Below are 57,671 nucleotides of genomic sequence, written 5' to 3'. Positions count from 1 at the left end.
TTTAAAATGTATTGGGTATAGTATTAAAATATGATATAAATTATTATAAATAATAAAATATAGTATGATAGTATTAGAGTAGAGGTGATAACATGGGAAGAAAAAATAGTAAAAATAATGACTTACTAAGTAGTGTAAGAAAAGATACATCTCCTAAAATATATTCTTTATTAGTAGATTTAGTTAATGATAATAGAGAGGATTTAGCAGAAATAGTATTGAAGATAGATTATCTATTAGAATATACAAGTACATGTATAAATCATAAAGATTTTGAAGAGGCTAAAGAAACTATAAAAAGGGTAGAAGATAGAATAAAGATATTAGAAACTGAAGGGAAAGATATTGAATATTTAAAGTATCTTTATGAAGGAATAAAAAAGAAGTGTAAATAATAAAAAAACATAATATAAAAGGCTATTTAATGCTTACCTTAAGCTTAAAATAGCCTTGTTTAATTTAATTATTTTCTTTTTCTATTAGCGACTTCGATGTTTACTTTTCTCTTATTAAGCTTAACACCGATACATTTATCAAGAACTTTATCTTTAATATCAGGAGATATATTAACAAATGAGAAGTTTTCTAATATGTCTATATCACCTATAGAAGAAGCCTTTACTCTAGCAGTATCCTTAATAAAGTTAACTAGAGTCTTAGGATTTATACCATCTCTTCTTCCAATAGATAAGAATAAGCGTATATCCTCTGACTTAGGAGCTTCTAAAGCATTAGATGTATAAGTTTCAAGTAACTCATCATTAAATTTATTCTTTATTAAAGCTGCAATAATCTCTACAGAATCATACTTTTCAGTTAATTCTTTTGCTACTGGAATAAACTTTGAGTAATCTGAGTCATTTATAGTATTAGTAACATCCTCTAATATAGATGTAGATTTACTATTAAATATATCACTAACTGTTGGGATATTTTTTCTAACAATATCACTTTTAGTTACTGATTTTATTTGCTTTAGCATTGAGAACTCCTTAGGAGAAACTAATGAGTAAGCAGTACCTTCTCTGTTTGCTCTTCCAGTTCTACCTATTCTATGAACATAGCTTTCAACGTCTTGCGGTAAGTCATAGTTTATAACGTGTGTTATACCTTCAACATCTATTCCTCTTGCAGCTACATCAGTTGCAACTAAATAATTTAAAGAACCTTCTTTAAACTTCTTTAAAGTTCTTAATCTATGTGCTTGAGACATATCTCCGTGCATACCCTCAACAACATATCCTCTTGATTGCATACCTTCAACTAATTCATCTACACCCTTCTTAGTTCTACAGAAGATAATAGCAGATGATGGAGTATCGAAATCTAAAACTCTACAAAGTGCTTCAAATCTTGTTTTATGAGATACTTCAAAAAAGTTTTGACTTATCTTAGATACAGTCATAGAAGTCTTCTTTATAGATATATGCTTAGCATCTGGTTTCATATATCTCTTAGCTAATTTTCTTATTGGATCAGGCATAGTCGCTGAGAATAATAAAGTTTGTCTTTCAGATGGTAATTGCTTTATTATATCTTCTAAGTCATCTATGAATCCCATATTTAACATTTCATCAGCTTCATCTAAAACTAGGAATTTAATCTTATCTAATTTTATAGTTCCTCTTTTTATATGATCTAAAACTCTACCTGGAGTACCAACCACTATATTTACATTTCTCTTTAATGCTCTTATTTGGTTTGTTATTGGATCTCCACCATAAACAGGTAATATTGTTAAATCGTCATATTTTGATAATCTTTTTAGCTCATCATTAACTTGGATAGCTAATTCTCTTGTTGGGGCTAGTATTATAGCACTAAGACCACTTTTACTAGAAATATGATTAATAATTCCACATCCGAAAGCAGCAGTTTTACCAGTACCAGTTTGAGCTTGACCGATAAGGTCATATCCTTGTATAGCTACAGGTATTGCTTCAGCTTGTATTTGTGATGGTTTTTCAAAACCTAAATCATTAATAGATTTCAAAAGGGTATCCTTAAGCCCTAAGTTACTAAATTTTATTTCGTTCATTCAAAATCCTCTTTCTTTTAGTATTTAAAATAATTTATAATTAAATATAATATATATTTTTTTCATTTTTATATAAGTTGTTTTAATATTAGCTTTACTTATATCGTATCAAATTATAATATGATTTAATTAAATATTTATTATAACTTATATATTATTTTTTCTTAACTAGCTTAGTATACACTAAAATTGAAAAATATGCTCGTATTATTTACTAGTAAAATAAGTTATTTTGTAATAAATATTAAAAAAACAACAAGTAAAGGTTTACCGGGAGGAACCATATGGAAAATAAAGAAGGAAAATTGTATTTTTGTAAAATAAATATCAGTATCGGATCAATATATATAGTAAAAAGTGATGAAGGATTAAGGAAAATAGAATTAATAGAAGAAAAGTGGATTAAATTTAAAGAAAATAATATTAATTTAATTGAAGATGAATATAAATGTAAGGATGTAATAGATCAAATAAATGAATATTTAGATGGAAAGAGAGAAAAATTTGATTTAAAGCTAGATATAGAAGGAACAGAGTTTAGAAAGCTAGTATGGAAGGAACTTAATAATATACCTTATGGAGAGTTAAAAAGTTATAGTTATATAGCTAATAAAATAGGAAAGGATAAAGCTGTAAGAGCAATTGGTCAGGCTAATAGATCTAATCCTGTTCCTATAATAATTCCATGCCATAGAGTTATAGGGAAAAGTGGAAAATTACTAGGTTATGCTGGAAATCATACAGATATACAAAGAAAATTAATAGATTTTGAAAAAAATACTCTAAAAAATAATAAAAAGTAATTTTTTGTTATTGTAAATTTCATACAAATAATATTTTACAAAAAAAGGAAGGGTGATTTTATCTCCCTTTTTTTTATTAGTAAGTTTTTATTTTAATATTGTAAATTATTTATAAGTAATTTAGTATATATTTAAATAGTATTTTAAAAGTATTTTAATTATAATTATTAATAGTAATTAATTAGTATTTAAATAGTATTTTATTATTAATTAAATAGTAGTTTTTTAGTAATATAAAAGTAAAATAATATTTTTGAAATAAATTAAAAAGTATTTAATTAGTAAAGTTATTATGGAGGGGTTATGGATAATCAACTTGTTCAAGATTTTAATAAGTTATATTTTAGTAAGAAACAAATCTCAAGAAGAGTTTTTGATAAAGAAGAATTGGAAGAAATTTGGGAAAACATTGAGTTAGAAAGAAAGAAATCATCTGATGAAAAAAAACTTAATTTTAAAGATTATACTGAATATTGGTATAATAATACTGATGATATAGTAAGTGATAGTATATTTATAAATGAGGCAAACAGCTTAGAGATATTTGATTATTTATCATTAAATACAAGGGATAATATAAAGAAATCAGCAGAGCAACTAGAAATATTAGAGTTATTTAGACTAGAAAATGTAGAATTACCAGAAGATATTAAAATAAAAATACTTTCAATTCTTAATGAGAATGAAAATATAGATAGCAATTTTTTGTGTAGTTTATATAATGTAATTGAAAATAAAAGCACACTAAATAATGAAAAAAATCTAGAAGAGTATTTTAATTATATGTGTAGAGACATGAAAGATTTATATAATTTGGAGAATTTATTAAAATTCATAAATAATGAAGAGGAAAAAAGTAAGATTATAAAATCAGCTACCATATACTTTTATATATTAGTAAATAAGCCATTTTTATCTTATAATAATTTAATTGCAGAAATAGTTTCATACAAGTATTTGTTAAGCAGTGGATATGAAATTTTTAAGTATTGTACTTCATCAAATTTAATAAAGGATAAATTAAAAAAATATAATAGTGCAATAGAGAATAGCATATCCTCAAATGGAGATATAACATATTTTATAAGATTTTATCTAGGTATATTAAGAAATGCTGTTGAAGACTTAAATAGCAATTTAAGCTATAAATTTGGTAGAAAAATAATAAAAGAAATAATTGAAAAAAATAATGTAAAACTTGAAGATAGACAAATTAAATTTATTAATAGTGCTTTAACATCTAGAACTAATGTAGTAACCATTGATAACTACAAAAAGAAACTAAATTTATCCTATGAAACGTCTAGAAGTGACTTAAATTATTTAGTAACATTAGGAGTTTTTAAAATAGCAAAAATGGGAAAGAGATATGAGTATTATATGAATGACATATCCACAATAATAGATAATTTTGAAGAATAAGGTTGACAAATTTGAATAATTGTTAGAAAATAACTAAGGAAAAAAAATTAGTATTAATGAGCAGATGGGCGGCGAGACTACCCATGTGCTCTTTTTTTATGCATTTTATTAAACAAAAGAGGGGGAAACAATATGAAGAATCTACTAAAGGATAAAGCTTTCATGAAAACAATGCTTACATTAGCTTTACCAATAACACTTCAAAACTTTATAACATCATCATTAAATCTTGTTGATAATTTAATGGTTGGTAGGCTAGGAGAAGAAGCTATTGCTGCTGTAGGCTTAGCTAATCAATATTTCTTTATTTTTATGTTATGTATTTCTGGTATAAATGCAGGTGCTAGTGTATTTATGTCTCAATATTGGGGAAAAAAAGATGTATCTAATATCAAAAAGGTACTTGGATTAGATATTACTATTGGATTAATAGCATCATTAATATTTGGGGGAGCTGCATTTGTTTTAGCAGAACCAATAATGAGTATTTTATCAAGGGATCCTCAAGTTATAGAATTAGGTGGGCAATATTTAAGAATTATTGCAATAAGCTTTATATTTACTGGTTTTACTCAAGCATTTTCTTCAGCATTAAGAAGTTCAGAACAGCCAAAAGTGCCTATGTATGCAAGCTTAATAGGAGTATTATGTAATGCATTTTTAAACTGGGTATTTATTTTTGGTAACTTAGGTGTAAAGCCAATGGGGGTAGCTGGAGCTGCCTTAGCAACAACAATAGCACGTACTATAGAAATGATTTATATAATTACAATGATATATGTCAAAAATAATGTTATAGCTTCAAAGGTTAAAGAGCTATTATCATTCGATATGAACTTTATAAAAATCTATTTTAATACATCTACCGCTGTTATAGCGAATGAATTATTATGGTCATTAGGAATGACTGCATATTCAGTTGCTTATGCACAAATAGGTACAAGTGCTGTTGCTACTATGCAAATTGCAACAACTTTAAATAATATGTTTATGGTATTATGTATAGGATTAGCTTCTGCAGCTGCTATTATGGTTGGCAATAAAATAGGTTCAAATGAAGAAGATGTTGCAGTTGATTATTCACATAAAATAGGAAAAGTGGCACCAATACTTGGGTTAGTAATAGGAGTATTAGTTTGGATTTTAGCACCACAAATAGTTAAGCCTTTTAATGTAGAAGCAGAAACATTTAAGAATACTGTAAAAGTATTAAGAATAATGGCATTAATAAGTCCTATAAGATCTTACAATGTAGTTATGATTGTAGGTATATTTAGAGGTGGTGGAGATACACTTTATTCAACATTAGTACAATTAGGAACAGTTTGGTTTTATGCAGTGCCAATGGCATTTTTATCAGCTACAATATTTAGTCTACCAATAACTTTTGTATATTTATTAATATGTACAGAAGAGTTTATTAAAATTTTCTTTGAAAGAAGCAGATTAAAATCAGGAAAATGGATTAAAAACGTAATAGAAGAATATGAGATAACTGCATAACGCAATAAATAATAAAAGGAGAAGAATTTTAAATAAAATATATTTTAAAAGTTTTTAGACCTTAAATTTAAAATTATGCATATTAAATTTCTCTCTATATATAAACAAAAAAGACCTGAAGACTTATATAAAATTTCAGGTCTTTTTTATTAGTTATTTTAAAAATACTTCTAGTGTTAATAAAGACTAGTTTGGTAACTTACTTTTGATTATTTCATAAACTTTTTTAGGTAAAGCATCTTGTTCTTCCTTAGTCAAATTAGCTATTTCTATAGCAGGATGAATATATAAATCAACATTAGCTGGCTTTATAATCCACTTACGGCTATTTGATTCCATTATCTTATAAGAGCCGCTCATTGTAACAGGAACTATTGGTACCTTAGATTTTGTTGCTAACTTAAAGCTACCAGCTTTAAAATCTCTCATTTTGTCACCTTTACTTCTTGTACCTTCTGGGAATATAACTAAGGAATGTCCATCTTTTAGAACTTTAACACCCTGTACTATAGCCTCAGCAGCTTTTCTTATATTACTTCTATCCATAAAAATACAATGCATATACTCCATCCATGTACTAACCCCAGGAATTTTTTTTACTTCTATTTTTGATACAAATCCTTTTAGACCAGGAATTTTACTAATGTATATTGGAATATCAAAATTACCTTGGTGATTTCCTATAAATAAAACATTTTTATCTTTGGGAAGGTTTTCTAACCCATGAACTGTAACCTTAACTCCTGCAACTTTTAGAAGACCATTAGCCCAGGAAGTAGTGGCTTTATAAACAACTCTTTCCTTTTCTTTTTCTAGTCCTTTCTTATCAAGACTTTTTGTTTTTATCATACGAGGCATACTGATTAATAAAGCAATAAAAAAGTATATATACCAAACAATAGATCTAAGCATGAAAATCAAATCCTTTCAATAATTTAATAAAATTACATAAATAAAGTATACAACAAAGTGAGACTATATAAAAGTATATAAATTTCTTTAATAAACAGACAAGCCTTATATGCAAGTAACTATATAAAGAATATGCACATATAGTAAACAATAAAGCGTATTTTTGAGGTGAAAATTTTGGAAAGGTTAGTTCCATGGAAAGTTATTATAGACTTTAAAGATGGTGTGTCTCAATTGGGGCCAGTAACTCCGAGAAATTATATAGTTACTTATTCTAATAATACTGAAGAGATAATGGTATCTATAGGTGGTGGTTATGACCAAATAAAAGTGAGTGTGAATGATGATGAAATGCATGGAGAATGGCATGAAAAGAACGGAAAAAATATTTTGTATCTTTATGTAAATGTAGATGGAGAAGAGAATGATATAGATAAAATAAAAAAGAAAGATAAAATATATAGAAGAAGACTTCCGTTGATAATTAATTCAATAATACTGAGTGATAGGCAATTAATAGAAAAATACCCTCATTTAGATAACTCAGATGTATTTATAAAGTTTAATTCAAAGTATGAAGACTTCTATAAAGTAGAAAACTGGGGGAAATTAAAGGAGTATAAATATATTCAAGAAACTTACGATAATTTCTATGGTTATAACTTAGTAGAGAAATTTCAATTAGTAGAAGAGGAAACTAGAAAAAAGAAAAATAAACTTAGTAATGAAGAAGAAGTTATATTAAACCTTTTAAATCCATATATACAGACACAACTATGCGTATTATATGGAGCAGGAATAATTTACTGTGTAGATAAAAGTGAAATTATTAACATTAATAAAATAAAATCAATAGATGGTTGTGATAAAATATATGAAGTATCTGCAGCTATTAATATAAAATTAAACTCAAAAGTTAAAAAGCTTAAAGTAGATTTAATTGTAAAATCTAATGGGGTAATTATAAAAAGTATCAAGGAATAAATTAAACATATGGAGATAACATATGCTTAGGATAATATTGACATGTGCATAATGTTATTATACAATTTAGTTGTAATTGTGTCTCCATAGTTCAATGGATAGAACAGTCCCCTCCTAAGGGACAGATACAGGTTCGATCCCTGTTGGGGATACCATAAAAGGCTGTAAACCTAGTTATATAAAGGGTTTACGGCTTTTATTTTATGCCAGTGATGCCTAAAAGGTGCCTTTTGTATTTTGGTTCATCTTGTGGTGTCATCAAATTACAATTTATTTTTAAATATATTTAGAGGATAAAGTGAATTTTGAAAAAATATATGGCAATAACTCTTATGATAAATTTTATGATGTGTTTGGAACGCTTAGAGATGAGAAAATGCTAGAGAATATAAAGAATCAATATGAAGTAGCTAAAGAGCGAAAACGTAGTTATTATGAAAACTTTAAAAGTAACTACAATAATTATAATTTATATGGTGGTTATCAGAGTCATAAACATAGTAACCACAATGAGAGCGATAAAAGTAAATATAAGAAACTATATAAAACTTTAGCAAAGGGATATCACTCAAATATAGTAAAAGATGATGGAGAAGTGATGAAAATAGTTAATCAGCTAAAAGAGAATTGGGGTATATAGTAGTTACCTAATAAATTTATGTAGTAACTACACTTAAATCGCTGATATAACTAGATTTTAAAGATGCTTTATGCTAAAACAAGCATAAGCATAATAATTAAATAGAATTAGTACCTCACTATTTTAGTGGAGAGTTTCATATAATAGACTATGGGAATTATATCAGTTTAGACTGAGGAATATCCTGTGGTCTTTTTATTTTTATTCCGCAATTCTAATAAATGAGTGGACTACATAAGTAATCTACTCTATAGGAGGGAAAAGGTATGAGTATTTATGCTATGTCAGATTTGCATGGTTGCTATAATAAGTTTATAAATATGATTAACTTAATAGATTTTAATGAAACTGATGAACTTTATATTCTTGGAGATATATTTGATAGAGGACCTAATCCATTAGGAATATTAGACTATGTATTAGGCCATAAAAATATAACGTTAATAAAAGGCAATCATGAAAAAATGCTTGAAGAGTACTTTGAGAGTGGAAACCCTATATTATGGTTTTACAATGGTGGGCAATCAACTCATATACAGATAATGGAGAAGGACTATATATATCAAGAAACTTTATATAAATATATTAAAGATTTACCTATAATTAAGGTTGTTGATAAGTTCATATTAGTTCATGCTGGATTACATTTTGATAAAAACTGTGATGATCTAGAGTTAGAGGGATTTTTAAAACAAGAAGAAGATATATGTTTATGGGATAGAAGTAATATAGGCAATGAGAAGAAATATAGAGATTATACAGTGGTCTGTGGACATACACCAGTACAAACAATTAACAATAATGATGATGATGATGATGATTATGATGTGAAAATCAAAATAGTAGATAAAACAATATATATTGATTGCGGGTGTGTATTTGAAGAGGCAAATGGAAAACTAGCTTGTTTAAGATTAGATGATATGAAAGAGTTTTATGTTTAAGGAGGGGGTGAATGGATAAAGAAGTATGCTAATATTTAGCATTGGCCAATATATTTCATAGAAACCTATGAGAATGTAGGTTGTTGTGGTGTGAGACCATATGACTCCAAAAAAATGCTTTTGAAATGGGGATACATTTAAAAGATCAGTATTAGGAAAAATGATTTGCACAAGAAGCATTTTAGGCTTATGGGTAATAATCATTAGAGAACCTAATGATATTAGATAACCTATATTTGTAGTTATCATATAAATTAATAAAGTAACTACACAGAAATATCAGTAAAATTGACTTTTTCATTTTAAAAGGAAAAGTCTATAGTATTAATTTTATATTGTATAGTTATAATTGAAACAATGAATGTAATTATAGTAGGGTATATGGCAAAGATACAAATTAGATATGAGAATGAAATAGAAGGGTTAAAGATAATTAAAGCATTAAAAGGAATTAATATTAAAAAGATAAGTAAGCCATTAAAGACACGTAAGTTTTATAGGTTTTACTTAGATATAGAGTAGGTACTAAGAAATGTATTAAAGTAACTACAAGGAAGTGATATAGAGGCAACAAGTGTAGTATTTTACATGTTTAAGGTAAGTGGAGTAACTTTTAATTTTCAAATAATGGATGAAACCGCTAAAAATAACAAAATTGGCGTAGCATAACGCCACGCCAATTTACACATAAATATTTTCTTAATTCAGAGTAGGTAATCTCTTCTTTTTTAAAAATTTCTAGTTTTTCCATAGTATGAAGCTCACTTTATAATTGATTTTTTTGTTTTTAAAGGACCTCACGAAACGTTATCCCCCTGTAAACCCTTGATTTTACTAGGTTTATCAAGAAATTCAGTAGATAAAAAATATCTATATAATATTTAAATATGCAGAAAACTATAACTTTTAAAAATTTTTAACAAATAAAATTGTTAAACTTACATATGCCCACTTTCTTATTTTATAAGCTTATCATTTCTGTAAGAAAGAGGAGAAACACCTTGTTTTTCCTTAAACTTTTTAGAAAAATGGCTAGAATCACAATAACCTAGCAATTGAGATATTTCTAAAATATTTTTAGAAGTAGTCTTAAGTAGTATTTTAGCTCTATTAATCTTTAGATCGTGAATATAGTCAACAATAGAAATCCCCATAGTTTTACTAAATAAGGAACTAAGATAAGATGGTGAATTATTAAGTTCGCCTGCCATTTCATTTAATGAGAAATAATTTTCAACATGCATATGAAGATAATGTAAAATACGATTAACAGCAAAGTTAGAAGTAATCTCCATATTATTAATGATTTGTACTGTATATTTTTCAAACATTTTTATTTCAAGTTCTTGAAGTTCAACAAGTGAATTGCATTTAATAATATTTAAATAAAAGAAATTGTAAACATCATGTAAAGCAATTTTTATAATCTTATCTTTAATAATCTCTTTAGATAAAAAAGCATTCCAAATTATTAAGTCATATTTCTTTTCATCAATATCCTTTTCGATAGAAATTTCATAAATATGTTTTTTCTTAAGATGATCTAATATTTGGTTAAAGTCATTAGTTTTTATAAATGTTTGAAAATCAGTATAAAAAAACTGATCATCTCCTATAAATTTATCAGTATCTAAATGATTATTCATTAGCATTCCCCTTAATAATTTTATATAAAAATTATACAATAAATCGAAAAAATATAAAAGAAATAAAATAATATGATGCTATAATTCAAATTAAAGAAGCTGCTTAATATATTATGCAAACGATTTAAAATGAAATAAGTTAATGAAGTAGGAGGAAATAAGTAATGATCAAAAGTATAACAAGAGAAGCAATACATCATATCCCTAAAAGCAACTATTCTTATGGATACGATAAAGATACACTACATATAAGAATTAAAACTAAAAAGGGTGAAGTTAAAAAAGCTTATCTTAGAATTGGAGATCCTTATATTTGGGATGAAGGTGGCTGTGATGGCGGAAATATGAATGCAGGGGGAAGTACATGGACTGGTGGAGTCAGTATTGAAATGAGAAAAGAAGTAGAAACTGAATACTTTGATCATTGGATAGCAGAACATAAACCAGAGAAAAAGCGTTCAAGATATGCATTTATATTAGAGGGAGAAGATGAAAAAATATTATTTACAGAAAAAAGAGTTCATCTTTTAGATGGAAACTCAGATGAAAGTAAACTGTGTAGAATAGGAGATTTTTATTGTTTTCCATATTTAAACAATATGGATGTAGCAAAGGCGCCAGAATGGGCAAAAAGTACAATTTGGTATCAAATATTTCCAGATAGGTTTTGTAACGGAGATAAATCTATAGATCCTGAAAATGTAGAACCATGGGGAACAGAGCCAACAGGTAAAAACTTCATGGGGGGAGATTTGCAAGGAGTAATAGATAAGCTAGATTATTTATGTGATTTAGGAATAACAGGTCTATATTTCTGTCCAATATTTAAAGCTACAACTAATCATAGGTATGATACAATAGATTATTTAGAAATAGATCCAACTTTAGGGGATAAGGAAACATTTAAAAAGCTAGTTGATGAAGCACATAAAAGAGGTATGAAAATAATGCTAGATGCAGTATTTAACCACCTAGGATACTTCTCTCCACAATGGCAAGATGTCGTTGCTAATAATGAAAATTCTAAGTATAAAGATTGGTTTTATATAAATAAGTTTCCGGTTGTAGATAAGCCATTAAGAGAGTTAGATGGAAGAAATTTAAATTATGAAACTTTTGGACGTACAGCTATGATGCCTAAGATAAATACGGAAAATCCTGAAGTTATTGAGTATTTATTAAAGGTAGCTGAATACTGGAGTGGGGAAATGAATATAGATGCATGGAGATTGGATGTATGTAATGAAGTTGACCATGTCTTTTGGAGAAAGTTTAGAGAAAAAGTGCTAAGTGTAAATCCAGATACTTATATTCTAGGAGAAGTATGGCATGATGGATTACCGTGGTTAATGGGAGATCAGTTTGATTCAGTAATGAATTATCCATTATCAGAAGCAATAAAAGAATATTTTTGCACAAATCAAATAAATACAGAGCAGTTTAAATATTTAGTAAATCAAATAAGTGTAAGTTATCAAAATCAAATAAATGAAGTTACTTTTAATTTACTAGATAGCCATGACACGCCAAGAATACTAACAGTAGCAAATGGAAACAAAGATAAAGTAAAGTTATCCTTGTTATTTATGTTCACTCAAGTTGGATCACCATGTATATATTATGGAACTGAGTACAGCATGGAAGGTAATCAGGGAATGGGGCAAGAATTTCATAGAAGGTGTATGGTATGGGACGAAGAAAAGCAAGATAAAGAAATGTTTGAATTTACTAAAAAGCTAATTAAGCTTAAAAAGGAGCACTTAGAATTTAAATCAATCGAAAATGAATGGGTGCTAACAGAAAAAGAAAATCCAGTGCTGATATATAAAAGAGGAGATATAACGGTAATAATAAATAATTCAGAGGAAGCAGCTGAAATAGATCTACTAGAAGAATTAAAAAATAAAAACAAAATAGATATATTTAATGAAAAAGAAATCAATTTCAAAGATAGACTAAAATTAGAAGCGTATAAATTTGTTGTAATTAAATAAAAAAACAAAAAATACTGAAAATTTATCAAAAAAATGTTGAATATTAAAAAAAATAATGCTACTATAAAATAAATCGATTTCATAAATCGAACAGAATATTGGAAACAATTCCAATTGGTTTTAAAATAAATTTAAGTAGAAAATATTGATAAATTAGGGCTAGATTATTCAATAGATTCTATAATAAGGATTTTGTAGATATAAATAAAGGATTTAATTTAAGCATAGGTTGTAATATTAAATTAGATATAGAAAGACCTTAGCAGATATGTTTATTAGAAACTTTATTGAAAATCTACAAATCAACTTTATTTCTGGAAACGCTTCCAAGAAATAAGGACAAACTAATACAAATAACAAATTTTTAATTGATATAAAGATTAATCTTTATATAAATAATTTTATGGAGGGACAATAATGTTTAAGAAAAAATTTATAGCATTAGTTATGGCTACTTTAGTGGCAGGATCAGCACTAACAGGTTGTGGAAGTTCAGGAAAGACTTCAAAGGGTGAGACGTTAACAGTTTGGACTAAGGTTACTGATAAAGAAAGAGAGGTAATCCAAACTCATGCTAATAATTGGGGAAAAGAAAATGGATATGAAATACAGGTGTTAAATGATGATGGCGGAGCTCAAGATTTCTTGCAAGTAGCTAACTCAAGTAAGGCACCTGATATGTATATAGGTGTAGGTCATGATAACTTATCAACATACCAAGTTGCAGGGGTTGTAGATGAAGTTCCAAGTTCTTTTGATAGAACAGGTTATGTAAATGAATCAGTTTGGAATGCTACAGCAATAGGTGGAAAGAACTATGCAGTTCCATTTGCACAAGAAACTGTTGCGTTATTATACAACAAAGATAAGGTGAAAGAAGTACCAAAAACAATGGAAGAATTAATTGAAGTGGCAAAAGCACATGGACCAAATGGATTCCAAATTGATTTAGGAAACTTCTATATTACTGGAGGTATCATTCAAACAACTGGAGGATATATATTTGGAGGAGAAGAAGGTAACTTAAATGGAAAAGATATTGGATTAGCAAGTCCTGGTTCAATAGTAGGTTTCCAATTCCTTCAAGATTTAGTTCAAAAACATAAATTAATGCCAGTTGATGTTACAGGAGATATTGCATCTGCAAACTTTAAGTCTGGAGAATCAATATTCTATATATCAGGATCATGGGATATAGCTCAAATGGTTGATGCAGGAATTAACTTAGGGGTTGCAGAAGTTCCATCAATAGGTGGAAAGCCATATAAATCATTCTTAGGTGTACAAACAGGTTTTGTAACAGCTAAATCAAGCAAAAAAGAAGCTGCTTGGAAATTAATGGAGTACTTAAGCAAAAACATGGCAGAAGATTACTTTAAAGCAGGTAAGAGAATACCAGTTAGACAAAGTGTTATTGATTCAGGTTTAACATCAGAAGATCCATACTTCCAAGGATTCTTAGATCAATCAAAGAACGCAGTTCCAATGCCAAACATTATTGAAATGCAAGCTGTATGGGGTTCAACAGGAAGTATATCAAGAATTATTAAGGGTGAAGATCCATCAGTAGTGGCACCTGATATTGTTGATGGAATTAAAAAAGGAATACAAACTCAACAATAAAATAAATTGATAAAAGGGATGAATAACATCCCTTTTATTCCTAAGGAGAGAATTGAGATGAAGCAGAAAAAGAAAATTACAGCCAAAGAAAACTTAAGAGCTTTAAAATTTCTATCACCATCAATGATTAGTATGTTTATACTATCAATTTTACCAATAGGATATACAATTTATATTGCATTCACAAATTATAATTTAAAAACAATGAATGGCGATTGGGGATTTGTAGGCTTAAAGAATTTTAAAGATGTTTTAACAGGACCACTTAAGGAAGTGTTTTTACCAGTATTTGCATGGACATTTATTTGTGCAACATTAATTACTTTAGGATGTTTTGCCGTTGGATTGATATTTGCATTAGTACTTTCAAATAAAAATATGAAAGAAGCTTCATTATATAAAGCTTTCTTAGTAGTTCCTTGGGCACTGCCAGGAGCTATAGTTATAGTATCATTCAGTGGATTATTAAATAGCCAATATGGTGCTGTAAATCAAATATTAATGCAATTACACATTATAAATGAGCCAATAATGTGGCTAACACAAGTTGGGCCAGCAAGATTGGCTGTAGTATTAATTAGTATATGGCTTGGATTCCCATATATGATGAATGTTTGTATAGGAGCTTTATCAGCTATACCAGAAACATATTACGAAGCAGCGGACATAGATGGAGCAAATGGATTCCAAAAGTTCTTTAAAATAACATTACCAAGCTTAGCTACAACAGCATTTCCGTTATTAATTGGATCATGGTCATTCAACTTTGGTGGATTCTCAGCAGCATTCCTACTATTATCTGGTGGACCAGTAAGACCGGATACACCTTTTGCAGGTTATACAGACATGTTAGGGTCAGCAGCTTATAAAATGACAACACAATTTGGAAGATTTGACTTAGGTGCGGCATTATCAATAATAATGTTCTTTATTGTAGGAACAATAGCATTCATACAAATGAGGGCATCAGGCCAGTTTAAAGAGGTGGATTAGTATGTTGAATATAAAGAAAGAGAAAAAATATAAGCACAAGAAGAAACTGAATAAACGAGAAAAAACTACATTATGGTTAGGTAGAATATTTATCTGGATAAGCATAGCAATTGTTTTATTCCCAGTAGCTGCAATAGTTACTGCATCATTATCAACAGGATCAAGCTTTATACAAAAAGAACTAATACCTTCAGAAATAACTTTTGATAATTATAGAAAAGTATTAACTGAAACAAATTTCTTGCTTTGGATGTTTAATACAGGTAAAGTTGCGTTATTTGTAGCAATAGTACAAGTATTATTAACTTTACCAGCTGCATATGCATTCTCAAGATTAAGATTCTCAGGAAAAAAATATGGGTTAATGGCATTACTTATACTTCAAATGTTCCCAGCATCAATGGCATTACCAGCAATTCTAGGTGTAGCATATGAGTTACCATGGGGAATGGATAATCACGCATTCTTAATAATAGTAATGTGTGGAGCAAGTGCATACAACATATGGTTAATGAAGGGATTTATTCAAGGATTACCAAAGGAGTTAGATGAGTCAGCATATGTTGATGGAGCAACTCATGGACAAGTATTTAAAAAAATAATATTACCTTTAACTAAACCAATGCTAGTAGTTATTTTCTTCTTCTCATTTATAGGTACCTTTGGAGAGTTCGTATTATCAGCAGCATTATTAAAGGATCCATCAATGAAACTTTTAGTAATGGGACTAAAATCATTCATGGATAAAGGGGTTTCAACAAACTGGACACTTTATGCAGCAGCATCAGTTATGGCTACAATACCTTTAGCAATATTATTCGTATCAATACAAAAATTTGTTGCAACAGGATTAGTTGCAGGAGCTGTTAAGGAATAAAAGTAGTGAATATATACAAAACTATAAAATTATGACTGATAGTATTAAAAAATGTCAGTAATACGTATATAATGGTGATATACAATTATAGTTAAGTAGTAAGGAGAAAAGATAATATGAATATAAGTGATATTGCACGTTTAGCTGGAGTAGGAGTAGGTACTGTATCTAGAGTATTAAATAACCACCCTGATGTAAAAGATAGTACTAGGGAAAAGGTATTAGAAATAATAAAAACAAGTAATTATATACCCAATAATAGTGCTAGAAACCTAAAAAAAAGCAATACAAATAGTATAGGAGTATTAGTAAGAGGTGTGTTCAATCCTTTTTTCTCTGAAATGCTTGATGTTATAAGTAAACAAGTTACTAAAAATGGATATACAATGACTCTTCAACATAATGATTATAGTGATAGAGGAGAGTTATTTAATATAATTAGTTTTATTAAGGAAAGAAAGTTACAGGGATTAATATATTTAGGATGTAACTTAACAGAATTAGATGAAACAACATTTGAAGGAATAAATATACCTGTAGTATTAGCATCTGTAAATACAATGTATGATGATAGAATTAGTAATTTTTCATCAATAGGTATTGAAAATAGTAAGGCAGCATTTAATGCAACTAAATATTTAATAAGCTTAGGTCATTCTAGCATCGGTATAGTACTTGGTGTTAGTGATGATATAGGAATTGGAAAAGAAAGATTTGTAGGATATGTAGAGGCATTAACAGAGGCTAATATTAAAATGGATAATAATAAAGTTGTTTATGGAAACTATAGTTCTAGAGATGCATATAATTCAACAATAGAATTATTAGAAAAGAATAGTGATATTACAGCGATATTTGCAATATCAGATGTTATGGCAGTTGGTTGCGCTAAGGCTATTTATGATAGAGGCTTAAAATTAGGAGAAGATATATCATTAATAGGCTTTGACGGAATGGATATAACGGAATTTAATACTCCTGCAATAACTACTATAGTGCAACCAAGAACACAAATGGCGGAAATGAGTGTAGAGCTATTAGTAGAACTTATTGAAAAGAAAACGGATAATAAACATATAGTTCTAGATACTGAATTAGTAGAAAGGGAATCATGTAAGAATCTTAAGAAATAAGCTATAGGTATTTATGTTAGCACATTGATGATCCAAATGATGCATTATATTAAAGAGCATTATATGGATCTCTAACTTCAATGTGATTAGTAAAGATATTTAGGATTATTTATATGATTAATAAGTATCTTATTTATTGAAATAGATTATAAAAATTTTTTTATAAATAATGAATCGTTTCCAGTTTTTAAAAACTAGCAAAATATTTATTAAATATTAATATAAAAGAAATTAAAGTAGTAAAAATATTAAATAATGAATAAGTTAAAAACAACAAAATATATTTTGTTGTTTAAGGGGAGACAACTATGGAAAGAAGTAGTGGAATATTAATGCACATTTCTTCTTTACCAGGGAAATTTGGAATCGGTTCCTTGGGAAAAGAAGCATATGAGTTTGTAGATTTTTTAAAAAGTTCAGGACAAAAGCATTGGCAGATATTGCCGCTTGGACAAACTAGTTATGGAGATTCTCCATATCAATGTTTTTCAGCATTTGCTGGAAATCCTCATTTTATAGACTTAGATTTATTAAGAAAAGATGGATTATTAAATTCAAGTGACTATGAAAATGTAAATTTTGGAGACAATCCTAGCAAGATAGATTACGATAGAATTTATAAAGCTAGACAACCAATTTTAAGAAGGTCATATGAAAACTTTAAAAAGAATAAGCAAGAAAGTTTTAAAGAATTTAAGGAAGAAAATAAGTTTTGGCTAGAAGATTACAGCCTTTATATGGCAGTAAAAGAGCATTTTAATCTTGTATCATGGCAACAATGGGATAACGATATAAGAGTTAGAGAGCCACAAGCAATTAATAAATATAAAGAAATGTTACAAGATGAAATAGAATACTGGAATTACATCCAATTTAAATTTTTTGAGCAATGGAACAAGTTAAAAAAATATGCAAATGATAATAGTGTAAAAATAATAGGGGATATGCCTATATATGTAGCTGAAGATGGAAGTGATATATGGTCAAATCCAAAGCTATTTAAAATAGATGAAAATATGGCTCCGATATCAGTTGCAGGATGCCCACCAGATGCTTTTTCAGTAACTGGTCAGTTATGGGGAAATCCAATATATGATTGGGACGCTATGGAGAAAGATGGTTATAATTGGTGGATACTAAGAGTAAGAGAAAGCTTCAAGTTATTTGATGTAGTAAGAATAGACCATTTTAGAGGATTTGAATCATATTGGGAAATACCATATGGTGATCCAACTGCTGAGTTTGGTAAGTGGGTAAAGGGTCCAGGAAACAAATTATTTGATGCTATAAAAGCTGAATTAGGAGAGCTAGATATTATAGCAGAAGATTTAGGTTTTATGACTCAAGAAGTAATAGATATGAAAAATGCAACTGGATATCCAGGAATGAAGATTCTTCAATTTGCATTTGGTGGTGGAGATAGTGAGTACCATCCACATAACTACACAGAGAATTGTGTAGTATATACAGGAACACATGACAATGACACAATTAGAGGATGGATAGATTCAGAATTTAACGCAGGGCCTTTGGAGCATGCTAAAAAATATTTAAGATTAACAGAAGAAGAAGGTTATAACTGGGGATTCATAAGAGGTATATGGTCTTCTGTAAGTTATTTATCAATAGCACAAATGCAAGACTTCTTAGATTTAGGAAGTGAAACAAGAACAAATATACCATCAACACTAGGTGGAAATTGGGAGTGGAGAGCTACAAGCGATCAAATTACAGAAGGTCTATCAGAGAAAATTCTAGAATTAACAAAGCTTTATGGAAGAGCATAGATAAAAAACTAAAACTATATAATTAATTAAATAAAGAAAATTATCAATATTGCTTATTATATAAAACCTTGTAGAAATATAAAGTAATCATATTAAAGGAGTAAAACTATGAGATACGGTAAAAATGATTTTTCTAATTATAAAAGGGGTATTGAAAAAGAATGGTTAATAGCAAATGGTAGAAGTGGATTTGCAGGAACAACAATAATAGGTGCTAATTCAAGAAAATATCATTCTTTATTAAATGCATGTTTAAAATCTCCTGATGAGAGGTACAATATATTACCAAAGTTAGAAGAAACAATAGTTGTTAAAGGAGATACGTATCCACTTACAACAACTAGATTTGAAAGTCATATAGTAGAAGGATATAAAAATCTTCAAAGTTTTAAGTACGATGGGATTCCAAGCTATAAATACTTTGTAAAAGGTGCATTTATAGAAAAAAGGGTAACTATGGAATATGGCAAAAACACTACCGTTGTCGAATACATAGTTAGAACCTCAAATAATGAAGTAACTTTAAATTATAATCCATATCTATCTTTCAAAAACCCTGGTCAAGCTGGAAAAGAAGAAAACTTAAAATTTGATAGAGAAGTTACTAATAATGGATTTAAATTAGTTCCTGAAATAAAAAAAGATGTTGAAATAAACATATTTGCTACGGAGGGAACAGTTTCAAGTGAAGAAGAAAGAATAACAGAAAATGTACATTATGATGTAGATGAAAGAACTGGAGATGTTTATTTAGAAGCTTTCTATGTACCGGGAACAATTAGCATAACTATTCCAAAGAATACTATAAGAAAGTTTTATATAATAGCTACAATAGAAAAAGACTTAAATATATGTCCAGAAGAAGTATTTAGAGATTCAAGAGCTAGAATAGAAGAGCTACAAGCTCCATTTAAAAATGATAATAGAATAATAGCTAAATACTTACCTATTTCAGCAGATCATTTTATAGTTGATAGAGATTCAACAAATTGTAAAACTGTATTAGCAGGTTATCCTTGGTTTTTAGACTGGGGAAGAGATACTATGATTGCATTACCAGGATTAGTTTTAGCAACAGGTAGACTTAAGGAAGCTGAAGAAATACTAAGAAGTTTCACTAAATATGAAAAAAATGGATTAATACCGAATATGTTCCCAGATAATGGAGCGGAACCATTATATAATACTGTTGATGCATCATTGTGGTATATACATTGCATATATATGTATCTTTTATATAGCAATGATGAAAAATCATTTGAATTCGTAAAAGAAGAATTATATAGTACAGCTAAAAATATAATAGAAGCATATAAAAATGGAACAGATTTTTCTATTAAAATGCAAGATAACCATCTTATAAGTGCTGGATCAGGGTTAGACCAAGTAACTTGGATGGATGTTAGAGTTAATGGAATAGTTGTAACGCCAAGACATGGCTGTCCTGTAGAAATTAATGCTTTATGGTACAATGCATTAAAGATAATGAGTATTTTAGGAAATAAGCTTGGAGATCCAAACTTTAACGAATATGAAGAGCTATCAGAAAAGGTTAAAGAATCTTTTGTTAAGGAATTCTGGTATGAAGAAGGTCAATATCTTTATGATACAGTAAATGTTAAAGAAAAGGATCCTTCATTAAGACCTAATCAAGTATGGGCAATTTCACTTCCATTTACAATGTTAGATATAGAAAAAGAAAAAAGCGTAATAAATAAAATTCTTGAAGAACTATATACTCCATACGGATTAAGAAGTTTAAATCAAGATCATAAAGATTATAATCCAATATATATTGGAGAGTTATTAGACAGGGATATGGCATATCACCAAGGAACAACATGGTCATTCCCATTAGGTGCATTTATGTCAGCATATTGTAAAGTTAATAATCATTCAGAGGATTCAGTTGAATTTGTAGATGAGTTATTAAAGGACATGGAAAATCATATAAATGATGACTGTATAGGCGGAATAGCAGAAATACTAGATGGAGATTCACCACATACACCAAGAGGATGTTATTCACAGGCTTGGGGAGTAGGAGAAATGTTAAGAGTTTATTATGAGTGCATTTTAGGAAAACAAAAAGAATTAGACAAGGCTCATAATAACTTATTTAAATAATTAATAAAGGCTATCTCAAAATTTGGTGATAGCCTTTTTATAAAAAGGAGGGTATTTATATGAATAGTATAGAGTTAAATAAACTAGAATATAATGGGGATTTAGGAGCTAAATATAGTGCACAATCAACAAAGTTTACATTATGGGCACCTATAGCAAATGAAGTATCTGTTTACTTATATGAAGATGAAAAGAATATACCAATGGTAAAAGGTGATAAGGGACAGTGGGAAGTAGTTATAGATGGAGACTTAAAAAATAAATTTTATAACTATAAGGTAAAAATAAATGATACAACAAATACAGTAGTAGATCCATATGCATATGCAGTAGGAGTTAATGGAGAAAAGTCAATGGTAGTAGATTTAGAATCTACAAATCCAGAAGGCTGGGAAAATGATATTAAACCAGAGTTTAAAAATGCAACAGATGCAATAATTTATGAAATGCATGTTAGAGATTTTACAATTGATGAAAATTCGGAAGTAGAAAAAGAATTTAGAGGAAAGTTTAAAGGAATACTACACAAAAAGCCTATAAGCCACTTAAAGGAACTAGGGGTTACACATGTTCAGTTATTACCAATCTCAGATTACAAATCTGTTGATGAATCAAAGATGGATAAACTACAATATAATTGGGGATATGACCCACAAAACTACAATGTTCCAGAGGGGTCATATTCAACGAATCCTAATGATGGAAATGTGAGAATAAAGGAATTTAAAGAATTAGTTAAAGCATTACATGAAGAAGGTATTAGAGTGATAATGGATGTTGTTTATAATCATACTTATGATACAGAAACATCATTATTTAACCTAGCAGTACCAAATTACTATTATAGAACAGATGAAGAAGGAAACTTTACAAATGGTTCAGGCTGTGGAAATGAAGTTGCATCACAAAAGCCTATGGTTAGAAGATATATCAAAGATTCTGTGGTAAATTGGGCGAAAGAATACCATATAGATGGTTTTAGATTTGATTTAATGGGTTTACATGATATAGAAACAATTATTCAAATTAGAGAAGAATTAGACAAGATAGATAAATCAATTTTAGTGTATGGAGAAGGTTGGGCAGGTGGAGCGACACCATTAAAGGAAGATGAGGCAGCTTTAAAATTAAATGCACCTAAGTTTGGCAAAAATCAAATAGGATGCTTTAGTGATGATATCAGAGATGGAGTAAAAGGTGATGTATTTATAGCTAAAAGTACTGGTTTTGTAAATGGTGGAGAAAACTTTGAAGAAACTATAAAGTTTGGTATAGTAGCATCTACAAAGCATAGTCAAGTGGATTATAGTAAGGTAATTTACTCAGATAAGCCTTGGGCTAATGAACCGTATCAAACAATAACATATGCTTCAGCGCATGATAACTATACTTTATGGGATAAACTTCAATTAACAGTAGATGATGATAGTATAAATAAAGAAGAAAAGCTAATAAAAATGAATAAATTAGTAGCTTCAATAGTATTAACATCTCAAGGAATTAGCTTGATTCATGCAGGCGAAGAAATTTCAAGAACAAAGGTTAATGAAGATGGATCACTAGTAGAAAATAGTTATAAGTCTCCAGATTCAGTAAATAAATTTGATTGGAATAGAAAAGATAAGTATAAGGATGTATTTAACTATTATTCAGGTTTAATAAAGTTAAGAAAAACATATAAAGAATTTAGATTAACAAGTAATAAAGATATAGAAAGAGAAGTAAGATTCTTAGAAAACAATCAATCAAAAGTAGTATCATTTACTATTAGCAATAAAATAGTAGTAATACACAATGCTAATGAAAAAGATATTATAGCTACAATACCAGAAGGAAATTGGAGTGTACTAGTTGATGAATATAGAGCTGGAGTAGGAGAATTATCATGTATTAATGGAAATGAAGTTAAAGTACCAGCATTAGCATCTTATGTATTAGTACGAAAATAAAAATATATAATATTAAAACTACACAGGACTAATAAGTGCTAGGCATTGACAAGAATGGCTAAAAAATTAAGTAAAATCAAAGATTTGCAGAAAGAAATATAAAATACGATTGTATAAATTGAATAGTAAATGAATTTGGCACTATTTTTCAAAAAATGGTGTCTTTTTTTCTTGGTTATCAGAATTATAATATCATTCTGTAATATATTTTTTTCTTTTTTCTGATTTGTTACCATTTGAAAGTTTATCTTTTGTCAAAAGCAGGAAAAGGTAATGTTTCTAATTATTTGATATGATAAAATAGATTCATAAACAGAGGTTTTTAATAAATAACGTCCATCTTGCTCTTTATCATTAGGGAGTTTGTGGATATCTAATAAATATTTCGAAAAGGAGAAAGTTTATGATAGAAAAGAAATCACTTAAAAATATCTGGATGATGTTTGTACTTTTTATAATTATATTTATTGTAAATTTGAATGTATCATTTGATATACCAGCTACAGCAAGAATGTGGATTGTTATAGAGATCTGGTCAATTATTCTTTCAATAATTTTATTAATAAGAAACAAATTTCCAAGTAAGAAAAAAATAGTCGTGTCATTTGTTTTGTCTATATTGGCTGTTTCATGTTTTTTTTATTTAAATAATATTTTTGCAATTTTAAAAGGCTTTATAGAGACGTTTTTAGCCACACTTGCTGTATTTAGCACTTTTGAAAAGCATAAAGAGAATAGCTTATACATTTTAAAAACAGAAACCAAAGGGAGTTTGATATTCAGCATAGTTCTTGGAATTTTAATCGGCGTGATATGGGGAGCTATCAATTATTTTCTTATGATTTCAAGTAATAATCCTCATTTTGAACCTTCATTTGCTTCTTTTCTTACAGCATTGAATCCTGCTATATTTGAAGAGATTGCATTGCGAACTTTGTTTTTTGCGTTTTGTCTTAATTCATTAAATGGTAAGATAACAACAAGAAGAGAAAGCTTTACTTGTTGGTTTATGATGATTGTTCCACATGTTTTAATTCATACGCCTGATAGTTTTATTTATGGTGGAACCGAAAGTGGGTTAATTAGTACGCTTTTATATATTATTGTTTTTGGATTACCTTTTACAATGTTACAAAAAAAACGTGATGTTACATCGGCTATGATTGCACATGGAAGTGTAGATTTTATTAGATTTTGCTTTTTTGGATTACCTTTTTAGAAATAGAGAGGTGTAGATTAAGATTTTACAGGCAGCTTATACAAAGAACCAGAACAGCTTAATATATTTGATTATATTTTTAATAAGAAGTGAATACTTATTAAGTGATTAAAAATAGTTTATAAATTTTTAAAATTTAGCTTAACTATCAGCTTTTTACATATGATATAATATAAAAATAAGAAAATTTATTTAATTTAGGAGTGTGAATTAATTTGGAGAGTTATACGTGGCAGATAATATTATTAGTAATATTATTAGTAATGTCAGGATTTTTCTCTATGTCAGAAACAGCCTTAATGGCACTAAGTAAAATTAGAATAAGACATATGGTAGAAGAGGGAGTTAAGGGAGCAAAATTAATTGAAAAATTAACTGAAGATCCAAGTAGGTTATTAGGGGCAATATTAATAGGAAATAATATTGCTAATATAGGAGCATCTGCACTAGCAACTTCAATAGCTTTAAAGGCTTTTGGGGAAAAAGGAGTAGGAATAGTTACTATTATAATGACTATATTAGTTCTTATATTTGGAGAAATAACTCCAAAATCTATAGCAAAGCAAAATTCAGAAAAAGTCGCTTTAAGGGTTAGTAACCCTATAAATATTATAGTTAGATTATTTAAGCCACTTGTATCAATTTTTACTTTAATATCAAGTTTATTTATAAGACTTTTAGGGGGAGATCCAAAGGCAACAGAACCGTTTATAACCGAGGAAGAGTTAAAAACCATGGTAGGTGTTAGTGAAGAAGAGGGTGTACTTGAAGATGTAGAAAAAGAAATGATCTTTAATGTTTTCGAATTCGCTGATGCTCAAGTAAAAGATGTTATGGTTCAAAGAGTTGGTGTAATAGCAGTAGATGTAAATGCTACTTATGATGAAGTTATAAATATTATTAAAACCGAACAATTTTCTAGAATACCGGTTTATAATCAAAATATAGATGATGTAATAGGAATATTAAATGTTAAGGACTTAATAATTGCTTCTCAAAGTAAGGAAAATTTTAATGTTTCAGATTATATGAGAGAACCTTACTATACATTTGAGTTTAAGAAAATTACAGAATTATTTAGTGAAATGAAAGATACAAGAAACCATATGGCTGTTGTTCTAGATGAGTATGGTGGAAATGTTGGTATAGTCACTATAGAAGATTTAATAGAAGAAATCGTTGGAGAAATCGAAGACGAGTATGATGATGAAGAGGACAGCGATATAATAGTAGTAAAAGAAGATGAGTATATCGTGGATGGTAGCGCAAGGTTAGACCACATTGGTGATTTAATAGGAGTTACTATGGAATCAGAAGAGTTTGATTCTGTTGGAGGATTAGTAATTGGAGAGTTAGGAAGATTTCCTGAACAGTCTGAAGAAGTTAGACTTAATAATATTAGATTTGTAGTTGAAGAAGTAGACAAAAATAGAATTAAGAAGGTTAGGATATACACTTAATTTTAATAATAAGATGGAGAACTATATGAAGATTAAGTTCTCCATTTTTGTTAAAATGGAGAAATATTAAGGGGAGTATTTTATGGACTATATGGCTTTAGCAATAGAAGAAGCTCAAAAGGCATATGACAAGGGAGAGATTCCAGTTGGAGTAGTCATAGTTAAAGACGGAAAAATAATAGCTAAAAAGCATAATTTAAAAGAAAGTTTAAACTTACCAACTGCTCATGCTGAGATATTAGCAATAGAAGAAGCTTGCAAAAAAATTAATAACTGGAGGTTATCTGGCTGTGAAATGTATGTAACATTAGAGCCTTGTCCTATGTGTGCTTCAGCAATTGCTCAAAGTAGAATACCTAAGTTGTTTATAGGAACCTTTAATAAGGATATGGGGGCTTGTGGCTCTGCAATAAATTTAATTGATTATAATGTTTTTAATTGGCATGTAGCCGTAAATTGGTGTTATAATCAAAAATGTAGTGATTTATTGACTTCATTTTTTTTGAAAACTAGAAGTATAAAAAATGAATAGCTTCACAATTATTACATATTTAATTGGTATAATTATTTATAAAGATTTATAATTAAAGAAAATATTTTAAATAGGAGGAGATAAGATGGATTCGGTGGCATTTCAATTATTTGGTATAGATATAGCATGGTATGGTGTAATAATTTCTTCTGGTGTAGTAGCAGCTATGATATTAATATATTTTTTATCTAAGAGAGAAAATTTAGATTATGATATTATAATAGATGCATTTTTAGTAACCTTTCCAATATCAATAATAGGAGCGAGGTTATACTACGTAGCTTTTGAATATCAAAATTACCATTCATTTATGGATGTAATCAACATAAGAAATGGTGGAATGGCAATTCATGGAGGGGTAATAGCTGCTTTATTATCAGGTTACATATTTGCAAGATATAGAAAGATAAATTTCTTAAGATATGTAGATGTTATAATGCCAGGAGTTATATTAGCACAGGCAATAGGTAGATGGGGCAACTTTATGAATCAAGAAGCTCATGGAGGGCCTGTATCTAAAGAGTTTATAAGTAAGTTCCCAGAGTTTATTCAAAAAGGAATGTACATTAATGGAGTATATTATCATCCTACATTTTTATATGAGTCAATATGGAATGTATTAGTTTGTGCAATTTTAGTTTATATACTTTATAAAAAGAAAGAGAAACAAGATGGTATAGTACTTGCTGGATATATGATTTTATATTCAATAGGAAGGTTTTTTATAGAAGGATTAAGAACAGATAGCTTAATGTTTTTAGGATTAAGAACAGCTCAAATAGTAAGCTTGTTAGGCGTAATATTAGGAATTGTTTTAATTATTTGGATTAAGAAGAAAAAGAAAATTATATAGGTTAACTTTTAAATCATAAAAAGAGATATGTAAAATTATTTTTACATATCTTTTTTTATTTTAAAATAAATTTTAAATTATCAAAGCAAATAGAGGAAAATTAAATAAAATATAGAATATATTTACATGAAATTAATATTTAATTTAGGGGGAAATAATAATGGCAAAAAATAAATTGATTACTTGTAAAGCTTGTGGAAAAGAAATAGCTAAAGGTGTAAAGAAGTGTGTTCATTGTGGAAAAAAACAAGGTAATTTCTTTTCACAACATAAAGTTTTAACAGTATTTATGGCAGTAGTATTGCTAGGCATTATAGCAGTTGCTACAGGTGGAAAGGATAAAGCAAATGATAAAGGAAATTCAACTGCAACGAATTCAACACAAGATAATGAGAAGAAAAAAGATAAAAAAGAAGATTCAAAAGTAACATATGATAATTTTATTAGCATAAATATGGGAATGACATATGAAGAGGTTGTAGCAATTTTAGGAGAGGGGAAAGAGACCAGCTCATCATCTGTAGGAGACGTAAAGGCTACAGTGTATACTTGGAATGGGAAGGGTATTAGTAATTTAATTTTAACTATACAAAATGATGTAGTCACAACAAAAGGACAAGCAGGTCTTTATGGTAAAAATGCAGATATGACTATGGAAAAGTATGAGGCAGTCAAAGAAGGAATGACATATGAGGAAGCAAAGGAAATTTTAGGAGAAGGTGAAATAACATCTCAAACTAAAATTCTTAATTCAGAAGCAATAATATATTCATATATAAATAAAGGTGGATCTAATGCTAATTTTACTTTTAATGATAATAAATTAGTATTAAAAGCTCAATTTGGATTAAAATAAATGGAAAAAGAATATAATTTTTATATTAAATTTAATAAATAATAATCAATAGAAATACAGATAAGTTTTACATATTGCAATATGTATTACTATATGATAATATATAGCAGTAGTTAAAATTTAATAGCTATATATTATATGGAGAGATGTCCGAGTGGTCGAAGGAGCACGCCTGGAAAGCGTGTATAGGGGCAACTCTATCAGGGGTTCAAATCCCCTTCTCTCCGCCATAGCCGTGCTAGATGGGGAGTTAGCGGTGCCCTGTAACCCGCAATCCGCTATAGCGGGATTGAATTCCTAGCCTAGGCTTTAGTCTGTAGGGTCTGCCTATGTAAGTGGTGTTGATGGTCAGGTCCCATACGACGTAAGTGCATGAACCTCGTCAGGTCCGGAAGGAAGCAGCGATAAGTGATTACTGCGTGTGATATGGATAAATCTTACCAGAGCTAACTGCATAGTAACGCCTATAGATTACTGTCAAAGCTAGGTGCACGGTTTTAATTTTACACCTTTCTAGCGAAAAGAAGGGTTTTTTTAATGCTTAGAATACAAATCAAATGAATACTTAATTTTTATAAATTAAAGTATTCGATTAATTAAAGGTTACTCTTCAATAGGATTAACATACAATAGGACAAAGAAAGCGAGGGAATTCCTTATGGAATGCCCTCGTTTTCTTTATTTTCTAATCATATTAACAAAATCATATTTAATATTATTAGTTTCATTTACATATACTTCTGATTGAAATTCTATAAACCATTCAGATGAATCTATAGGTGAGAATTTAGTATCACCATTGAAATCTTTATGTAATCTAGTTAAATATAACTTTTTTGCATGAGGTAGAAGTGATTTATATATTTCTCCACCACCAATTACAAAAACTTCTTCAGAAGAATTTTTATATTTAGATATAATATTTTCTATATCATTTACTACTTCAACCATAGGTGAATCTACTTTAAAATTTTTATCTCTAGTAATGATTATATGATGTCTATTAGGTAAAATCTTTGGTAAAGATTCAAATGTTTTTCTACCCATTATTATTGTGTTGCCAGATGTAATTTCTTTAAATCTTTTAAGGTCTTCGGAGATATGCCACAAAAGTTTATTATCTCCACCTATGACATCATTATTGGCTTTAGCAACTATAATTGATAGCATTAAACAGACACCTCCATTTTTATTGGATCATGGTGTTTATAATCAACAATCTTTATATCATCTGCAGTAAAGTCATAGAAGTTGTTAATTTCTGGATTTATCCAAAGTTTTGGTGCTGAATAATCATCATTAGCTCTAGTAAGTTGAAGTTTCATTCCTTCAATTTGATTTTCATAAATATGTGCATTATTTATAACGTGAGTAAATAGTCCAGGTTTAAGCCCAGTTACTTGAGCTATTAGGTGAACTAAAACAGCATATTGACTGGTGTTAAATGGAACTCCTAGTGGTATGTCTCCACTACGTTGTATAAGCATACAATTAAGGTACCCATCAGTTACATCCCATAATGTTTGATAGCAGCAAGGTTGCAATGTCATTTCTGGTAAATCTTCTATATTCCACATAGACATAATCATTCTTCTGTCTTGAGGATTATTCTTTAGTGATTCAATAAGCTTATCTACTTGATTAAATTTAGCTATCTGATATCCATAGGCTTTTCCTATAGTATTATTTTCGTCTACCCATTCATCCCAAATATGAACATTTTGTTCTTGAAGTTTTGTAACATCGTTTGACTGATCCCTATATATCCACAGCATTTCCTTTACAGCAGTCTTAAATGCTACTTTTTTTGTTGTTAGTATAGGGAATTCCTTTTGCAAATTAAATTGCATTATCTGATGAGGTAATTTGTATGTAGGCATTCCAGTTCTATTATTATCGTAATATCCATTTTCTAAAATATCTTCAACGATGGCTAGGTATTTTTTGTCGTATAAACTCATTTTAAGCCCTCCTTTTTATAATACATAACTAATTTTACTATAAAATTTATATATTATACAGTAAATAAAAAATACATTGATATATAAAAGGTACAATTTCCTTGGAAATATCATTTAAGCTAATTGTGGCATTCTAGGAATAATTATAACTTCAGTAGAATTTATAATTATTAAAAAAAACAATAAAGAATAATCAAGTATAGGTGTACTAAATTTAATTTATAGTACACCTTGTTTTAAAGATAATAAAAAGTAAAATATTACTTATATTTAAAATAGTGTTTATATAGGCTATAATATAAATATAATAAAAGAAACTAAGATTAAGGGAAGGTAAGCCATGGGATATACAGCTTTATATAGAGAATGGAGACCTAAGACATTTTATGATGTGGTTGGTCAGGAACATATAACAACAACGTTAAAAAACCAAATATTAAATGATAGAATTGCTCATGCCTATCTTTTTTGTGGAACTAGAGGAACAGGTAAAACATCAACAGCTAAAGTTTTTTCTAAGGCACTAAATTGTTTAAATCTACATGATGGAGAACCATGTAATGAATGTGAAATGTGTAGAAAAATAAATGATGGTTTAGCAATAGATGTAACTGAACTAGATGCAGCTTCTAATAATGGAGTTGATAAAATTAGAGATATTATAGATGATGTAAAATATCCTCCACAAGAAGCAAGATTCAAGGTTTATATAATGGATGAGGTTCATATGCTATCTACAGGTGCAGTTAATGCCTTTTTAAAAACCTTAGAAGAACCTCCAGCTAATGTAATATTTATATTAGCAACTACAGACCCTCAAAAACTTCCAATTACTATTCTTTCTAGGTGTCAAAGGTTTGATTTTAAAAGAATAAATAACAATGAAATAACAAAAAGACTTAGAAAAATAGTAGATGATCAAAATGCTCTTGCAGATGATAAAAGCCTAAATTTAATATCTAAAGTATCAGACGGGGCTATGAGAGATGCTTTAAGTATATTAGATCAAGCTATATCCATGGGAAATGGATCAGTTAATTATGATGTGCTTATAAATATGCTTGGGCTTGTAACAAATGACCATTTATTTAATTTAACTAATGCAGTAATTCAAAGAAATATAGAAAAATCAATTAATATAATAGACGAAGTAGTTTATGCTGGAAAAGATATTTATTTATTTATAAAGGATTTAATAGCACATTATAGAAATATCTTAATGGCAAAGGTAACTAATAACCCAGAAGAAGTATTAGATATGTCTGAAGAAAACATATCTTTAGTTAAAGAGCAGTCTAGTAAGGTTAGAGCTGAAGAAGTGATGAGATATATTAGAATACTTCAAGAAGCAGAAGGAAATGCAAAGATAAGTAAGCAAGCAAGGCTTTATTTAGAATTAGCTATAATCAAAATGTGCAAAATAGAATATGATACATCTAATGAAGTTATATTAACAAGATTAAATAAACTTGAAGAAGGTTTGAAAAATGGAAGTCTTAAAGTTGTAAGTGTAGCAACAGAGAATGTTAGTAAAACTGTAGATAACAAACCTAAAATTCAAAAACAAGCTAAGATTGAACCTCAGTTAGGTAATGACTCTAAGGTTTCTTTAAATGAAAATTCTAAAGTTACTTTAAATGATATTCAAAGGGCTTGGAAGGATATATTAGAAAGGTTTAAAACTAGAAGAGCAATGATAGTATATGCTTCAATACTAACTGGAAAGCCAGTAGAATGTAAAAATGGTGTATTAACTATTGAGTACGAAGATCAATTTAAATTTAATAAAGATAGATTAGAAAAACCAGAGTATAGGTCAGTTATAAACGAAGTGTTAGCTGAAATTTTTAGAGAAGACATAAAAGTTGTTTTTGAAGTTGAGGAAAATTCAAAAGATGAAAAATCAACAGAAGACATGCTTTTGGAATCTTTGGGATCTGATATGGTGGATATTTTAGATGAATAGAACTAATGACAAGAGATACACATAAATATAATAGAAATTAATAATAATAAGAATGAAAATTAATATAAATAAGTATCTTAATGTAGTAAAATAAAGCAAAATGCTATATAATAAAGAATAGATTTTTATAAAAGGAGGATATGTTTTTATGGCAAAAGGAGGATTTCCAGGCGGATTTGGTGGAGGAAATATGAACAACCTAATGAAGCAGGCTCAAAAACTTCAAAAAGAAATGGAACAAATGCAAAAGGATCTTGAAACTAAGGAGTTTGAAGCTTCAGTAGGTGGAGGCGCTGTAGTTGTAAAGACTAATGGTAAAAAAGAAGTAGTTTCAATTAACATAAAGCCAGAAGTAGTGGACGCAGATGATGTTGAAATGCTAGAAGATTTAGTTCTTAGTGCTGTAAATGAGGCTCTAAGAAAGGCAGAAGAAGAAACTTCAAGCAAGATGGGTAAATTAACTGGCGGAATGAACATACCAGGATTATTTTAATAGTGATGGTGAGTCTTATATAGTTTAATAAGACATAAAAGGCGAATTTATTTCGCCTTTTTATATATTCAAATTACAGATAACTAAATAATATTTAGAGTCTTTCATATATATGTTCTAATTAATATTCTACATTATTTATATTTGAATTTATAATATTTTTATACTAATAAATTATAGAAAGGATGATTTTATGGATTTTTATCCAGTTGCTATAGAAAAACTTATTGAAGAATTTGCCAAGCTACCTAGTGTAGGACAAAAGACAGCTCAAAGATTAGCATTGCATGTTTTAAATCTTCCAGAAGATGAGGTAAGAGAATTTGCAGATGCTTTAGTTAAAGCAAGAGGAACAGTAAAATATTGTTCAATATGTGGTAACTTTACAGATAAAGATCCTTGTGCAATATGCTCTAATCCTAGTAGAGATAAAGATATAATTTGTGTTGTAGAGCAACCAAAAGATATAATGACTATGGAAAAGGTTAAAGAGTATAATGGAGCTTATCATGTATTACATGGCAATTTATCTCCTATGCAAGGAAGAGGACCACAAGATATAAAAATAAGAGAATTAGTTGCAAGAATGAGTGCTGATGTTAAAGAAGTAATAATAGCTACTAACCCTAATATTGAAGGTGAAGCAACAGCGATGTACATATCAAGAATATTAAAGCCATTAGATATAAAGGTAACAAGAATTGCATCAGGAATACCAGTAGGAGGAGATTTAGAGTATGCTGATGAAGTAACACTTTCAAAAGCATTAGAAGGTAGAAAAGAGATATAATTTAAGGGTGAATATATGAGTAATTTATTAAAATTTTTATTTAGCAGAATGGTTATAGTTGGTGTTTTAATTTTACTTCAACTAGGGATTCTCACCTTTACTGTATGGAAGATTACAGAATCATTTGTTTATGTGTATGTCTTACTTTCTGTAATAAGTATATTAGCAGTAGTTTATATTGTTAGTACAAAAGATAATCCATCTTATAAATTAGCATGGACAATACCTGTTTTATTAGTGCCTGTATTTGGTGGATTATTTTATTTACTATTTGGGTTAAAGAAAACAACTAAGAAATTTAGAGGTAAAATATTAGATATACATAATGAAACTTCTCATTTATTACTTCAAGATAAAGATATACTAGATGAAATAGAAAGAGAAGATAAAGGTGTTGCGAATCAAGTAAGGTATTTAAATAAATATGCAGCAAGTCCAATATATAAAAATACTACTACACAATACTTATCCCCAGGTGAAGAATTTTTTGAAAAGCTTAAAGAGGAATTAAAGAAGGCAAAGCATTATATATTTATGGAATATTTTATAATTCAAGAGGGTATAATGTGGGATAGTATTTTAGAAATATTAGAAGATAAGGTTAAAGAGGGAGTAGATGTAAGGCTTATATATGATGATATGGGGTGTTTACAGACTCTTCCCTATAAATATGATGAAAAGCTAAGACAAAAGGGTATTAAGTGTGTAGTATTTAATCCTTTTGTTCCATTTTTATCAGTAGTAATGAATAATAGAGATCATAGAAAAATCACAATAATAGATGGACATACTGCATTTACAGGTGGTATAAATTTAGCAGATGAGTATATAAATGAGATAGTTAGATTTGGACATTGGAAGGACGCCTCTCTTATGGTAAAAGGAGAAGCAGTTTGGAACTTAACTATGATGTTTCTTCAATCTTGGCAGTTTAATTATGGACAAAGAGATGACTATGAAAAATATAAGCCTTATGTAAATTATGATGGGATATTTGAAAGTGATGGATATGTTCAACCCTATGGGGATAGTCCATTAGACGATGAGACAGTAGGTGAAAATGTATATTTAAATATTATAAATAAGGCTAAAGACTATGTGTATATAAACACCCCATATTTAATAGTAGATAATGAACTAGTAACAGCATTAACATTATCAGCTAAAAGTGGAGTTGAAATTATAATAGTAACTCCGCATATAGAGGATAAATGGTATGCTCATATGGTTACAAGAGCATACTATTCACAACTTATAGAAGCAGGAGTTAAAATATATGAATACACTCCAGGATTCATACACTCTAAAACATTTGTATCAGATGATGAAATTGGAGTTGTAGGAACTATAAATATGGATTATAGAAGCCTTTATTTACATTTTGAATGTGGAGTTTTACTTTATAAAACAAAATCACTAATGGAAATAAAAAAAGATTTTATTGAAACCTTAGATATTTGTAAATTAATTACTATAGAAGATTGTCATAGAGTAAAATGGGCTAATAGGTTTATAACAGCTATTTTAAGAGTATTTGCGCCACTTATGTAAAAAAAATTAAAACTTCCGAATATTTATGTTAAAAAATGGATATAAATTTAATATGAAGTATTTGGGAGGAATTAAAAAGTGGATAAGAGGACAATTTTAGACCTGTTAATGCAAAATGCAGAGAAGAATAAAATTAAATATAGTGAGGATGACTTAGATCTATTAAGAGCTATTAACGAAAGTGTAACAGAAATGGAGGTAGCTAGATCTTTATTTAACTCTGTAAGCGATCCCCAATTAATTGAATTAGCTATCCATGCAGAAGATGTAGCAAAAGCTAGATATAATTATTTAATAGCTATGGCTAAAAAAAGAGATTTAAGAAAAATAAACTAATAATATTACTAACTAGTGAATTATATAAAATGGAGGAAATTATATGGATTTAAATATTATATTATATGGATTAATAGGACTAGTCTTATTATACCTAGTTATAAAATTCCTAAAATGGCCATTAAAGATTTTATTAAATGGAATAATAGGTATAGTATTATTATACTTAGCTAATATTTTAGGATCTTATTTAGGCTTTTACATAGGAATAAATGCTGTAACAGCATTAATCGCAGGGTTTCTAGGAGTTCCAGGAGTTATATTTTTAGTTTTATTTCAACTATTTTTATAAAACAAAAGAGATTCAAGTTATACTTGAATCTCTTTTATTTAATTAGAGGGGGAACTTTTATGTTCCCCAAATTTTTATAGATGGGAGTTAGAAGTTTTTCAATTTACCAATGAGTGAAAAGCCTCTTATGTGATTAATATATGGAAATAATAAAAATAAGTTACTAAAATTAAGTATGTTTTATCTAATAATTTAACATTTAATGTTTTTAAGCAAAAAGTTACTTTATATGATAAAATATTATTAAAATTATATTCTATTTTAAAAGGGGATGTTATAGTGCCAGCTGGAAATGGAGTAAATTGTAAATATTGTCCAGAGTATAAGAAGAGCTGTAATGGTAATGATAAAACATGCTTATGTTATAAGTGTCCAAGACATTTAGGACAATGTATGTGCGTAAAATATTGTAGAGAAACAGAATCTATACTAACTTTTGAAGAGCATTATGAAAGGCGTGATTAAATGAAGGAAAAAGGTAAAAAGTTTATAAATGAATTTAAAGATTTTGCTATGAAGGGAAATGTTCTAGACTTAGCAGTTGGGGTTGTTATAGGGGGAGCTTTTAATAAAATAGTTTCATCATTAGTAAATGATATAATAATGCCACTAATTGGTGTATTAACAGGGGGAGTAAATTTTAAAGAGCTTGAATATATTTTAAAAGCTGCAGAAGGTGAAAAAGCTGCGGTTTCATTGCACTATGGAATGTTTATTCAAAACATAGTTGATTTTATAATTATAGCTTTATCTATATTTGTATTTATAAAAGTAGTATCTAAATTAAATAGAAAGAAAGAAGAAGAAGTAGAAGCTAAAAAAGAAGAAGAGAAAAAATTAACAATGGATCAAGAGTTATTAGTAGAAATAAGAGATCTTTTGAAGTCTCAAAATAATACATCTAACTAATAAATTAGCACATATTTTACAATTAAATTTACATAGAATATAAATAAAATTAGTAGGTTATAGTCTTAATGAATATTATAGAAAGACTATAACCTTATTTTATTAACAATATTTAAATTAAAGGATATGATATTAATAAAATAAGATTACTTTATAAATATTAATAAAATAGTTGTTAATCATGTAAAAAAGTAGTAGAATTAACAATAATTAAATAAGCAATAAAATAAAAGAATAGATTTGGGGGCGAGGCATAATGCACAAAAAGCTATTTATTCCAGGGCCGGTTGAAGTAAAGTCAGATGTATTAGAGCAAATGGCAAGGCCTATGATTGGGCATAGAAGTAAAGAAGCTTCAGAGCTTCAAAGAAGAATAAGTGACAATTTAAAAAAAGTATTTTTTACAGAGAGTGAAATTTTACTTTCAACTACATCAGGTAGTGGACTTATGGAAGGAGCCATAAGATGCTGTACAGCAAAGAGGGCAGCTGTATTTTCCGTTGGGGCTTTCGGAAAGAGATGGCATGAGATGGCAACTTCTAATAATGTTCCTGCAGACTTATTTGAAGTAGATATGGGAAAAGCTATTACAGCTGAAATGGTTGATGAAGTATTAGCAACAGGAAAGTATGATTTAGTAGCAGTAACTCATAATGAAACATCTACAGGAGTAATGAATCCAGTAGAAAAAATAGGTGAAGTAGTAAAAAAATATAAGGATATTGTATTTATAGTAGATACAGTAAGTTCTGCAGCTGGAACTAGAATAGAGGTTGACAAATGGGGCATAGACATTTGCATAACATCAACTCAAAAAGCAATAGGGTTGCCACCGGGAATGGCAATATGTACTTTTTCAAATAAAGCTAAGGAAAGAGCAGAAAAAGTGCCTAACAGGGGATTTTACTTAGATTTATTAGCACTTTATAAGTATATTCAAAAAAAGGATTACCAATATCCATCAACTCCTTCTATATCACATATGTATGCCCTTGATTATCAACTAGACTATATATTAAATAAAGAAGGTCTAGAAAATAGATTTACAAGGCATATAGAAATGGCTAAAGTAGTTAGAGCATGGGCTAAAAAGTATTTTGATATTTTTCCTGATGAAAATTATTTATCAAATACTTTAACTACTGTTAAAAATAATAGAGGAATAGATGTATCGGCTTTAAATAAAGAATTAGGAAAAAGAGGTTTCCAAATATCTAATGGATATGGAAGTTTAAAAGATAAAACTTTTAGGGTAGCTCATATGGCAGATTGTCAGATGGAAGATATAAATGAATTACTTAAAAATATAAATGAAATTTTAGGGCTAGAATAATAAGTTTAAGTAAAACACAATTTTAAGCAATAAGCAATAAGCAATAAGCAATAAGCAATAAGCAATAAGCAATAAGCAATAAGCAATAAATTAAGTTTGGGATAATATCTAATAAGAGTTTGGAGTAGAATCTAAGCTCTTATTATCATAGATAATATTATTTAAAAATATTTATTTATGAATAACTTTTAAGGGGGTATAAAAATGTATAAAATATTAGTAAGTGACGGTTTGCAAGAAAATACAATTAATAAGTTAATAGAGTCAGGTTTTGAAGTTGTAGATCAGCATTATGATAAAGAAATCCTTGGAGAAAAGCTTAAGGATTTTGATGCTTTAATTATAAGATCAGCTACGAAAGTAACTAAGGATATTTTGGAAAAGGCTTCAGGTGGAAATCTAAAATTAATAATTAGAGCTGGAGTTGGAATAGATAATATAGATATATATGCAGCACATGAACTGGGGGTTACAGTTAAGAATACTCCAAATGCCAGTTCAGATTCAGTTGCAGAGTTAGCACTAGCCCATATGTTCGCAGTTGCAAGATTTGTTGGTACATCAAATTATACTATGAGAAATGGTGAATGGAACAAGAAGAAATACGAAGGTATTGAGCTTTCAGGAAAAACCTTAGGAATAGTAGGAATGGGGAGAATAGGTAAATCATTGGCTAATAAAGCTACATCACTAGGAATGAAGGTTATTTATAATGATGCTTTTGGAAAACAAAAAGATGTAACTTATGAATTTTTAGAGTTAAATGATTTATTAAAGAGATCAGACTTTATTTCACTACATGTTCCATATGATAAAGAAAGTGGAACATTAATCGGAAAAGAAGAATTGAATATACTGAAGGATGGAGCTTATATAATAAATTGTGCAAGAGGGAAAGTTGTTGATGAAGAAGCACTTTTAGAAGCTTTAAATTCTGGAAAAGTAGCAGGGGCAGGAATAGATGTATTTGAAGTAGAACCAAATACAAATGAAGACTTAGTCAATCATCCAAGAGTAAGCTGTACTCCACATATAGGAGCTTCAACAATTGAAGCACAAGATAGAATTGGAGAAGAAGTAGTATCAATAATAAAGGAGTTTTTTACTCTATAAGAAATCAGCTCAGCAAGCTGGCCTTGGCGACTTTTTTACTAAAGAAAGAAAATAGGAGGAGTTATTAATGGCGGTTATTAGACCTTTTAAGGCAATAAGACCTGTAAAGAAATTAGCAGATAAAATAGCAGCACTTCCTTATGATGTAATGGATAGTGATGAAGCTAGAGAAATAGTTAAGAGTAATTCTTATTCATTTTTACATGTAGATAAGGCTGAAGTAGATTTACCACAAGATATAGATATTTATGATGATAAAGTTTATGAAAAAGCTAAAAGTAATTTAGATAAAATGATAGAAGATGGTTTATATATTGAGGATGAAAAGCCATATTTATATATATACAGACAAATAATGAAGGAAAGAAGTCAAGTTGGTATTGTAGGCTGTGCTTCAATAGATGATTATACTAAAAATATAATAAAAAAGCATGAGCTAACAAGAGAAGACAAGGAAATAGATAGAATTAATCATGTTTATAAATGTGAAGCTCATACAGGTCCTATATTTTTAACTTATAGAGAAAATAAGGAGATCTCAAGTATAATAAATGAATGGATGAAGAAAGAGCCAGTATATGACTTTATTTCAGAAGATAAAGTAGGTCATACTGTATGGGTTATAGATGATGAAAATACAGTAACTAAAATAAATGAACTATTTAAATCTGTAGAATACCTATATATTGCAGATGGGCATCATAGATCAGCATCAGCAGTAAAGGTTGGACATATAAAGAGAGCAGAAAATGAAAACTATACAGGAGAAGAGGAGTTTAACTATTTCCTATCAATTTCTTATCCTGATAGTGAGCTAGAAGTATTAGATTATAATAGAACGGTTAAAGATTTAAATGGGCTTTCAAAAGAAGAGTTTTTAAATAAAGTAAGTGAGAAGTTTATAGTTACTAAAAGTGACGAAAGAGTTAGACCAAAAGAAAAGCATACTTTTGGAATGTACTTAGAAAAACAATGGTACTTACTAGAATCTAAAGAAGGTATCTTTAATCCTGAGGATCCTGTAGATCAATTAGATGTATCAATACTACAGAACAACCTTTTGAAACCAATACTGGGAATAGATGATGCAAGAAAATCTAAAAGAATAGAGTTTATTGGTGGAATTAGAGGGTTAAAAGAGCTTGAAAGAAGGGCAGATACAGATATGAAAGTAAGCTTTTCTATGTATCCTACAACTACAGATGATATTATGGATATAGCTGATAGTGGGAAAATAATGCCTCCAAAATCAACATGGTTTGAACCTAAGCCAAGGAGTGGGTTATTTATTCATAAATTTTAAATTGTGTCCAAATAAAAAATGGCTACTAAGTCAGTATCTTAAATTAGGATACTGGCTTTTATTTTTTTGATATCCAATTATAACCTTATACAAGATAGATTTATTTAGCCCAGTGTGCTTAGAAAAGTCAAAATTAGATTAAATATAATGGATAATTTTACATAATGTGTTTATTGGCGAAATTTTGTATGATACAATTATTATATATATTTCCAGAATAAGTAATTTGGTGTATGTTAATTGATTTAATATGGTTTTACAATCTTACTATTGAGGTATATTTATTTTATATTTTCATTACCTTCAGTTTGTACGTGGACATATGCAAGTTTGTTGAGAGATGGATGTGTACTTTTTTATTTTATATATTTAAGGAGGAACTATAATGAATGTAAAAACAAACAACATGGTAAAGGCAAGTTTATTTATTGCATTGGGATTAATTTTCCCTTATATTTTTCATCTAACGGGGATGGCGGGTCCTATATTCTTACCAATGCATATTCCAGTTTTATTATGCGGACTTATGCTTGGTCCAAAATATGGATTAATTATAGGTTTTATAACACCTCTTTTAAATTCTGTAATTACAGGAATGCCACCTATATATCCAACTGGTATTTCTATGGCATTTGAACTTGCAACATATGGATTTGTGGGTGGATTTTTGTATAAGAAAAAAAATATCAATATGTTTATATCATTAATATTGGCAATGATATTAGGAAGGTTTGTGTCTGGAATAGCTATGTTTACAATGCTTACAGTAGGTGGAAAAAGTTTTGTATTGAAAGCATTCTTAACATCAGCAGTTATAACATCTATACCAGGAATAGTAATTCAGTTGATACTAATACCAATTGTAGTAAAGATTTCAGAAAATACGAAGGGAATGAAAACTATAAATGGATAACAAAGAGTTTTTTAATAAAGTTGCGCTTGAATGGGACAAGATGTGCAAACATAATGATATTAAGTTAAGAGAAATAATAGACCTATCTGCTATTAGAAATAATGCAAAAATACTTGATGTTGGTACAGGGACAGGTATATTAGTAAGTTACTTACTTGAAAAGTCTCCACTTAAAATAACAGCTATTGATATTTCGGAAAATATGATTATGGTTGCTAAAGAGAAGTATAAGGATGATAGAGTTGAATTTATTGTAAAAGATGTTATGGAGTTTAATGATAAAGGGTTTGATTATATATTCATTTATTCCGCTTATCCTCATTTTAATGATAAGGAAGCATTATTTAAGCATCTTCTAGATAGGTTAAATGATGGTGGTAAAATAATCATTGCTCATTCAGAAAGTAAAGAAAAAATCAATCAGATTCATTCGAAAAAGGATGTTGTAAAAGATGATGTTCTTGAACCAGCTGAAGTAACCACTAAAATTATGTCTAAATACTTCGAAATTGATAAGGTAATTGATAATGAAGAAATGTATTATATTTCAGCTCTCAGAGAAAGATTTTAGGTATATCCTTAACGACTTTTATTTATATAATGGTGAAATGAACACATTTATATTGGATTAATATAATATCAGTAGATAAATTATTTTCAGGAGGATTAGTAGTGTTTGTAGCACCATTTCAAAATAATAAAATGATTCAGAATCCACAACAGGAAGCCCTTAATGATATAAAAAAGGCAGTTCAGGGAGAAAGGGAAGATGAATTATTTTATGATTACCTTATTAGTGTAGCACCTACTAGAGAAGAAAAAGAAATAATAGCTTCAATTAGAGATGATGAAAGAAGACATAATCAGATATTTAGAAGAATTTATAAGGACTTTACAGGAATGGATGTAGTATCAATGGATGAAGAGAAAGCTTTTGAAAAACCGGAGTCTTATTTAGACGGTATTAAAAAAGCTTTATTTGGAGAATTAGCAGCTGTAGAAAGGTATAGAAATATTAGAAGGGCTCTTCCTATGGGACCTTACAGAGATATGTTATTTGATATAATCACAGATGAATTAAAACATGCTTCAAAATATAATTATCTATTTACACTGAATAGTACTATGAATAATTCTGAAATGAATAAAGCTTCAATGACTAATTCATCAATGAAGAGATTGGAAAGAATAGCATATAAATCTAAATTTACTCCAGATGATTGGATTAGATATATAACACCATTGGTTAACCGTGCTCTAGAAGAATCTAAAGCAGGAATTAACCCTGAGCATTTATATCAAGAGTTTATTTTAGCGGGATTACTTGTTGGTTTAGGAATGAGTCCTGAAGATGCTATTGATCAAGTTGAAGAATGGGAAGATACAGGAGCTTCTAAGTTACTAGCAAAGAGTAAAATGAGTAGATATTTTGATTAAGGTTACTTTAATAAATGAATTTAATTGATTATAAATGTAATTATAAACTAGTAAATTATTATTTATTAACTTGAATTTGTATCTCTAGTTACAGAATATATATATTAACTCATTTATAATTATAAATAAGTTTAATAATTGTATAGAAGTGATAGGAGTTACAATGGCAAATATAGATAATTTAGAAAGACAGCATATAGAAATAAATAATTTATTTAATAAAATTAATAAGAAGTTAAGTTTAAGTAGTGTAACTTATGATTTAGATGGTTTAGTATTGGATATAAATACTCTTGCAGGAAAGTTAAATATTCATATGAGAACAGAAGATAAATTTTTATATCCACAATTAATAAATAGTAAGGATGATAAATTAAAGAAAGTTGCTATTGAATATAGTGAGGAAATGGGAAATATTCATATGATTTTTAACGAATTTAAGAATCAGTTTAATACTAAAAATAAGATATTAAATGATAAAGATAAATTCTTAATGGAGATCAGAAGAGTATTAAGTCTATTAAAAAATAGAATAGACAAGGAAGATATAAACTTATATCCAAAGATCAAAAATTTATAAAATTATTATCTTAATTTTAATCCTTATATAAGTCAAAAGGATTAATCCAAAAAGGTTGAGCATATATATAAAAGAAGAAAAATATAATGAAAAAGATGAGCAATGTATTAAAAATAGGGCTTGAATACTGTTGCTGTTGCATATAGTAAAAAATATTCATTTAAAATTATTGCTTTTTGCAACAGCAAAACTTGAATATTATGTATTTATTATGTAATCTTATATATATGTGAATAAGTACATTTTCATAAATAAGATTTAAAGAGATATATAGTATAAGGAGTATATTATGACAGATTCATTAATTAATTGGTTTACTAGCACATTAAGTTTTATGCCAAAGGAGTTTGTAGTGTTTATAATATCCATGGTACCTATTTTAGAGTTAAGGGGGGGCTTAATTGCGGCTTCTTTATTAGGAATTGGAGTATTTAAAGCTATATTTTTATGTATTTTAGGAAATATAGTTCCTATCCCATTCATTTTATTTTTCATTACACCAATATTTAACTGGATGAAAAAGACTAAGTTATTTAGACCTATGGTTGAAAAGCTAGAGAAAAAATCAATGGCTAAAAGTGAGCAAATCCAAAAATATGAGTTTTGGGGACTTGCATTATTTGTTGGAATACCTTTACCAGGAACAGGTGCATGGACAGGTGCGCTTATAGCATCGTTACTTGGAATTAAAACGAAGAAGGCATCCTTAGCAATCTTTGTAGGATTAATAATAGCAACAATAATAATGACTTTTATATCCTATGGAATTCCATGGTTTATTCAAGCAATGGCTTAAAAGGTATTGATGAATAAGACTCATTAGGGAGTCTTCCTTTAGTATTAAAAAAAACATATATTATCTTATGGTGACTTGGAGCAAATAAGATAATATATGTTTTTATTTTATAGTTTTTCTAACATGCTTTTTAAAATTATAGTTGAATTTCTAACTGCAATAGGAATGAATTTTTCATAATCCATGTGAGCACCGTTATTAGCATTATCAGATATAGATCTAATAACAACACAAGGAATATTATTTAAATAACAAACATGAGCAATACTTGCTCCTTCCATTTCACAAGCCATTGCATTAAATTCCTTTTCAAACCATTGAATTTTTTCAACACTTGATATAAATTGATCGCCAGAAACAATTCTACCTGAAAAAGTATTAATTTCTTTAATTTCTTCACATGCATCTAAAGCAGATTTAACTAACTTCTCATCACATTTAAAATCAAAAGTATCTAATCTTGGAATTTGCCCATGAGGATCACCAAATACAGTAGTATCCATATCGTGTTGAACTAAATCAGTTCCAACCACAACATCTCCAGGATAAATATTTTTACCAATTCCACCTGCAACTCCAACATTTATTACAGAAGATACTTTATATTCAGATATTAATATTTGAGTACAAACAGCAGCGTTTACTTTACCAATTCCACAAACAACTGCAATTATATTTTTATCTCCTAGAGTCCCTTTATAAAAAGTCATATTAGCTTTTTTTGTTTCTTCTTGAATAGACATATCCTTTAGAAGAAGTTCTAATTCTTCAGCCATGGCACTTATAATTCCTAAAACCATAATAAACCTCCTTAAAATTTAAGCTACTAAGCTTAAGAGTTAATAATATGTAAAATTAATCTTTTAATATCTTACCATATAATATAAGGTATTTAAATAATAGATAGTTATTTTATAACCTTTAGTTAAAAATACATGTTATTTAGCAATATTTTTATATATAATTTTTTAAATATTGCTAAATGATATTAATTTTTAATTAGATGGAAAATAATATTATTGTATATAAATAAATAATAGTCTAAAATAAGTTATAAATTAAATAAAATAAAGTCTTTTGTGTTAATATACACAAGATAAAAAAGGAGAGAAGTGAATGTTACAACATCCCTTATCTAGGACAGAACTACTTATAGGAAATGATGGACTAGAAAAATTAAAAAATGCAAAAGTAATGGTATTCGGTGTTGGTGGAGTAGGTAGCTTTGCTGTTGAAGCATTAACAAGAGCAGGTGTAGGAAACATAATATTAGTTGATGATGATACTGTTTGTTTAACTAATTTAAATAGACAGATACATGCTACATATGGAACTATAAGTAAGGTAAAAGTTGATGTTATGAAAGAAAGAATACTTTCTATAAATAGAAAATGTAATGTTACTACACATCAATTATTCGTAACTCCAGAAAATATAGAGGAATTAATTCCAGATGATGTTGATTATGTAATAGATGCAATAGATACAGTTTCAGCTAAAATAGCTTTAGCTAAGTATTGCTATGAAAAAGATATAAATATAATTGCGTCAATGGGAACAGGAAACAAACTTGATCCAACACAATTCAAGGTTGCAGATATATATGATACTAAGGTATGTCCTTTAGCTAAGGTTATGAGATATGAACTTAGAAAAAAAGGAGTAAAAGAGCTTAAAGTTGTATATTCTGAAGAAAAACCAAGAAAACCAAAGGATGAAGATGTGGTTACTTGTAAGACTGGCTGCGTATGTACAGGTGGAACTAAAAAGTGCGCAATAAAAAGACAAATACCAGGAAGCATATCATTTGTTCCTCCAGTTGCAGGTATGATCATCGGAGGAGAAGTTATAAAGTCTTTAATAGGTGAAAATAATTAATATTAAAATAGGAGTATGATTCATTATATTTTATGGGGGAATCGTACTCCTTATTTTTTTAAATAATTTCTATTCTTGAGTTTTCTAATCTATAACCTTTTGGAGACATTCCAGTTACTTTTTTGAACATTTGACTGAAGTAAGATGAATTTCCAAATCCAACTATAGAAGAAATATCTCTAATTGAGTAGCTAGTGGTAGCTAATAGATTTTTAGATTCTTGAATACGCTTATTTATAACATAGTTAATTGGTGAAACACCTATTTGCTTAGTAAAGGTATGAACTAAGTGGAACTTATTCATGTAAGATAAATCAGATAAAAAGTCTAATGTTATATTTTGAGAATAGTGAGCATCTATATAATTTTTTATTTTTACACATTCTAAGTTTAATTTTTCTTGAGATTCTTCAATGAATAGTAGTGGAGTTGCTCTTCGTACGATTTGAGTTATGAATAGTGTTAAAATACTTTTACATACAAGTTCATAATTAAATTCTTTATGTTCTATTTCATTAATTAATTGATCAAAGTAACTAAGTAGTAAATCTTTATCTTTAGAGAGGTTTATTATTTTATACAGTTTAATTTGTTGTTCATTATTAGTAAGACTATAGGATTCAGGAAAATTTAATAATAAATTATCTACTCCTAGAACTACATATTCTAGAGGTACATCTGATAAAGATGATTTTTCTGTATGCAGACAATTAGGATTAATTATAATTAAGTCCCATTTATTAACGTTAACTACAGTGTCATTTAAGAGGAATGCTCCTTTACCATTAGTTATAAAGAATATTTCTGTAAATGGATGAAAGTGAGCTGTGCTATGCCAATCGTTTTCAAATTTAGATTTACTTATATAAAGCAATTCATAATTAGGATCATAGTTTTTTTTATTTATTAGGTATCTTGTATTACCCATAGTACATCTCCATTCTATTTAATTAGTATATTTATTATAGCACAATATATATAATTTGGTAATATTGTTATCATAGCAATATTACTAAAAAAGAGAGCAATAATATTATTGTGTAAAAGATTTCAATGAAATAAAATAAGTATGTAAAAATAAGAGGAATTAAGGGAGGTGGATTATAAACAATGCGTAAAAAAAGTACTGTAAATAAGGTGTTTATAGGGTTTTCAGTAATACCAGCATTAATACTTTTTATATTATTTATGATAGTTCCAACTATAAATGTATTTTGGATGTCATTATTCAAATGGGGTGGACTATCCAATAACAAAAAGTTTGTTGGGTTAGATAATTTCACAATATTATTTAAAGATAGCAATTTTGTTAAATCATTTCAAAATACAATGTTTTTACTGGTAATAGTAACAGTGATTACCATGATTTTAGCAATAGCTTCAGCTGCTGTATTAACTAGAAAGGATACTAAATTTAAAAATTTCTTTAGAATAGTATTTTATTTTCCGAATATTTTATCAGTTGTAGTTATATCAGCTATATTTTCAACTATTTTAGATCCTGATAAAGGAATAATAAATGCAACTCTTGGTTCACTTGGATTAGAAAATTTAAAGAAAATGTGGCTTGGCGATCAAAAAGTAGTTATATGGTGTATAGCTATTGCCATGATCTGGCAAGCTGTAGGATATTATATGGTAATGTATATGGCAAGTATGAGTAGTATTCCAGAAAGTCTTTATGAAGCAGCTGATTTAGAGGGTGCTTCAAGATGGCAGCAATTCTTCCAAATAACTTTACCTTTAATATGGAATGTTATAAGAACTACACTAACATTTTTCATAATAAGTACTATAAATTTAAGTTTCCTATTTGTAAAAGTTATGACCGCTGGTGGTCCAGATGGCTCTTCAGAGGTTTTCTTAAGTTATATGTACAAGCAAGCATATTCTAATTCATCATATGGATATGGAATGGCAATAGGTGTAATAATCTTTATTTTCTCATTTGCATTATCAGTAGTAATAAATAAAGCAACAAAGAGAGATGTAATAGAATTTTAAGGAGGGATTAATATGGAAAAAGCATATAAAAAGAAATCAGCAGAGAAATTAATGAAAATATTCACTTATTTATGTTTAACTATATTTGCTCTAAGCATATTAGTTCCTTTAGGATGGGCAATACTAGCATCATTTAAACATAAATCAGAATTTTATGGCAACCCATGGGCATTGCCACAAGGTCTTTACTTTGAGAATTTTAAGAAAGCTTTTGTGGAAGCACACATGGGAGAATATTTTATAAATTCAGTTATAATAACTGGACTAGCACTAATAATACTATTAGTTGTAGCTATACCAGCAGCTTATGTTTTATCAAGATTTGAATTTAAAAGTAAAAAGATTTTAAATTTACTATTTTCAGCAGGGTTATTTATAAATGTAAACTATATTGTGGTTCCAATATTTTTACTGGTATTAGATGGAGAGAAGTTAGTTAGAGAAATCTTTGCTGTGCCAGCAAGTATGACTGTATTTTTAGATAGTAGAATAGTAGTTAGTATAATTTATGCAGCAACAGCACTACCATTTACAATATATTTACTAATGACATTTTTAAAATCATTACCTAAAGCATATGAAGAAGCAGCTTATGTTGATGGTTGTAGTAATTTAAAAACCTTAATTCACGTTATAATTCCTATGGCCAAGCCTAGTATAATAACAGTTATATTATTTAATTTCTTAGCATTTTGGAATGAATATATAATTGCTTTAACTATGCTACCTAATAAGGCAAAAACACTACCACTAGGATTAATAAATTTAATGCAAGTTCAAAAGACTGCAACTGACTTTGGTGCTTTATACGCAGGATTAGTTATAGTTATGATTCCAACAATAGTTTTATATATATTAGTTCAAAAGAAATTAACAGAAGGTATGACTGTAGGCGGTATAAAAGAGTAATATAGGAGGATGAAAATGAGCAAGGGAAGAGTTACAATTCCAACAGATGATAATTTTATAAAAGAGACTATGGAAATAGCAGAAAAATGGGGAGCAGATGCAATACGTGACTGTGATGGCTTTAAGCTTCCAAAAGAAATAAAAGGTTTAGCAGAAAAAATATACTCAACTTATTTTGTAGCTCGTGGAGATAATGAATGGGCAGAAGAAAATATAGAGGAATTACAACAAACTTACTTAATGACTAAGCATCATTTAGCAACAAGTGAAACATTGACTATAAATATAATGGATGGATATTTCAATCAGCAAGTAAAGCCAGATTCTTATCACGATGTTAAGGAATTTTGGGAAGTTACAGATAGAACTACAGGTGAAGTTATAGATTTAGATAAGTGGATTTACAATGATGAAACTCAAGAAGTAACAATAAAAGATATTAAGAAATGGCACGAGTATACAGTTTCATTTTTAGCTTACTGTATATGGGACCCTACTCAAATGTATAATCACATAACAAATGATTGGGGAGACAAGCCTCATGAAATGCCATTTGATGCAAGAAAACCAAAAACTAATAAGCATATTTTTGAGGCTATGTATAAGTGGTTAGATGAACATCCAGAAACTAATGTGGTTAGATTTACAACATTTTTCTATCACTTTACATTAGTATTTAATGATAGAGCAAAGGAAAAATTTGTTGATTGGTTTGGATATAGTTCAAGTGTAAGTGCAGAAGCCTTAAGAGAGTTTAAAAAAGTTAAAGGGTACAAGCTTAGACCAGAAGATATAATCGATGAAGGATATTATAACAGTACGTTTAGAGTACCAAGTAAGCAATATTTAGATTATATAGATTTCCAACAACAATTTGTAGCTAAAAATGTTAAAAAGCTTGTGGATATAACTCATGAATATGGAAGAGAGGCTATGATGTTCCTTGGGGATAACTGGATAGGAACAGAACCATATGGTAAATACTTTGAGAGCATAGGGTTAGATGGAGTCGTGGGATCTGTTGGTAGCGGTGCAACTCTTAGAATGATTTCTGATATTCCAGGGGTCAAATATACAGAAGGACGTTTTTTACCATATTTCTTCCCAGATACATTTTATGAAGGAAATGATCCAACTATAGAAGCAAGAGAAAATTGGTTAACAGCTAGACGTGCAATAATGAGAAAGCCAGTAGATAGAATTGGGTATGGTGGATACTTATCCTTAGCTTATAAATTCCCTAAATTTGTAGATTATATAGAAAGTGTATGTGATGAATTTAGAGAGATATATGAAACTATAGATGAAAATAAGCCTTATTGCGGACTAAAGGTTGCTGTATTAAATTGTTGGGGTAAGCTTCGTACATGGCAAACACATATGGTAGCTCATGCATTATGGTATAAACAAATATATTCATATCTAGGAGTAATTGAGGCTCTAAGTGGTATGAGTGTTGATGTAAGCTTTATAAGCTTTGATGACATAAAAGATAATGGAGTTCCAGAAGGAATAGATGTAATTATAAATGCAGGTGATGCAGGCACTGCTTTCAGTGGTGGAGAAAAATGGCTTGATGAAAGTATAATTACTAAAATAAGAGAATGGGTTTATAATGGTGGTGGATTTATAGGAATAGGAGAACCTTCAGCAGTATTAAATGGAGGACATTACTTCCAACTATCAGACGCTTTAGGAGTAGATAAAGAGTTAGGTTTCTCATTAAGCACAGATAAGTATTTTAAGGAAGAATTAGATAAGCACTTTATAACAGAAGATATATCTGAAGAGTTAGATTTTGGTGAAGGTCAAAAGAATGTGTATGCAACGAAGGAATCTACAGAAATAATTAAATATATAAATGGAGATTTATTAGCGTCCTCAAATAACTATGGAAAAGGACGTGCTGTATATTTAGCTGGATTGCCATATTCAGTTCAAAATACACGTATTTTAACAAGAGCGTGCTTCTATGCAGCTAATAAAGAAAATGAAATGAAGAAATGGTATTCAGATAATCCTTATTGTGAAGTATCAGCTTATTTAGAATCAAATAGATATGCAGTTATAAATAATTCCAATGAAAAACAAATATCCAAAGTTTATGATGGAGAAGGAAAAGTCACTAATATGGAGTTAGAGCCTACAGAAATTAGATGGATTGATATAAAATAGAAAATGTTAAATTCATACTGTTAAAAATTGAATTTATATAAGAACTTTTTATCATATCCTTAAAGGGGGAATAAAGATGGTAAAAAATATAATTTTAACTATATTATTTTTCTTATCTATGTTTTTAGTTATTAGAGGTAATTCAATTAATGGATATTTAGGTTTATTAATGATATTTATAGGCATGGCTGGAGTTATAACAGAGCTATATGTCTATAATAAAAAGTATCAATAAAATATAAAATTATATTGATAATATAAGCAATATTAATAAATAAAAAAGCAAGAATAGTATATAAATAACGTTTACAAAGTAATAAAATTAAATCATAAATTATTAATTGGTATATTTAAAAGGGGAAAGGGAGGAAATCTAATGAAAAAAAGAACATTAGCATTATTATTAAGCTCACTTATGGTAGTATCTACCCTAACTGGATGTGGAGGAAAAACTACAAGCCAAGGATCTTCTAATGAAAAAGATAAAACTTTAAAAATTGCCGCTTTTGAAGGTGGATATGGAAAAGTTTATTGGGAAAAATTAAAAGAAAACTTTGAAAAGGCTCATGAGGGAGTAACAGTGGAATTAACTGTAGCTTCTAATATAGAAGAAGTTATCCGTCCTCAAATTCAATCAGGAAATATTCCGGATTTTATATATCTAGCAACTGGAAGAAAAGATGCATTAACTGAAACTTTTATTAAAGAAGAAAATTTACATGATCTAACAAATGTGTTAAATATGAAGGTTCCAGGAGAAAATGTAACAGTAAAAGATAAATTATTACCAGGATTCGTTGATAGTTACGCTACAAATCCATATTCTGATGGAAAAACTTATTTAGCACCATTATTCTATAGTCCAACAGGATTATTCTATAATAAAGCATTATTTAAACAAAAAGGATATGAACTTCCAAAAACTTGGGATCAAATGTTTGCTTTAGGTGATAAGGCAAAAGCTGATGGAATATCATTATGGTCATACCCAACTGCAGGATACCTTGATTGTATGATACCACCAATACTTGCAGCTTCAGGTGGAGTAGATGCATTTAAGGATGCTATGAATTACAAAGAAGGGTTCTGGACTTCAGAATCAGCAACAAAAGCTTTAGAAACAATAGGAAAGCTTAAAAATTACTTAGAGCCAACAGTTGTAGCTAATGCTAACAATCAAGGATTTAAAAATAATCAACAATTAATTTTAGACAACAAAGCTTTATTCATCCCAAATGGAACTTGGTTGCCAGATGAAATGAAGGATGCTCCAAGAGCAGAAGGTTTTGAATGGGGATTCATGCCATATCCAGCATTTAAAGATGGTGGAGATCAATATTCTGTAAGCTTTATTGAACAAATGTATATTCCGAAAGATGCTAAGAATAAAGAGTTAGCAGAAGAGTTTATGGCTTATATGTATAGTGATGAAGCAGTTGAAATTGTAGCTGAAAATGCTAAAGCTGTAGTTCCTGTTAAGGGATCAATGGAAATTGCAAGTAAGCATTTAGATCCACTACAAGTTGAACTTTTAAAGATGTATGATAATGGAGCTAAAGCTTTAATGGGAGTATTTGCAGCAACAAAACCAGTTGAAGGATTAACATATTCTGATGTATATGTTGGAACAGTTGACTCAGTAATGACTGGAGACAAGACAGTTGCAGATTGGCAAAAATCATTACAAGAAGCAACAGATAAGATGAGAGCTAATATAATCAAATAGATAGTAAAAAAAGTAGAATGCTAAGTAAACCTTGGCATTTTACTTTTTTGTTTTTTTTATAGTTTTATATGACAATATCCATTAGGGTTTTTCTTTAGATATTTTTGATGATATTCTTCTGCTTTATAATAGTTAATTAAAGGTTCTATCTGAGTAACTATTTTCTTATCATATTTTTTTTGCTGATCATCTCTACTTTTTAATATTATAGGTAAATCAATTTCATCGAAATAGTATATTCCGGTTCTGTATTGGCTTCCAACATCAGGACCTTGTCTATTTAATACTGTAGGATCTATTATTGACCAATATTCATCTAATATATTTTCCAATGATGTTTCATTTTCATTATATTTAACTAAACAAACTTCTGCAAAGTAAGTATTTTTATGACATACATCCTCATAACTTGGATTTTCAGTTCTTCCATTCGCATACCCAACTTCTGTTTCAATAATCCCATTTAATCTAGATAAAAATTCCTCAACTCCCCAGAAGCAACCTCCAGCTAAAACTATCTTTTTCATTTAATCAACTCCTTTATACTAAAGTGTTCAAATTATTTAAATATATTATACATCTATAAATGAAATAGTACATATTTATTTAAAAGATATATAAACGTCCATTTTCTCTTCTGTAATTTGATCTATCAATTTTTCTAATGATACTTTAGTATTAGAAATTACTTTATTATATATGTCATTAGTTTTCATAGTAGTTTCAAAATTTTTATAAACTTCATTTTGCATAGCCTCAAATTCCTCTGAAGTTAATTTGATTTCACCAAATCTCAATAACCCATTAGAAGCGTCTTCATAAACAGTTTTATCTCTATCTATATTAATACTAAATATTTCAGGCTTAGATAGACTGATAGTAATCTTGTTTTTTTCATTTTCTATGTTAATATCATTAGTTGTAATTTGTGATAAGTCTATAGAATATGAGCATTTAGCAAAAATTTTTATCCTTTTAAACTTTTGAAATATTTCAAAGTCTCCCCAGCTTTTGTCTATGGTTATTACTTGAGAAAGCTCTACTTCAAGTGGAATTATTTTATTTACATTTCTTATTTCCCTAATTAAGCTTTCTTCAGAACTTATTTTTAAGTTATTAATATTTTGATATTTTATTTTATTTGAGTGAGATTTATATACCCAAAATAGCTTGCAAACTAATAAAACTAGTATTAGAACAAGTAAAAATTTGAAATAATTTCTTATTCTTTTTTTATTTTTACGTCTTTTAAATAACTTTAAAACGATCATATAAACTCCTAAGATAATTAATTACAATTAATTATATGATGGTTACATTTTAATAATGAATATACCGTATTAACTTCAGTTATTTGATAAATTAGTCGAATATAATATGTTGTGTATTAGGCTATTTTATCGGTATAATATAATTAAGTGTAGACATATATGTAGCTTAGGAGAATTTGTTATGAGCGAAAACAGAGGAATAAGTATAGATTTAGTAAAAGGAACATTTAGTGATTATATTATAAAAGATAAGAATAATATATTTATAGGAAGGTTTACTATAGTTGAATTAGATAAGGATAATAAAAAATGCACTGTCAAACTTAAGTTTTATAGAGAAAAAAAATATGATTTACTAAAAGAAACGGTACAAAGTATATTAAGGGCTGTATTTAAGGATAATAATATTTATAAAACTAATATACTTGTAGATGAGAATATCGAATACAAGGTATTTTTAGACTTAGGGTTTACTTTAGAAGGGATATTTACGGAAAATCTTTTTTCTAATGGTGTATTTTTAGATGAGTTAAGTTTTGGAATTAATAGAAATGAATATAATAATCAAAACAGAAATTTTATGATTGAACTAAAAGGTGCAAATATAACTGTAAAAAACTTTACTCCAGATTGTGCTGAAGACTTATTAAATTATTATCTAGAAAATAAGGAACATTTAAGCAATTATGAACCTAGTAGAGATAATACTTTTTATACTTATGAAGTTCAAAAGGGTATATTATTAGAAAGCTATAAAAATTTAATGAGTGGTACTGGGGTAGACTTAGGAATATATAAGGATGATAAGCTAATAGGAAAAATTAAACTATCAAATATAGTTTATGGAGTTTTCAAAAGTGGAATAATAGGTTATTCTATTGATAAAGATTTTCAAGGAAAAGGATATATGAAAGAAGCTGTTAAGTTAGTTTTAGATTATGCTAAAGATGAATTAGAACTACATAGAATAGAGGCATCCGTTCTAACCGATAATGAAAAATCTAAATCTGTTCTTGTTGGCTGTGGATTTGAAGAAGTAGGTTTAAATAAAAAATATTTATTTATAAATGGAGCTTGGAGAGATCATATAACCTTTTTTAAGATATTAGAAAAAAGTTAACTATTATTTTTAATAAAGGAAGGGGAGTCATGAAGGAGATTATATTAAATAATAATGCCACTGTAGTAAAATCTTTCAATAACAATATATTACTTGTAAGAGAAAAAGGAAAAGAGAAAATACTATTTCAAAAAGGAATAGGTTTTAGTAAGAAGACAGGAGATATTATTCAAAAAGGAACTACAGTTGAAAAAGTATTTATAATTGAAGATGAGGATAATCAAAGAAACTTCGATGAGATATTAACTAGAGTAGATACAAAGTTAATAGCATTAGTTGAAGAAATGATTGCTGAAATAACAGATGAATTAGGCGAAGAACTTAATGAAAACATTCATATAGGATTAATAGATCATTTATTTTATGCGATAAAGAGATTAGAAGATAATGAAGAAATACAAAATCCTTTTTTAGTAGAAATAGAAACTCTATATAGTAGAGAATTTGAAATGGCTAGTGAATTAGCTAACAGAATAAGTGGGGAATTGAAGCTAGATATACCTGAAGGAGAAAAAGGGTTTATAGCACTTCATATCCATTCAGCAAGGAATAATGGTAAATTGTCTAACACTATAAAATACAGCTTTTTAAGCAATTCTATAGTTCAGCATGTTGAAGATAGATTAAATATAAAAATTAATAAAAGATCATTAGATTATGCTAGATTTCTTACACATATAAGGTTCGCTATAGAGAGAATTATAACTAATTCACCTATAAAAAATGATTTAATAGATGCAATAAGAGAAAAATATCCTTTATCATATAAGATTGCAGAAGAGACTAGAAAAATAATTTGTAGAGTATTAGATATTTCAAGTGTGTCAGAAGATGAAGTTGCATATTTAGCTATGCATATAGAAAGATTTAGGGTTTCCATAATAAAATAAAAATCAGCCATTTTGAATTATGGCTGATTTTTATTTTATTGCTATTATATACTATACTTCAAAATTTACAACTACAGTTTTACCAGCAACAACATCTCCACTTTCAACTGGAGTTATTGATTTAGTAGCATCAACATTAGTTATTAATACTGGTGTTGCAAGAGATAATCCTTTGCTTAAGATTAAATCCCTGTTTATTTTTATTAGCGGTGTACCAGCTTTAACCTTTTTACCTTGTTCAACTAGTTGTTCGAAGCCTTCTCCATCAAGAGAAACAGTTTCTAATCCTATATGAACAAGTAATTCTAAGCCGTTTTCTAGTGTCATAGCAAAAGCATGCTTAGTTTTGAATACAAGAGTTAATTCTCCATCTGCTGGAGCAACAATAGTATCTCCTTCAGCCATTATAGCCATTCCATCACCAGCTAATTTTTCAGCAAAAACTGGATCTGGAACTTCTGATAGAGGAATAGCTTTACCAGAAACAGGAGCAACAAGTGCTTTAGAATTAACTAGAACTTCTTCATTATTAGGTTCTGATTTAAATAAATTCTTAATAAAATTAAACATAGTACTTCCTGAATATTCAGGAACCCACATCCTTTCTACTACATATTTTGACGAGCATATTAATTAATATTTATAGTATTTATTAATATTAAGGAATAAATACATTAATATTAAAAACAAAAGGCATAAGTCCTAGAAGATAAGGTGGACTCATGCCTGATTAAACAGTAACACGTCTAGTATGATTATATATATAGTTATTAAGTGTTGTCAATAAACTAAATTTAAAAAAGATAATGAAATCGTTAGCAAAATTAAGTATATTCAATATAATTAATGAAACCTTAAGAAAGTGATTCATAAATACGAAAAAACAATTAAAAAATCTATTGAAAACAATAACATAAAATGATACAATGAGTGTATAAATAAAATATGTACAAATTTAGGCGTGTTATCAATTAGTTGAGCATGAGCCGAAAAGGATTTATATATCTATATATCCTTTTCGGCTTTTTTTATTTTTACAAGGGAATTATATTTTACAGCTGCTTAGATTTGTATATAAAATTTTAAGGAGGATTTATTATTATGATGAAGTATCTTCAAAGACTAGGAAAATCTTTAATGCTTCCAGTAGCAGCATTACCAGTTGCAAGTATATTAATGGGTATTGGTTATTGGATTGACCCTACAGGCTGGGGAGCAAACAGTGTAATATCTGCATTTTTAATAAAGGCAGGTGGAGCACTAATTGATAATATGGCTATTCTTTTTGCAATTGGGGTATCAGTTGGGATGTCAGATGATAATGATGGTACAGCAGGGTTAGCAGGTTTAGTTTCATGGCTTATGATTACAACTTTATTAAGTCCAGGAGCAGTTGCAATGTTTAAAGGAATAGATGTTAAAGATGTAGCACCTGCATTTGGAAAAATTCAAACTCAATTTATTGGTATAGTTGCAGGTTTAATTGGAGCAACATGCTATAATAAATTTAAGAACACGAAACTACCAGATGCATTAGGGTTCTTTAGTGGTAAGAGAAGTGTTGCAATTGTTACAGCGGCATCTTCAATATTAGCAGCTTTAGTTTTATTCTTTGTATGGCCAGTTGTTT

General features: G+C 28.5%; 56 protein-coding genes, 2 tRNA genes and 1 other RNA gene (1 of these 59 running past the window's edge). 49 read left to right on the top strand and 10 right to left on the bottom strand.

Annotated features, from left to right (window positions below; translation table 11 throughout):
• Positions 1–92: 92 nt before the first annotated feature.
• Positions 93–395 (top strand): hypothetical protein, encoded by a 303-nt coding sequence (locus ACZJV1_RS18315; RefSeq protein ID WP_463651004.1) that lies wholly within the window; start codon positions 93–95, stop codon positions 393–395.
• Positions 396–463: 68 nt separating this feature from the next.
• Here ACZJV1_RS18315 and ACZJV1_RS18310 read toward each other — a convergent pair whose 3' ends face one another.
• A complete protein-coding gene (locus tag ACZJV1_RS18310; protein ID WP_411169232.1) occupies positions 464–2,038 on the bottom strand; it encodes a DEAD/DEAH box helicase in 1,575 nt (524 codons plus the stop codon).
• Between the two features lie 284 nt (positions 2,039–2,322).
• Here ACZJV1_RS18310 and ACZJV1_RS18305 point away from each other — a divergent pair, with 284 nt between their 5' ends.
• The 3 genes from ACZJV1_RS18305 (at position 2,323) to ACZJV1_RS18295 (ending at position 5,766) form a co-directional block, all read left to right on the top strand.
• Complete coding sequence (locus ACZJV1_RS18305; protein WP_460289145.1) at positions 2,323–2,841, top strand: methylated-DNA--[protein]-cysteine S-methyltransferase; 519 nt, start codon at positions 2,323–2,325, stop codon at positions 2,839–2,841.
• Between the two features lie 303 nt (positions 2,842–3,144).
• Complete coding sequence (locus ACZJV1_RS18300; RefSeq protein WP_463651003.1) at positions 3,145–4,263, top strand: Fic family protein; 1,119 nt, start codon at positions 3,145–3,147, stop codon at positions 4,261–4,263.
• A 132-nt stretch (positions 4,264–4,395) separates the two neighbouring features.
• Positions 4,396–5,766 (top strand): MATE family efflux transporter, encoded by a 1,371-nt coding sequence (locus tag ACZJV1_RS18295; protein WP_463651002.1) that lies wholly within the window; start codon positions 4,396–4,398, stop codon positions 5,764–5,766.
• Positions 5,767–5,952: 186 nt separating this feature from the next.
• Here ACZJV1_RS18295 and ACZJV1_RS18290 read toward each other — a convergent pair whose 3' ends face one another.
• On the bottom strand, positions 5,953–6,678 hold the full coding sequence (locus ACZJV1_RS18290; RefSeq protein ID WP_463651001.1) for a lysophospholipid acyltransferase family protein: 726 nt from the start codon (positions 6,676–6,678) through the stop codon (positions 5,953–5,955).
• 177 nt (positions 6,679–6,855) lie between these two features.
• Between ACZJV1_RS18290 and ACZJV1_RS18285 the strand changes: the two genes are divergently transcribed.
• The 5 genes from ACZJV1_RS18285 to ACZJV1_RS18265 all read left to right on the top strand — a co-directional run bounded on the left by ACZJV1_RS18285 (position 6,856) and on the right by ACZJV1_RS18265 (position 9,768).
• Positions 6,856–7,662 carry a staygreen family protein gene (locus ACZJV1_RS18285; protein ID WP_463651000.1) on the top strand — a complete coding sequence of 269 codons (807 nt, stop codon included), beginning with the start codon at positions 6,856–6,858 and terminating at the stop codon, positions 7,660–7,662.
• A gap of 80 nt (positions 7,663–7,742) precedes the next feature.
• A tRNA-Arg gene (locus tag ACZJV1_RS18280) sits at positions 7,743–7,817 on the top strand.
• Between the two features lie 143 nt (positions 7,818–7,960).
• Positions 7,961–8,302, top strand: a complete 342-nt coding sequence (locus ACZJV1_RS18275) for a hypothetical protein (RefSeq protein ID WP_463650999.1) — start codon at positions 7,961–7,963, stop codon at positions 8,300–8,302.
• Between the two features lie 266 nt (positions 8,303–8,568).
• A complete protein-coding gene (locus tag ACZJV1_RS18270; RefSeq protein WP_463650998.1) occupies positions 8,569–9,246 on the top strand; it encodes a metallophosphoesterase family protein in 678 nt (225 codons plus the stop codon).
• A gap of 381 nt (positions 9,247–9,627) precedes the next feature.
• Positions 9,628–9,768, top strand: a complete 141-nt coding sequence (locus ACZJV1_RS18265) for a hypothetical protein (RefSeq protein ID WP_463650997.1) — start codon at positions 9,628–9,630, stop codon at positions 9,766–9,768.
• Between the two features lie 434 nt (positions 9,769–10,202).
• On the opposite strand, the gene ACZJV1_RS18260 is transcribed toward ACZJV1_RS18265, so the two are convergent.
• Entirely contained in the window at positions 10,203–10,892 is a 690-nt protein-coding gene (locus ACZJV1_RS18260) for a helix-turn-helix transcriptional regulator (protein WP_463650996.1), read from the bottom strand.
• A 164-nt stretch (positions 10,893–11,056) separates the two neighbouring features.
• Between ACZJV1_RS18260 and ACZJV1_RS18255 the strand changes: the two genes are divergently transcribed.
• The 15 genes from ACZJV1_RS18255 to ffs all read left to right on the top strand — a co-directional run bounded on the left by ACZJV1_RS18255 (position 11,057) and on the right by ffs (position 28,790).
• Positions 11,057–12,886 carry a glycoside hydrolase family 13 protein gene (locus tag ACZJV1_RS18255; RefSeq protein ID WP_463650995.1) on the top strand — a complete coding sequence of 610 codons (1,830 nt, stop codon included), beginning with the start codon at positions 11,057–11,059 and terminating at the stop codon, positions 12,884–12,886.
• A 417-nt stretch (positions 12,887–13,303) separates the two neighbouring features.
• Positions 13,304–14,509 carry a sugar ABC transporter substrate-binding protein gene (locus ACZJV1_RS18250; RefSeq protein WP_463650994.1) on the top strand — a complete coding sequence of 402 codons (1,206 nt, stop codon included), beginning with the start codon at positions 13,304–13,306 and terminating at the stop codon, positions 14,507–14,509.
• 57 nt (positions 14,510–14,566) lie between these two features.
• On the top strand, positions 14,567–15,502 hold the full coding sequence (locus ACZJV1_RS18245) for a carbohydrate ABC transporter permease (RefSeq protein WP_411169220.1): 936 nt from the start codon (positions 14,567–14,569) through the stop codon (positions 15,500–15,502).
• Between the two features lies 1 nt (position 15,503).
• Positions 15,504–16,379, top strand: coding sequence for a sugar ABC transporter permease (locus ACZJV1_RS18240; protein ID WP_463650993.1), 876 nt, complete (start codon positions 15,504–15,506; stop codon positions 16,377–16,379).
• 116 nt (positions 16,380–16,495) lie between these two features.
• On the top strand, positions 16,496–17,512 hold the full coding sequence (locus ACZJV1_RS18235) for a LacI family DNA-binding transcriptional regulator (RefSeq protein WP_463650992.1): 1,017 nt from the start codon (positions 16,496–16,498) through the stop codon (positions 17,510–17,512).
• A 308-nt stretch (positions 17,513–17,820) separates the two neighbouring features.
• Complete coding sequence (malQ, locus tag ACZJV1_RS18230; protein WP_463650991.1) at positions 17,821–19,299, top strand: 4-alpha-glucanotransferase; 1,479 nt, start codon at positions 17,821–17,823, stop codon at positions 19,297–19,299.
• A gap of 108 nt (positions 19,300–19,407) precedes the next feature.
• A complete protein-coding gene (locus ACZJV1_RS18225) occupies positions 19,408–21,426 on the top strand; it encodes an amylo-alpha-1,6-glucosidase (protein ID WP_463650990.1) in 2,019 nt (672 codons plus the stop codon).
• A gap of 59 nt (positions 21,427–21,485) precedes the next feature.
• Entirely contained in the window at positions 21,486–23,375 is a 1,890-nt protein-coding gene (gene pulA / locus ACZJV1_RS18220; protein WP_463650989.1) for a type I pullulanase, read from the top strand.
• Between the two features lie 403 nt (positions 23,376–23,778).
• A complete protein-coding gene (locus tag ACZJV1_RS18215) occupies positions 23,779–24,594 on the top strand; it encodes a hypothetical protein (protein WP_463650988.1) in 816 nt (271 codons plus the stop codon).
• 215 nt (positions 24,595–24,809) lie between these two features.
• Positions 24,810–26,054: an HlyC/CorC family transporter gene (locus ACZJV1_RS18210; RefSeq protein ID WP_460289161.1), complete on the top strand. Its 1,245-nt coding sequence runs from the start codon at positions 24,810–24,812 to the stop codon at positions 26,052–26,054.
• 82 nt (positions 26,055–26,136) lie between these two features.
• A complete protein-coding gene (locus ACZJV1_RS18205) occupies positions 26,137–26,586 on the top strand; it encodes a nucleoside deaminase (protein WP_460289162.1) in 450 nt (149 codons plus the stop codon).
• 85 nt (positions 26,587–26,671) lie between these two features.
• Positions 26,672–27,439 carry a prolipoprotein diacylglyceryl transferase gene (gene lgt, locus ACZJV1_RS18200; RefSeq protein WP_463650987.1) on the top strand — a complete coding sequence of 256 codons (768 nt, stop codon included), beginning with the start codon at positions 26,672–26,674 and terminating at the stop codon, positions 27,437–27,439.
• 160 nt (positions 27,440–27,599) lie between these two features.
• Positions 27,600–28,295, top strand: a complete 696-nt coding sequence (locus ACZJV1_RS18195) for a DUF3862 domain-containing protein (protein ID WP_460289164.1) — start codon at positions 27,600–27,602, stop codon at positions 28,293–28,295.
• Between the two features lie 140 nt (positions 28,296–28,435).
• Positions 28,436–28,525: transfer RNA gene (locus ACZJV1_RS18190), tRNA-Ser, on the top strand.
• Between the two features lie 3 nt (positions 28,526–28,528).
• Positions 28,529–28,790, top strand: an RNA gene (gene ffs, locus ACZJV1_RS18185) — signal recognition particle sRNA large type.
• A 183-nt stretch (positions 28,791–28,973) separates the two neighbouring features.
• Here the strand turns inward: ffs and ACZJV1_RS18180 are convergent.
• Positions 28,974–29,465, bottom strand: a complete 492-nt coding sequence (locus ACZJV1_RS18180; RefSeq protein WP_460289165.1) for a dihydrofolate reductase — start codon at positions 29,463–29,465, stop codon at positions 28,974–28,976.
• Complete coding sequence (locus ACZJV1_RS18175) at positions 29,465–30,256, bottom strand: thymidylate synthase (protein ID WP_463650986.1); 792 nt, start codon at positions 30,254–30,256, stop codon at positions 29,465–29,467. Before ACZJV1_RS18175 ends, ACZJV1_RS18180 begins: the two co-directional genes overlap by 1 nt.
• A 340-nt stretch (positions 30,257–30,596) precedes the next feature.
• Between ACZJV1_RS18175 and dnaX the strand changes: the two genes are divergently transcribed.
• The 16 genes from dnaX to ACZJV1_RS18095 all read left to right on the top strand — a co-directional run bounded on the left by dnaX (position 30,597) and on the right by ACZJV1_RS18095 (position 44,068).
• On the top strand, positions 30,597–32,222 hold the full coding sequence (gene dnaX, locus ACZJV1_RS18170) for a DNA polymerase III subunit gamma/tau (RefSeq protein WP_460289168.1): 1,626 nt from the start codon (positions 30,597–30,599) through the stop codon (positions 32,220–32,222).
• A 148-nt stretch (positions 32,223–32,370) separates the two neighbouring features.
• A complete protein-coding gene (locus ACZJV1_RS18165) occupies positions 32,371–32,715 on the top strand; it encodes a YbaB/EbfC family nucleoid-associated protein (RefSeq protein WP_411169208.1) in 345 nt (114 codons plus the stop codon).
• A gap of 193 nt (positions 32,716–32,908) precedes the next feature.
• Complete coding sequence (gene recR / locus ACZJV1_RS18160; RefSeq protein WP_411169207.1) at positions 32,909–33,505, top strand: recombination mediator RecR; 597 nt, start codon at positions 32,909–32,911, stop codon at positions 33,503–33,505.
• Positions 33,506–33,520: 15 nt separating this feature from the next.
• Entirely contained in the window at positions 33,521–35,056 is a 1,536-nt protein-coding gene (cls, locus tag ACZJV1_RS18155; RefSeq protein WP_460289169.1) for a cardiolipin synthase, read from the top strand.
• 78 nt (positions 35,057–35,134) lie between these two features.
• Entirely contained in the window at positions 35,135–35,392 is a 258-nt protein-coding gene (locus ACZJV1_RS18150) for a DUF2508 family protein (protein ID WP_322545924.1), read from the top strand.
• A gap of 43 nt (positions 35,393–35,435) precedes the next feature.
• The gene (locus tag ACZJV1_RS18145) at positions 35,436–35,684 is read left to right on the top strand and encodes a pro-sigmaK processing inhibitor BofA family protein (RefSeq protein ID WP_411169205.1); all 249 of its coding nucleotides are present in this window, start codon (positions 35,436–35,438) and stop codon (positions 35,682–35,684) included.
• Positions 35,685–35,963: 279 nt separating this feature from the next.
• The gene (locus ACZJV1_RS18140; RefSeq protein WP_463650985.1) at positions 35,964–36,149 is read left to right on the top strand and encodes a hypothetical protein; all 186 of its coding nucleotides are present in this window, start codon (positions 35,964–35,966) and stop codon (positions 36,147–36,149) included.
• Complete coding sequence (gene mscL / locus ACZJV1_RS18135; RefSeq protein ID WP_463650984.1) at positions 36,150–36,593, top strand: large-conductance mechanosensitive channel protein MscL; 444 nt, start codon at positions 36,150–36,152, stop codon at positions 36,591–36,593.
• Positions 36,594–36,849: 256 nt separating this feature from the next.
• The gene (locus ACZJV1_RS18130) at positions 36,850–37,926 is read left to right on the top strand and encodes a pyridoxal-phosphate-dependent aminotransferase family protein (RefSeq protein WP_463650983.1); all 1,077 of its coding nucleotides are present in this window, start codon (positions 36,850–36,852) and stop codon (positions 37,924–37,926) included.
• 204 nt (positions 37,927–38,130) lie between these two features.
• A complete protein-coding gene (locus ACZJV1_RS18125; protein ID WP_463650982.1) occupies positions 38,131–39,039 on the top strand; it encodes a D-2-hydroxyacid dehydrogenase in 909 nt (302 codons plus the stop codon).
• Positions 39,040–39,106: 67 nt separating this feature from the next.
• The gene (locus ACZJV1_RS18120) at positions 39,107–40,342 is read left to right on the top strand and encodes a DUF1015 domain-containing protein (RefSeq protein ID WP_463650981.1); all 1,236 of its coding nucleotides are present in this window, start codon (positions 39,107–39,109) and stop codon (positions 40,340–40,342) included.
• A 385-nt stretch (positions 40,343–40,727) separates the two neighbouring features.
• A complete protein-coding gene (locus tag ACZJV1_RS18115; protein WP_463650980.1) occupies positions 40,728–41,255 on the top strand; it encodes an ECF transporter S component in 528 nt (175 codons plus the stop codon).
• Positions 41,248–41,826: a class I SAM-dependent methyltransferase gene (locus ACZJV1_RS18110; RefSeq protein ID WP_463650979.1), complete on the top strand. Its 579-nt coding sequence runs from the start codon at positions 41,248–41,250 to the stop codon at positions 41,824–41,826. The genes ACZJV1_RS18115 and ACZJV1_RS18110 overlap by 8 nt, the downstream gene beginning before the upstream one ends.
• 131 nt (positions 41,827–41,957) lie before the next feature.
• Positions 41,958–42,692: a ferritin-like domain-containing protein gene (locus tag ACZJV1_RS18105; protein ID WP_463652177.1), complete on the top strand. Its 735-nt coding sequence runs from the start codon at positions 41,958–41,960 to the stop codon at positions 42,690–42,692.
• 163 nt (positions 42,693–42,855) lie between these two features.
• Positions 42,856–43,272, top strand: coding sequence for a hemerythrin domain-containing protein (locus tag ACZJV1_RS18100; protein ID WP_463650978.1), 417 nt, complete (start codon positions 42,856–42,858; stop codon positions 43,270–43,272).
• Between the two features lie 289 nt (positions 43,273–43,561).
• Positions 43,562–44,068, top strand: a complete 507-nt coding sequence (locus ACZJV1_RS18095; protein ID WP_460289191.1) for a COG2426 family protein — start codon at positions 43,562–43,564, stop codon at positions 44,066–44,068.
• Positions 44,069–44,175: 107 nt separating this feature from the next.
• On the opposite strand, the gene ACZJV1_RS18090 is transcribed toward ACZJV1_RS18095, so the two are convergent.
• On the bottom strand, positions 44,176–44,868 hold the full coding sequence (locus ACZJV1_RS18090) for a 5'-methylthioadenosine/adenosylhomocysteine nucleosidase (protein WP_463650977.1): 693 nt from the start codon (positions 44,866–44,868) through the stop codon (positions 44,176–44,178).
• A 316-nt stretch (positions 44,869–45,184) separates the two neighbouring features.
• Between ACZJV1_RS18090 and ACZJV1_RS18085 the strand changes: the two genes are divergently transcribed.
• Positions 45,185–45,946: a tRNA threonylcarbamoyladenosine dehydratase gene (locus ACZJV1_RS18085; protein WP_460289194.1), complete on the top strand. Its 762-nt coding sequence runs from the start codon at positions 45,185–45,187 to the stop codon at positions 45,944–45,946.
• A 58-nt stretch (positions 45,947–46,004) separates the two neighbouring features.
• Here the strand turns inward: ACZJV1_RS18085 and ACZJV1_RS18080 are convergent, their stop codons facing one another.
• Positions 46,005–46,874: an AraC family transcriptional regulator gene (locus tag ACZJV1_RS18080; RefSeq protein WP_463650976.1), complete on the bottom strand. Its 870-nt coding sequence runs from the start codon at positions 46,872–46,874 to the stop codon at positions 46,005–46,007.
• A 182-nt stretch (positions 46,875–47,056) separates the two neighbouring features.
• On the opposite strand from ACZJV1_RS18080, the gene ACZJV1_RS18075 reads away from it, so the two are divergent.
• The 5 genes from ACZJV1_RS18075 to ACZJV1_RS18055 all read left to right on the top strand — a co-directional run bounded on the left by ACZJV1_RS18075 (position 47,057) and on the right by ACZJV1_RS18055 (position 52,760).
• A complete protein-coding gene (locus tag ACZJV1_RS18075; RefSeq protein WP_463650975.1) occupies positions 47,057–47,950 on the top strand; it encodes a carbohydrate ABC transporter permease in 894 nt (297 codons plus the stop codon).
• Positions 47,951–47,962: 12 nt separating this feature from the next.
• Positions 47,963–48,859, top strand: coding sequence for a carbohydrate ABC transporter permease (locus ACZJV1_RS18070; protein WP_463650974.1), 897 nt, complete (start codon positions 47,963–47,965; stop codon positions 48,857–48,859).
• A gap of 15 nt (positions 48,860–48,874) precedes the next feature.
• Positions 48,875–51,034 (top strand): 1,3-beta-galactosyl-N-acetylhexosamine phosphorylase, encoded by a 2,160-nt coding sequence (gene gnpA / locus ACZJV1_RS18065; protein ID WP_463650973.1) that lies wholly within the window; start codon positions 48,875–48,877, stop codon positions 51,032–51,034.
• 76 nt (positions 51,035–51,110) lie between these two features.
• Positions 51,111–51,269: a DUF6903 family protein gene (locus ACZJV1_RS18060; RefSeq protein WP_460289199.1), complete on the top strand. Its 159-nt coding sequence runs from the start codon at positions 51,111–51,113 to the stop codon at positions 51,267–51,269.
• Positions 51,270–51,410: 141 nt separating this feature from the next.
• On the top strand, positions 51,411–52,760 hold the full coding sequence (locus tag ACZJV1_RS18055) for a carbohydrate ABC transporter substrate-binding protein (RefSeq protein ID WP_463650972.1): 1,350 nt from the start codon (positions 51,411–51,413) through the stop codon (positions 52,758–52,760).
• Between the two features lie 56 nt (positions 52,761–52,816).
• Here ACZJV1_RS18055 and msrA read toward each other — a convergent pair whose 3' ends face one another.
• Together msrA and ACZJV1_RS18045 are read right to left on the bottom strand one after the other, a co-directional pair.
• Complete coding sequence (msrA, locus tag ACZJV1_RS18050) at positions 52,817–53,287, bottom strand: peptide-methionine (S)-S-oxide reductase MsrA (protein WP_463650971.1); 471 nt, start codon at positions 53,285–53,287, stop codon at positions 52,817–52,819.
• Between the two features lie 75 nt (positions 53,288–53,362).
• Positions 53,363–54,031, bottom strand: a complete 669-nt coding sequence (locus ACZJV1_RS18045) for a DUF4230 domain-containing protein (RefSeq protein WP_463650970.1) — start codon at positions 54,029–54,031, stop codon at positions 53,363–53,365.
• 181 nt (positions 54,032–54,212) lie between these two features.
• Here ACZJV1_RS18045 and ACZJV1_RS18040 point away from each other — a divergent pair, with 181 nt between their 5' ends.
• The gene (locus ACZJV1_RS18040) at positions 54,213–55,151 is read left to right on the top strand and encodes a GNAT family N-acetyltransferase (RefSeq protein WP_463650969.1); all 939 of its coding nucleotides are present in this window, start codon (positions 54,213–54,215) and stop codon (positions 55,149–55,151) included.
• A gap of 29 nt (positions 55,152–55,180) precedes the next feature.
• Positions 55,181–56,041, top strand: a complete 861-nt coding sequence (glcT, locus tag ACZJV1_RS18035) for a glucose PTS transporter transcription antiterminator GlcT (protein ID WP_463650968.1) — start codon at positions 55,181–55,183, stop codon at positions 56,039–56,041.
• A 51-nt stretch (positions 56,042–56,092) separates the two neighbouring features.
• Here the strand turns inward: glcT and ACZJV1_RS18030 are convergent, their stop codons facing one another.
• On the bottom strand, positions 56,093–56,611 hold the full coding sequence (locus tag ACZJV1_RS18030) for a PTS sugar transporter subunit IIA (protein WP_411169173.1): 519 nt from the start codon (positions 56,609–56,611) through the stop codon (positions 56,093–56,095).
• 531 nt (positions 56,612–57,142) lie between these two features.
• Here ACZJV1_RS18030 and nagE point away from each other — a divergent pair.
• Positions 57,143–57,671, top strand: partial view of an N-acetylglucosamine-specific PTS transporter subunit IIBC gene (nagE, locus tag ACZJV1_RS18025; RefSeq protein ID WP_463650967.1) — the 5' portion only. 917 nt of this gene lie beyond the right edge of the window; only the first 529 of its 1,446 coding nucleotides appear in the window; the start codon lies at positions 57,143–57,145; its stop codon lies beyond the right edge, outside the window.

Source organism: Clostridium sp. LS3 (assembly GCF_055330225.1).
The sequence above is the reverse complement of the archived record's forward strand: the minus strand, read 5'-3'. Positions and strand labels throughout refer to the sequence as shown.

Bases quoted from the DNA above. Each gene is read 5' to 3' on its own strand.
- pulA (WP_463650989.1), top strand. From the start codon at position 21,486: ATGAATAGTATAGAGTTAAATAAACTAGAATATAATGGGGATTTAGGA.
- ACZJV1_RS18195 (WP_460289164.1), top strand. From the start codon at position 27,600: ATGGCAAAAAATAAATTGATTACTTGTAAAGCTTGTGGAAAAGAAATA.
- ACZJV1_RS18075 (WP_463650975.1), top strand. From the start codon at position 47,057: ATGCGTAAAAAAAGTACTGTAAATAAGGTGTTTATAGGGTTTTCAGTA.
- ACZJV1_RS18305 (WP_460289145.1), top strand. From the start codon at position 2,323: ATGGAAAATAAAGAAGGAAAATTGTATTTTTGTAAAATAAATATCAGT.
- ACZJV1_RS18055 (WP_463650972.1), top strand. From the start codon at position 51,411: ATGAAAAAAAGAACATTAGCATTATTATTAAGCTCACTTATGGTAGTA.
- ACZJV1_RS18070 (WP_463650974.1), top strand. From the start codon at position 47,963: ATGGAAAAAGCATATAAAAAGAAATCAGCAGAGAAATTAATGAAAATA.
- ACZJV1_RS18260 (WP_463650996.1), bottom strand. From the start codon at position 10,892: ATGAATAATCATTTAGATACTGATAAATTTATAGGAGATGATCAGTTT.
- ACZJV1_RS18235 (WP_463650992.1), top strand. From the start codon at position 16,496: ATGAATATAAGTGATATTGCACGTTTAGCTGGAGTAGGAGTAGGTACT.
- ACZJV1_RS18310 (WP_411169232.1), bottom strand. From the start codon at position 2,038: ATGAACGAAATAAAATTTAGTAACTTAGGGCTTAAGGATACCCTTTTG.
- ACZJV1_RS18030 (WP_411169173.1), bottom strand. From the start codon at position 56,611: ATGTTTAATTTTATTAAGAATTTATTTAAATCAGAACCTAATAATGAA.
- ACZJV1_RS18265 (WP_463650997.1), top strand. From the start codon at position 9,628: ATGGCAAAGATACAAATTAGATATGAGAATGAAATAGAAGGGTTAAAG.
- ACZJV1_RS18125 (WP_463650982.1), top strand. From the start codon at position 38,131: ATGTATAAAATATTAGTAAGTGACGGTTTGCAAGAAAATACAATTAAT.
- ACZJV1_RS18205 (WP_460289162.1), top strand. From the start codon at position 26,137: ATGGACTATATGGCTTTAGCAATAGAAGAAGCTCAAAAGGCATATGAC.
- ACZJV1_RS18300 (WP_463651003.1), top strand. From the start codon at position 3,145: ATGGATAATCAACTTGTTCAAGATTTTAATAAGTTATATTTTAGTAAG.
- ACZJV1_RS18100 (WP_463650978.1), top strand. From the start codon at position 42,856: ATGGCAAATATAGATAATTTAGAAAGACAGCATATAGAAATAAATAAT.
- ACZJV1_RS18105 (WP_463652177.1), top strand. From the start codon at position 41,958: ATGATTCAGAATCCACAACAGGAAGCCCTTAATGATATAAAAAAGGCA.
- ACZJV1_RS18245 (WP_411169220.1), top strand. From the start codon at position 14,567: ATGAAGCAGAAAAAGAAAATTACAGCCAAAGAAAACTTAAGAGCTTTA.
- mscL (WP_463650984.1), top strand. From the start codon at position 36,150: ATGAAGGAAAAAGGTAAAAAGTTTATAAATGAATTTAAAGATTTTGCT.
- lgt (WP_463650987.1), top strand. From the start codon at position 26,672: ATGGATTCGGTGGCATTTCAATTATTTGGTATAGATATAGCATGGTAT.
- ACZJV1_RS18255 (WP_463650995.1), top strand. From the start codon at position 11,057: ATGATCAAAAGTATAACAAGAGAAGCAATACATCATATCCCTAAAAGC.
- ACZJV1_RS18240 (WP_463650993.1), top strand. From the start codon at position 15,504: ATGTTGAATATAAAGAAAGAGAAAAAATATAAGCACAAGAAGAAACTG.
- ACZJV1_RS18270 (WP_463650998.1), top strand. From the start codon at position 8,569: ATGAGTATTTATGCTATGTCAGATTTGCATGGTTGCTATAATAAGTTT.
- ACZJV1_RS18215 (WP_463650988.1), top strand. From the start codon at position 23,779: ATGATAGAAAAGAAATCACTTAAAAATATCTGGATGATGTTTGTACTT.
- ACZJV1_RS18085 (WP_460289194.1), top strand. From the start codon at position 45,185: ATGTTACAACATCCCTTATCTAGGACAGAACTACTTATAGGAAATGAT.
- ACZJV1_RS18090 (WP_463650977.1), bottom strand. From the start codon at position 44,868: ATGGTTTTAGGAATTATAAGTGCCATGGCTGAAGAATTAGAACTTCTT.
- cls (WP_460289169.1), top strand. From the start codon at position 33,521: ATGAGTAATTTATTAAAATTTTTATTTAGCAGAATGGTTATAGTTGGT.
- ACZJV1_RS18115 (WP_463650980.1), top strand. From the start codon at position 40,728: ATGAATGTAAAAACAAACAACATGGTAAAGGCAAGTTTATTTATTGCA.
- msrA (WP_463650971.1), bottom strand. From the start codon at position 53,287: ATGAAAAAGATAGTTTTAGCTGGAGGTTGCTTCTGGGGAGTTGAGGAA.
- ACZJV1_RS18250 (WP_463650994.1), top strand. From the start codon at position 13,304: ATGTTTAAGAAAAAATTTATAGCATTAGTTATGGCTACTTTAGTGGCA.
- ACZJV1_RS18290 (WP_463651001.1), bottom strand. From the start codon at position 6,678: ATGCTTAGATCTATTGTTTGGTATATATACTTTTTTATTGCTTTATTA.
- ACZJV1_RS18295 (WP_463651002.1), top strand. From the start codon at position 4,396: ATGAAGAATCTACTAAAGGATAAAGCTTTCATGAAAACAATGCTTACA.
- dnaX (WP_460289168.1), top strand. From the start codon at position 30,597: ATGGGATATACAGCTTTATATAGAGAATGGAGACCTAAGACATTTTAT.
- ACZJV1_RS18180 (WP_460289165.1), bottom strand. From the start codon at position 29,465: ATGCTATCAATTATAGTTGCTAAAGCCAATAATGATGTCATAGGTGGA.
- ACZJV1_RS18175 (WP_463650986.1), bottom strand. From the start codon at position 30,256: ATGAGTTTATACGACAAAAAATACCTAGCCATCGTTGAAGATATTTTA.
- ACZJV1_RS18045 (WP_463650970.1), bottom strand. From the start codon at position 54,031: ATGATCGTTTTAAAGTTATTTAAAAGACGTAAAAATAAAAAAAGAATA.
- recR (WP_411169207.1), top strand. From the start codon at position 32,909: ATGGATTTTTATCCAGTTGCTATAGAAAAACTTATTGAAGAATTTGCC.
- ACZJV1_RS18040 (WP_463650969.1), top strand. From the start codon at position 54,213: ATGAGCGAAAACAGAGGAATAAGTATAGATTTAGTAAAAGGAACATTT.
- ACZJV1_RS18130 (WP_463650983.1), top strand. From the start codon at position 36,850: ATGCACAAAAAGCTATTTATTCCAGGGCCGGTTGAAGTAAAGTCAGAT.
- ACZJV1_RS18225 (WP_463650990.1), top strand. From the start codon at position 19,408: ATGAGATACGGTAAAAATGATTTTTCTAATTATAAAAGGGGTATTGAA.
- ACZJV1_RS18110 (WP_463650979.1), top strand. From the start codon at position 41,248: ATGGATAACAAAGAGTTTTTTAATAAAGTTGCGCTTGAATGGGACAAG.
- ACZJV1_RS18165 (WP_411169208.1), top strand. From the start codon at position 32,371: ATGGCAAAAGGAGGATTTCCAGGCGGATTTGGTGGAGGAAATATGAAC.
- ACZJV1_RS18315 (WP_463651004.1), top strand. From the start codon at position 93: ATGGGAAGAAAAAATAGTAAAAATAATGACTTACTAAGTAGTGTAAGA.
- ACZJV1_RS18095 (WP_460289191.1), top strand. From the start codon at position 43,562: ATGACAGATTCATTAATTAATTGGTTTACTAGCACATTAAGTTTTATG.
- ACZJV1_RS18145 (WP_411169205.1), top strand. From the start codon at position 35,436: ATGGATTTAAATATTATATTATATGGATTAATAGGACTAGTCTTATTA.
- malQ (WP_463650991.1), top strand. From the start codon at position 17,821: ATGGAAAGAAGTAGTGGAATATTAATGCACATTTCTTCTTTACCAGGG.
- ACZJV1_RS18080 (WP_463650976.1), bottom strand. From the start codon at position 46,874: ATGGGTAATACAAGATACCTAATAAATAAAAAAAACTATGATCCTAAT.
- glcT (WP_463650968.1), top strand. From the start codon at position 55,181: ATGAAGGAGATTATATTAAATAATAATGCCACTGTAGTAAAATCTTTC.
- ACZJV1_RS18060 (WP_460289199.1), top strand. From the start codon at position 51,111: ATGGTAAAAAATATAATTTTAACTATATTATTTTTCTTATCTATGTTT.
- ACZJV1_RS18120 (WP_463650981.1), top strand. From the start codon at position 39,107: ATGGCGGTTATTAGACCTTTTAAGGCAATAAGACCTGTAAAGAAATTA.
- gnpA (WP_463650973.1), top strand. From the start codon at position 48,875: ATGAGCAAGGGAAGAGTTACAATTCCAACAGATGATAATTTTATAAAA.